This is a genomic window from Paraglaciecola sp. (assembly GCF_030730205.1).
Taxonomy (GTDB): domain Bacteria; phylum Pseudomonadota; class Gammaproteobacteria; order Enterobacterales; family Alteromonadaceae; genus Paraglaciecola.
In genome coordinates this window covers 70,666-128,336 of the sequence record NZ_JANQVQ010000029.1, presented here as the reverse complement: position 1 = coordinate 128,336, position 57,671 = coordinate 70,666, and the positions used below count along the sequence as shown (strand labels likewise).

56 protein-coding genes and 1 pseudogene (1 of these 57 running past the window's edge) are annotated in these 57,671 nt (G+C 42.4%); 29 read left to right on the top strand and 28 right to left on the bottom strand.

The genetic code is table 11. The features are described 5' to 3' along the window. The 10 genes and pseudogenes from NWQ57_RS03225 to NWQ57_RS03180 all read right to left on the bottom strand — a co-directional run. Window positions 1–56: pseudogene (locus tag NWQ57_RS03225) on the bottom strand (sulfite exporter TauE/SafE family protein); its annotated part reaches 188 nt to the left of the window's first position; the annotation flags it as partial. A 129-nt stretch (window positions 57–185) separates the two neighbouring features. Beyond that, the gene (pckA, locus tag NWQ57_RS03220) at window positions 186–1,826 is read right to left on the bottom strand and encodes a phosphoenolpyruvate carboxykinase (ATP) (RefSeq protein WP_306020596.1); all 1,641 of its coding nucleotides are present in this window, start codon (window positions 1,824–1,826) and stop codon (window positions 186–188) included. 107 nt (window positions 1,827–1,933) lie between these two features. Further along, entirely contained in the window at window positions 1,934–2,920 is a 987-nt protein-coding gene (locus tag NWQ57_RS03215) for an aldo/keto reductase (RefSeq protein WP_306020594.1), read from the bottom strand. Window positions 2,921–2,951: 31 nt separating this feature from the next. Beyond that, the gene (locus NWQ57_RS03210) at window positions 2,952–3,893 is read right to left on the bottom strand and encodes a Gfo/Idh/MocA family oxidoreductase (RefSeq protein WP_306020592.1); all 942 of its coding nucleotides are present in this window, start codon (window positions 3,891–3,893) and stop codon (window positions 2,952–2,954) included. A 6-nt stretch (window positions 3,894–3,899) separates the two neighbouring features. Continuing rightward, a complete protein-coding gene (locus NWQ57_RS03205; RefSeq protein WP_306020591.1) occupies window positions 3,900–4,739 on the bottom strand; it encodes a class III extradiol dioxygenase subunit beta in 840 nt (279 codons plus the stop codon). Continuing rightward, window positions 4,739–5,125, bottom strand: a complete 387-nt coding sequence (gene ligA / locus NWQ57_RS03200) for a protocatechuate 4,5-dioxygenase subunit alpha (RefSeq protein ID WP_306020589.1) — start codon at window positions 5,123–5,125, stop codon at window positions 4,739–4,741. Before ligA ends, NWQ57_RS03205 begins: the two co-directional genes overlap by 1 nt. Window positions 5,126–5,140: 15 nt before the next feature. Continuing rightward, window positions 5,141–6,031, bottom strand: coding sequence for an amidohydrolase family protein (locus NWQ57_RS03195; protein ID WP_306020588.1), 891 nt, complete (start codon window positions 6,029–6,031; stop codon window positions 5,141–5,143). Then, a complete protein-coding gene (locus NWQ57_RS03190; RefSeq protein WP_306020587.1) occupies window positions 6,028–7,047 on the bottom strand; it encodes an amidohydrolase family protein in 1,020 nt (339 codons plus the stop codon). The genes NWQ57_RS03195 and NWQ57_RS03190 overlap by 4 nt, the downstream gene beginning before the upstream one ends. 45 nt (window positions 7,048–7,092) lie before the next feature. Continuing rightward, window positions 7,093–8,175: a 4-oxalomesaconate tautomerase gene (locus NWQ57_RS03185; protein ID WP_306020585.1), complete on the bottom strand. Its 1,083-nt coding sequence runs from the start codon at window positions 8,173–8,175 to the stop codon at window positions 7,093–7,095. Further along, entirely contained in the window at window positions 8,176–8,865 is a 690-nt protein-coding gene (locus NWQ57_RS03180) for a 4-carboxy-4-hydroxy-2-oxoadipate aldolase/oxaloacetate decarboxylase (RefSeq protein WP_306020584.1), read from the bottom strand. 137 nt (window positions 8,866–9,002) lie between these two features. Between NWQ57_RS03180 and NWQ57_RS03175 the strand changes: the two genes are divergently transcribed. Next, window positions 9,003–10,196, top strand: coding sequence for a LysR family transcriptional regulator (locus NWQ57_RS03175; RefSeq protein WP_306020582.1), 1,194 nt, complete (start codon window positions 9,003–9,005; stop codon window positions 10,194–10,196). Between the two features lie 31 nt (window positions 10,197–10,227). On the opposite strand, the gene NWQ57_RS03170 is transcribed toward NWQ57_RS03175, so the two are convergent. Next, window positions 10,228–11,004: a DUF1206 domain-containing protein gene (locus NWQ57_RS03170; protein WP_306020581.1), complete on the bottom strand. Its 777-nt coding sequence runs from the start codon at window positions 11,002–11,004 to the stop codon at window positions 10,228–10,230. Between the two features lie 390 nt (window positions 11,005–11,394). Here NWQ57_RS03170 and NWQ57_RS03165 point away from each other — a divergent pair, with 390 nt between their 5' ends. Both NWQ57_RS03165 and NWQ57_RS03160 read left to right on the top strand, forming a co-directional pair. Then, on the top strand, window positions 11,395–11,850 hold the full coding sequence (locus NWQ57_RS03165; protein WP_306020580.1) for a DUF1294 domain-containing protein: 456 nt from the start codon (window positions 11,395–11,397) through the stop codon (window positions 11,848–11,850). Between the two features lie 187 nt (window positions 11,851–12,037). Continuing rightward, window positions 12,038–12,310: a hypothetical protein gene (locus NWQ57_RS03160; RefSeq protein ID WP_306020579.1), complete on the top strand. Its 273-nt coding sequence runs from the start codon at window positions 12,038–12,040 to the stop codon at window positions 12,308–12,310. Window positions 12,311–12,368: 58 nt separating this feature from the next. Here NWQ57_RS03160 and NWQ57_RS03155 read toward each other — a convergent pair whose 3' ends face one another. Further along, a complete protein-coding gene (locus NWQ57_RS03155; RefSeq protein ID WP_306020578.1) occupies window positions 12,369–13,253 on the bottom strand; it encodes a helix-turn-helix domain-containing protein in 885 nt (294 codons plus the stop codon). A 137-nt stretch (window positions 13,254–13,390) separates the two neighbouring features. On the opposite strand from NWQ57_RS03155, the gene pobA reads away from it, so the two are divergent. Beyond that, the gene (pobA, locus tag NWQ57_RS03150) at window positions 13,391–14,605 is read left to right on the top strand and encodes a 4-hydroxybenzoate 3-monooxygenase (protein ID WP_306020577.1); all 1,215 of its coding nucleotides are present in this window, start codon (window positions 13,391–13,393) and stop codon (window positions 14,603–14,605) included. Between the two features lie 137 nt (window positions 14,606–14,742). Here the strand turns inward: pobA and glgC are convergent, their stop codons facing one another. Beyond that, window positions 14,743–16,053, bottom strand: a complete 1,311-nt coding sequence (gene glgC / locus NWQ57_RS03145) for a glucose-1-phosphate adenylyltransferase (RefSeq protein ID WP_306020576.1) — start codon at window positions 16,051–16,053, stop codon at window positions 14,743–14,745. A gap of 117 nt (window positions 16,054–16,170) precedes the next feature. Then, on the bottom strand, window positions 16,171–16,593 hold the full coding sequence (locus NWQ57_RS03140) for a universal stress protein (RefSeq protein WP_306020575.1): 423 nt from the start codon (window positions 16,591–16,593) through the stop codon (window positions 16,171–16,173). Between the two features lie 271 nt (window positions 16,594–16,864). Here NWQ57_RS03140 and NWQ57_RS03135 point away from each other — a divergent pair, with 271 nt between their 5' ends. Then, complete coding sequence (locus NWQ57_RS03135; RefSeq protein ID WP_306020573.1) at window positions 16,865–17,620, top strand: alpha/beta fold hydrolase; 756 nt, start codon at window positions 16,865–16,867, stop codon at window positions 17,618–17,620. Window positions 17,621–17,656: 36 nt separating this feature from the next. Here the strand turns inward: NWQ57_RS03135 and NWQ57_RS03130 are convergent, their stop codons facing one another. Then, window positions 17,657–18,973, bottom strand: a complete 1,317-nt coding sequence (locus NWQ57_RS03130) for a putative glycoside hydrolase (protein WP_306020572.1) — start codon at window positions 18,971–18,973, stop codon at window positions 17,657–17,659. A 368-nt stretch (window positions 18,974–19,341) separates the two neighbouring features. Here NWQ57_RS03130 and NWQ57_RS03125 point away from each other — a divergent pair, with 368 nt between their 5' ends. Next, the gene (locus tag NWQ57_RS03125) at window positions 19,342–19,563 is read left to right on the top strand and encodes a hypothetical protein (RefSeq protein WP_306020571.1); all 222 of its coding nucleotides are present in this window, start codon (window positions 19,342–19,344) and stop codon (window positions 19,561–19,563) included. A 75-nt stretch (window positions 19,564–19,638) separates the two neighbouring features. On the opposite strand, the gene NWQ57_RS03120 is transcribed toward NWQ57_RS03125, so the two are convergent. Further along, the gene (locus NWQ57_RS03120) at window positions 19,639–21,753 is read right to left on the bottom strand and encodes a TonB-dependent receptor (protein WP_306020569.1); all 2,115 of its coding nucleotides are present in this window, start codon (window positions 21,751–21,753) and stop codon (window positions 19,639–19,641) included. Between the two features lie 619 nt (window positions 21,754–22,372). On the opposite strand from NWQ57_RS03120, the gene NWQ57_RS03115 reads away from it, so the two are divergent. The 3 genes from NWQ57_RS03115 (at window position 22,373) to bfr (NWQ57_RS03105) (ending at window position 25,021) form a co-directional block, all read left to right on the top strand. Then, complete coding sequence (locus tag NWQ57_RS03115) at window positions 22,373–23,944, top strand: cation:proton antiporter family protein (RefSeq protein WP_306020567.1); 1,572 nt, start codon at window positions 22,373–22,375, stop codon at window positions 23,942–23,944. Between the two features lie 130 nt (window positions 23,945–24,074). Continuing rightward, the gene (gene bfr, locus NWQ57_RS03110) at window positions 24,075–24,551 is read left to right on the top strand and encodes a bacterioferritin (protein ID WP_306020566.1); all 477 of its coding nucleotides are present in this window, start codon (window positions 24,075–24,077) and stop codon (window positions 24,549–24,551) included. Window positions 24,552–24,553: 2 nt separating this feature from the next. Beyond that, entirely contained in the window at window positions 24,554–25,021 is a 468-nt protein-coding gene (gene bfr / locus NWQ57_RS03105) for a bacterioferritin (protein ID WP_306020565.1), read from the top strand. A 35-nt stretch (window positions 25,022–25,056) separates the two neighbouring features. Here bfr (NWQ57_RS03105) and NWQ57_RS03100 read toward each other — a convergent pair whose 3' ends face one another. Beyond that, entirely contained in the window at window positions 25,057–25,530 is a 474-nt protein-coding gene (locus NWQ57_RS03100; protein ID WP_306020564.1) for a hypothetical protein, read from the bottom strand. Window positions 25,531–25,755: 225 nt separating this feature from the next. Between NWQ57_RS03100 and ccoN the strand changes: the two genes are divergently transcribed. The 9 genes from ccoN to uspE all read left to right on the top strand — a co-directional run bounded on the left by ccoN (window position 25,756) and on the right by uspE (window position 33,795). Continuing rightward, window positions 25,756–27,189 carry a cytochrome-c oxidase, cbb3-type subunit I gene (ccoN, locus tag NWQ57_RS03095; RefSeq protein WP_306020563.1) on the top strand — a complete coding sequence of 478 codons (1,434 nt, stop codon included), beginning with the start codon at window positions 25,756–25,758 and terminating at the stop codon, window positions 27,187–27,189. Window positions 27,190–27,201: 12 nt separating this feature from the next. Further along, window positions 27,202–27,807: a cytochrome-c oxidase, cbb3-type subunit II gene (gene ccoO / locus NWQ57_RS03090; protein ID WP_306020562.1), complete on the top strand. Its 606-nt coding sequence runs from the start codon at window positions 27,202–27,204 to the stop codon at window positions 27,805–27,807. A 1-nt stretch (window position 27,808) separates the two neighbouring features. Further along, on the top strand, window positions 27,809–27,982 hold the full coding sequence (locus NWQ57_RS03085; protein WP_306020561.1) for a CcoQ/FixQ family Cbb3-type cytochrome c oxidase assembly chaperone: 174 nt from the start codon (window positions 27,809–27,811) through the stop codon (window positions 27,980–27,982). Continuing rightward, the gene (gene ccoP / locus NWQ57_RS03080) at window positions 27,975–28,928 is read left to right on the top strand and encodes a cytochrome-c oxidase, cbb3-type subunit III (protein ID WP_306020559.1); all 954 of its coding nucleotides are present in this window, start codon (window positions 27,975–27,977) and stop codon (window positions 28,926–28,928) included. The genes NWQ57_RS03085 and ccoP overlap by 8 nt, the downstream gene beginning before the upstream one ends. 85 nt (window positions 28,929–29,013) lie before the next feature. Further along, window positions 29,014–29,511: a FixH family protein gene (locus NWQ57_RS03075; protein WP_306020557.1), complete on the top strand. Its 498-nt coding sequence runs from the start codon at window positions 29,014–29,016 to the stop codon at window positions 29,509–29,511. A gap of 3 nt (window positions 29,512–29,514) precedes the next feature. Continuing rightward, window positions 29,515–31,884 (top strand): heavy metal translocating P-type ATPase, encoded by a 2,370-nt coding sequence (locus tag NWQ57_RS03070; RefSeq protein WP_306020556.1) that lies wholly within the window; start codon window positions 29,515–29,517, stop codon window positions 31,882–31,884. Between the two features lie 13 nt (window positions 31,885–31,897). Next, window positions 31,898–32,104, top strand: coding sequence for a cbb3-type cytochrome oxidase assembly protein CcoS (ccoS, locus tag NWQ57_RS03065; RefSeq protein WP_306020555.1), 207 nt, complete (start codon window positions 31,898–31,900; stop codon window positions 32,102–32,104). Beyond that, on the top strand, window positions 32,097–32,771 hold the full coding sequence (locus NWQ57_RS03060; RefSeq protein ID WP_306020554.1) for a sulfite exporter TauE/SafE family protein: 675 nt from the start codon (window positions 32,097–32,099) through the stop codon (window positions 32,769–32,771). Before ccoS ends, NWQ57_RS03060 begins: the two co-directional genes overlap by 8 nt. A gap of 94 nt (window positions 32,772–32,865) precedes the next feature. Then, on the top strand, window positions 32,866–33,795 hold the full coding sequence (gene uspE, locus NWQ57_RS03055) for a universal stress protein UspE (RefSeq protein WP_306020553.1): 930 nt from the start codon (window positions 32,866–32,868) through the stop codon (window positions 33,793–33,795). A gap of 27 nt (window positions 33,796–33,822) precedes the next feature. On the opposite strand, the gene NWQ57_RS03050 is transcribed toward uspE, so the two are convergent. Together NWQ57_RS03050 and NWQ57_RS03045 are read right to left on the bottom strand one after the other, a co-directional pair. Continuing rightward, window positions 33,823–35,085: an FtsX-like permease family protein gene (locus NWQ57_RS03050; RefSeq protein WP_306020552.1), complete on the bottom strand. Its 1,263-nt coding sequence runs from the start codon at window positions 35,083–35,085 to the stop codon at window positions 33,823–33,825. Window positions 35,086–35,101: 16 nt separating this feature from the next. Next, window positions 35,102–35,761 (bottom strand): ABC transporter ATP-binding protein, encoded by a 660-nt coding sequence (locus tag NWQ57_RS03045; protein WP_306020551.1) that lies wholly within the window; start codon window positions 35,759–35,761, stop codon window positions 35,102–35,104. Window positions 35,762–35,918: 157 nt separating this feature from the next. Here NWQ57_RS03045 and ttcA point away from each other — a divergent pair, with 157 nt between their 5' ends. Beyond that, complete coding sequence (gene ttcA / locus NWQ57_RS03040) at window positions 35,919–36,830, top strand: tRNA 2-thiocytidine(32) synthetase TtcA (protein WP_306020549.1); 912 nt, start codon at window positions 35,919–35,921, stop codon at window positions 36,828–36,830. 24 nt (window positions 36,831–36,854) lie between these two features. Continuing rightward, complete coding sequence (locus NWQ57_RS03035) at window positions 36,855–37,877, top strand: patatin-like phospholipase family protein (protein ID WP_306020548.1); 1,023 nt, start codon at window positions 36,855–36,857, stop codon at window positions 37,875–37,877. A 91-nt stretch (window positions 37,878–37,968) separates the two neighbouring features. Here NWQ57_RS03035 and NWQ57_RS03030 read toward each other — a convergent pair whose 3' ends face one another. The 5 genes from NWQ57_RS03030 to cobB are packed head-to-tail and all read right to left on the bottom strand — an operon-like array spanning window position 37,969 to window position 41,592. Continuing rightward, window positions 37,969–38,601, bottom strand: a complete 633-nt coding sequence (locus NWQ57_RS03030) for a DUF2987 domain-containing protein (protein ID WP_306020547.1) — start codon at window positions 38,599–38,601, stop codon at window positions 37,969–37,971. Next, the gene (locus tag NWQ57_RS03025; protein ID WP_306020546.1) at window positions 38,598–39,455 is read right to left on the bottom strand and encodes a glucosaminidase domain-containing protein; all 858 of its coding nucleotides are present in this window, start codon (window positions 39,453–39,455) and stop codon (window positions 38,598–38,600) included. Before NWQ57_RS03025 ends, NWQ57_RS03030 begins: the two co-directional genes overlap by 4 nt. Continuing rightward, window positions 39,448–40,197 carry a hypothetical protein gene (locus NWQ57_RS03020; RefSeq protein ID WP_306020544.1) on the bottom strand — a complete coding sequence of 250 codons (750 nt, stop codon included), beginning with the start codon at window positions 40,195–40,197 and terminating at the stop codon, window positions 39,448–39,450. Before NWQ57_RS03020 ends, NWQ57_RS03025 begins: the two co-directional genes overlap by 8 nt. A 35-nt stretch (window positions 40,198–40,232) precedes the next feature. Next, a complete protein-coding gene (locus tag NWQ57_RS03015) occupies window positions 40,233–40,877 on the bottom strand; it encodes a LysE family translocator (RefSeq protein ID WP_306020543.1) in 645 nt (214 codons plus the stop codon). Window positions 40,878–40,887: 10 nt separating this feature from the next. Next, complete coding sequence (gene cobB, locus NWQ57_RS03010; protein ID WP_306020541.1) at window positions 40,888–41,592, bottom strand: Sir2 family NAD+-dependent deacetylase; 705 nt, start codon at window positions 41,590–41,592, stop codon at window positions 40,888–40,890. A 141-nt stretch (window positions 41,593–41,733) separates the two neighbouring features. Here cobB and NWQ57_RS03005 point away from each other — a divergent pair, with 141 nt between their 5' ends. The 7 genes from NWQ57_RS03005 (at window position 41,734) to NWQ57_RS02975 (ending at window position 50,132) form a co-directional block, all read left to right on the top strand. After that, a complete protein-coding gene (locus NWQ57_RS03005; RefSeq protein WP_306020540.1) occupies window positions 41,734–42,552 on the top strand; it encodes a MurR/RpiR family transcriptional regulator in 819 nt (272 codons plus the stop codon). A 237-nt stretch (window positions 42,553–42,789) separates the two neighbouring features. After that, the gene (locus NWQ57_RS03000; RefSeq protein ID WP_306020539.1) at window positions 42,790–43,980 is read left to right on the top strand and encodes an amidase; all 1,191 of its coding nucleotides are present in this window, start codon (window positions 42,790–42,792) and stop codon (window positions 43,978–43,980) included. Further along, window positions 43,977–45,548 (top strand): gamma-glutamyltransferase family protein, encoded by a 1,572-nt coding sequence (locus tag NWQ57_RS02995; RefSeq protein WP_306020538.1) that lies wholly within the window; start codon window positions 43,977–43,979, stop codon window positions 45,546–45,548. Before NWQ57_RS03000 ends, NWQ57_RS02995 begins: the two co-directional genes overlap by 4 nt. A gap of 12 nt (window positions 45,549–45,560) precedes the next feature. Beyond that, entirely contained in the window at window positions 45,561–46,382 is an 822-nt protein-coding gene (locus NWQ57_RS02990) for a sulfite exporter TauE/SafE family protein (RefSeq protein WP_306020537.1), read from the top strand. A gap of 10 nt (window positions 46,383–46,392) precedes the next feature. Further along, window positions 46,393–47,616 carry an alanine--glyoxylate aminotransferase family protein gene (locus NWQ57_RS02985; RefSeq protein ID WP_306020536.1) on the top strand — a complete coding sequence of 408 codons (1,224 nt, stop codon included), beginning with the start codon at window positions 46,393–46,395 and terminating at the stop codon, window positions 47,614–47,616. Then, window positions 47,613–48,881 carry an allantoate amidohydrolase gene (locus NWQ57_RS02980; RefSeq protein WP_306020535.1) on the top strand — a complete coding sequence of 423 codons (1,269 nt, stop codon included), beginning with the start codon at window positions 47,613–47,615 and terminating at the stop codon, window positions 48,879–48,881. The genes NWQ57_RS02985 and NWQ57_RS02980 overlap by 4 nt, the downstream gene beginning before the upstream one ends. Before the next feature lie 330 nt (window positions 48,882–49,211). Continuing rightward, window positions 49,212–50,132, top strand: coding sequence for a diguanylate cyclase (locus NWQ57_RS02975; RefSeq protein ID WP_306020534.1), 921 nt, complete (start codon window positions 49,212–49,214; stop codon window positions 50,130–50,132). Between the two features lie 53 nt (window positions 50,133–50,185). Here NWQ57_RS02975 and NWQ57_RS02970 read toward each other — a convergent pair whose 3' ends face one another. Then, window positions 50,186–51,166 (bottom strand): NAD(P)H-quinone oxidoreductase, encoded by a 981-nt coding sequence (locus NWQ57_RS02970; protein WP_306020533.1) that lies wholly within the window; start codon window positions 51,164–51,166, stop codon window positions 50,186–50,188. A gap of 74 nt (window positions 51,167–51,240) precedes the next feature. Here NWQ57_RS02970 and NWQ57_RS02965 point away from each other — a divergent pair, with 74 nt between their 5' ends. Continuing rightward, entirely contained in the window at window positions 51,241–52,428 is a 1,188-nt protein-coding gene (locus NWQ57_RS02965) for a class I SAM-dependent rRNA methyltransferase (protein WP_306020532.1), read from the top strand. 38 nt (window positions 52,429–52,466) lie between these two features. Here the strand turns inward: NWQ57_RS02965 and NWQ57_RS02960 are convergent, their stop codons facing one another. The 3 genes from NWQ57_RS02960 to NWQ57_RS02950 form a co-directional block, all read right to left on the bottom strand. Continuing rightward, on the bottom strand, window positions 52,467–52,769 hold the full coding sequence (locus NWQ57_RS02960) for a PilZ domain-containing protein (RefSeq protein WP_306020531.1): 303 nt from the start codon (window positions 52,767–52,769) through the stop codon (window positions 52,467–52,469). A gap of 74 nt (window positions 52,770–52,843) precedes the next feature. Further along, window positions 52,844–56,734 (bottom strand): ATP-dependent RNA helicase HrpA, encoded by a 3,891-nt coding sequence (gene hrpA / locus NWQ57_RS02955; RefSeq protein ID WP_372340879.1) that lies wholly within the window; start codon window positions 56,732–56,734, stop codon window positions 52,844–52,846. A gap of 81 nt (window positions 56,735–56,815) precedes the next feature. After that, window positions 56,816–57,235 carry a CBS domain-containing protein gene (locus tag NWQ57_RS02950; protein ID WP_306020528.1) on the bottom strand — a complete coding sequence of 140 codons (420 nt, stop codon included), beginning with the start codon at window positions 57,233–57,235 and terminating at the stop codon, window positions 56,816–56,818. A 145-nt stretch (window positions 57,236–57,380) separates the two neighbouring features. On the opposite strand from NWQ57_RS02950, the gene NWQ57_RS02945 reads away from it, so the two are divergent. After that, window positions 57,381–57,671 (top strand): hypothetical protein (locus tag NWQ57_RS02945; RefSeq protein WP_306020527.1); only part of this gene is annotated, 291 nt, incomplete at its 3' end.

The window sequence follows — 57,671 nt, the reverse complement described above, 5'->3', positions numbered from 1 at the left end:
ATGATCAAGCCCGCGGCCACCGCGGGCCCTAACATATCGTTGCTTAAAAACTCCATAGAATCAGCGCGCACCCTCTCAATAAAAAAGGTTAATGCCGTATTGTCTGCTTAAAAACAATTCAACATTAACCACGTTTAGCTTGTTGAAGCCTGCGCCCCACCTGCTTTGGCGGGCAATAAGACCGATCAGCTATTAAGCTGTGGTCCACAGGCCACCAACGCTTTGCCATTGTCCACATCAGTAAACTTAACAAAGTTACTGATAAACTGGCCGGCTAAGTCTTGCGCTTTATCTTGCCATTGCTGTGCACTGGCGTAGGTATTACGGGGGTCAAGTACTTGGGTATCGACACCTTTAATGGTTTGCGGGATGCGTAAATTAAAAATAGGTAAATTACTGCTTGGATGCTGCTCAATCGAATCATCTAATATGGCATCAATAATTGCCCGGGTATCTTTAATAGAAATCCGTTTACCCGACCCATTCCAGCCCGTATTAACCAAGTAGGCTTGTGCCCCTGAGTCTTGCATGCGCTTACGTAATACTTCGGCGTATTTGGTCGGGTGCAAACTTAAAAATGCGGCGCCAAAACAACTTGAAAAAGTCGGGCTTGGCTCGGTAATTCCGCGCTCTGTACCAGCAAGTTTAGCGGTAAAACCAGATAAAAAATAATACTCTGCTTGTTCTGGTGTTAGTTTTGATACCGGCGGCAAAACCCCAAAAGCATCGGCGGTTAAAAAGATAACTTTATTAGCATGACCGGCTCGTGATACGGGTTTTACAATGTTTTCAATATGATACAAGGGGTATGAAACTCGGGTATTTTCGGTTTTCGAATTATCATCAAAATCGATATTACCTCTATCATCCACTGCAACGTTTTCTAACAGCGCATCGCGACGGATCGCCTGATATATATCGGGTTCGTTCTCTTGACTGAGATTAATGGTTTTTGCATAACAGCCCCCTTCAAAATTAAAGATACCGTTATCATCCCAGCCGTGCTCGTCATCACCAATCAGTTGGCGTTTAGGATCCGTTGATAAGGTGGTTTTGCCGGTGCCCGATAAGCCAAAAAAGATCGCCACATCGCCTTTTTCGCCTACGTTGGCACTGCAGTGCATTGAAGCGATACCTTTTAGCGGTAAAAAGTAGTTCATCATCGAGAACATACCTTTCTTCATTTCGCCGCCATACCAAGTGCCACCAATGATCTGAATCTTTTCACTTAAGTTAAAGGCAATAAAATTCTCAGAATTTAAACCCTGCTCCTGCCATTTGTCATTGACAACTTTGGCCCCATTCATCACCACAAAATCGGGTTCAAAGGTAGCTAACTCGGCATCACTAGGGCGAATAAACATGTTTTTTACGAAGTGAGCTTGCCACGCTACTTCAGTAATAAACCGCACGCTTAAACGCGTATCTTGATTAGCGCCACAATACGCATCAACCACAAACAAGCGTTTACCTGACAATTGGGTAGTCACTAAGCCTTTTAAGTGTGACCACGTATCAGGAGACATCGCTTTATTATCGTTTTTACCTTGATCAGACCACCAAATGGTATCCCGGGTCGTGTCATCTAGTACGATGTATTTATCTTTAGGTGAACGGCCTGTAAATACCCCTGTATCTACAGAAATTGCCCCTAGTTCAGTGACATAGCCTTTTTCGAAACCTGTTAAATGGGGCGCGGTTTCTTCGATAAATAGCTGCTCATAACTGGGGTTATACAGAATTTCGCTAGTATTATTAATGCCTATAGAAGACAAATCGATGGGTTGTACGTCACTGTGGTCGACGGATTCTCGCAAAGCACTCATAGTGATAATTTCCTTTTTGTAGTTGGGTACAGAGGTTAATTTTTGGTTTTTATTATTTTTATATGGGTTTACTTTTTTATTATCGTCGAGTGCCAATTAGGCAATTTTTAGAATTCTTCAGTATCAATTTCTAATTGGGTAGCCGCTGGATAACGCGGTCCACTAATACATTCTGGAGCAAATAGCTGATTTAGTTTCTCTATGTGTACTTGCTTAAGCGTGACTTTAGAGGCGCCGATATTGTCACGTAAATGCCCCACGTTTGTGGTGCCCGGAATAGGATGAATATGCTCACCTTGGCCTAATAGCCACGCTAAGGCGAGTTGGGGCATCGAGCAATGTAATTCGTCACTAAGCATGTTAAGTTCAGTAAGCAGAGGCAGATTCTTTTGCATATGCTCGGCTTGAAAGCGCGGCATTCCCTTACGGATATCCCCATCAACTAAGTCATTTTTATCTTTTACTTGACCACTCAAAAAGCCACGAGCCAATGGTGAGAACGCCACAAATGCAGTGCCGAGCTGCTTACAGGTTTCGAGTACTGAAATTTCAGCATTGCGAGTCCATAAGGAGTATTCAGTTTGCAGCGCAGCAATCGGGTGCACCGCATGAGCCTTGCGTAAGGTCGCTGAAGAAACTTCGCATAAACCGATCGCTTTTATTTTACCTTCAGCCACCATATTGCTTAACTCTCCTACGCTGTCTTCAATGGGGACTTCCTTATCCCAGCGATGCAAGTAGTACAGGTCCAGCACGTCAGTTTGTAAGCTTGTTAGAGCTTGCTCAATGGTTAAACGTAAAGTGGCTGGTCGACCATCGATAACCCGCTTGCCGTCTACGCCTGTCATACCGCACTTGCTGGCTAAAAAGAGATTGTGGCGCTGCGCCTTAAGTAATTTACCTAACAGTAATTCGTTTTGGCCAAATCCATATAGGGCAGCCGTATCAAAGTGTGTTACACCAATATCGAGGGCTTCATTGACAACCTTAGCGGCTTCGCTTTCTGTTAAAGGATGACCGTAGGCATGGCTTAAATTCATACAGCCCAAACCTATTTCTGATACCCATTGTCCGGCAATAGCGCGTTGTTTCAAAATGAAGCCCTTCTTTGTTTTGTTCTAAAAATTAAGCCAATTGTTGTTCAAGATCATGTAGCACTTTATAACAAGCCAATACTTGACCCACACTTGAATTAGGCTCACGGCCTTCTTTAATAGCGGCAAAAAATTCCCGGTCTTGTAACTCAATGCCATTCATGGATACGTCCACATTCGACACATCAATCGCGCTTTCTTTGCCATCAACTAAATCGTCATACCGGGCTATGTAAGTGCCGTTATCACATATGTAGCGGAAGAACGTCCCTAAGGGGCCGTCGTTATTAAAAGACAGAGACAAGGTACAAATGGCGCCGTTTTCAGCTTGCAGTTGAATCGACATGTCTAGTGCTATACCTAACTCAGGATGAATCGGCCCTTGTATAGCATTGGCTTTGACAATCTTACTGCCAGCCTGATAAGCAAATAAATCAACCGTATGAGCAGCATGGTGCCACAACAAATGATCGGTCCAAGATCGCGCTTCGCCTTTGGCATTAATATTTTTGCGTCGGAAGAAATAGGTTTGTACATCCATTTGTTGAATGTTGAGTTCGCCCGCAGTAATACGCTTGTGTATCCATTGGTGTGAGGGATTAAAGCGACGAGTATGACCAACCATGCAGGTTAATCCGGTCTCTTGCTGCGTGTTAACCACCGCTTGTGAATCAGCCCAACTATCCGCAAGAGGGATCTCAACCTGAACGTGTTTACCCGCTTGCATACACTGAATGGATTGTTCTGCATGTTGCTGAGTTGGTGTACACAAGATGACCGCGTCAGCGTCAATTTTAAGTGCTTCAGCCAGGTCAGTAAAAACCTGTGGAATGCCATAGTCATCCGCGACTTTTTGGGTTTTCTCAGCAGAACGACCCACAAGGGCAACCACTTCTACGCCGTCAATATTTTTAATACCATCTAAATGTTTGATACCAAAGGCACCTGGGCCTACCACTATTACTTTCATCATCAACTCCTAATCATTTTCTAAAATAAGATGGCCAACCGCAGTATTAGACGCAGGAACATGATAGAAACGTTTTTTCAGCTTCACTTTGTCGTTTAAGGCGCCGCGCATAATCAGCCACATCACTAATTCAACCCCTTCAGAGCCCGCTTGATTGAGATAATCAAAATGGGGCATGTCGGCCAAACTTTCAGCGTCATCCACGATACGGTCTAAAAAGGCATTATCAAATTCTTTATTAATTAATCCGGCCCGAGGCCCCTGCAACTGGTGGCTCATACCACCTGTGCCCCAAATTTGCACATTCAGATCTTCGTCAAAACTGTCAACAGCTTTGCGGATTGCCTTTCCTAAGTTGTAACAGCGTTTTCCTGATGGGGCGGGATACAACACCACATTTACGGCCAGTGGGATCACTCTACAAGGCCACGCTTCTGGCTGACCAAACATCAATGACATAGGCACGGTTAATCCGTGATCCACATCCATTTGGTTAATAATCGTTAAGTCAAAATCTTGTTGAATAACCGACTGAGCAATATGCGAAGCCAATTCTGGATAACCCATAACACTGGGCACTGGACGCGGCCCCCACCCTTCATCGGCAGGCGCAAAAGTTGGCGCACAGCCCAATGCAAAGGTAGGAATAATGTTCATATCAAAGGCAGAAGCGTGATCGTTGTATACCAAAATCACCACATCGGGCTTTTGCTGCTTTATCCATTCTTTACCAAAATCGTAACCGGCAAACAAGGGCTGCCAATACGCATCTTGAGTCTTACCATTATCAATGGCCGCCCCAATGGCAGGCACATGAGAGGTAGCAACACCTGCAGTAATTTTTGCCATTAAATGTCTCCTTCATACATGTTGCCCTGAGGCGAACGACCGCCTTGCAGCATCATTTGTGCATAGTCTGGTTGGCTCATGCCTGTCATCGTGGCAGCAGCAAATTGAAAACTTAAACCGTCACTTGAAAATATTTTTGCTAAGAAATAGATGTTGCCACCAGTGGCCATCATCCGGTTGTAATCGCGCGCCATGACTGCTAATTTTTGTTCTTCGCTCATAGGCCATTCATCAAGGTAAACGCGCTCATTGGCTTTAAAACGGGCACGGTTTTCTGCTTTCATTAATGACATGCAAAATTGATTTAAGTGATAACCCAAACGCCCCATTTCAGCATCGAAAATAGTGGTGCCGGGAATATTCTTATAAGGTTTAGCTAATGACATGTTTACTCCTTTCTCTTAAGACCAGTAGAGGCGCATGGGATTATCCACTAACAACTTGTGTTGCAACTGGGCGGTTGGCGCAATCATTGGGATCATATCAACTAATTGTCCATCATCAGGCATATGAGTTTTCATATTCGGATGTGGCCAGTCGGTGCCCCATAAAACGCGATCTGGAAACTGTTCAACCACGGTACGCGCAAAAGGCACCACATCAACATAATGCTTTGTTGGGCCAAGCAGCGACAAGCGTTCTGGACAACTTACTTTTGACCAAAAGTTTTCGTTATCACCCATCAGCTTTAAAAACAGGGCAAATTCTGGACCATCAATCGGTTTACTCACATCAGGGCGACCCATGTGATCCACCACGACTGTAGTAGGTAAACTGGTAAAAAAGTCATAAAGCTCCGGCAGCTCTTGTCCTTCAAAATAAATCACGATGTGCCAATCTAGCTCTTTAATACGGGCGGCAATACGCTTCAACGAATCAAAGGGTAAGGCATCGACTAAGCGCTTTACAAAGTTAAACCGCACACCGCGCACACCCGCTTGATGTAAGGTTTCAAGTTCAGCATCAGTAATACTTTCTTTGACGGTAGCAACGCCTCGAGCCATGCCATGGGAGGCGTTTAGTGCGTCAACTAAGGCACGGTTATCGGCGCCATGACAGGTGGCTTGCACCACGACATTACGGCTAAAACCAAGATAATCGCGCAAGTTCCAAAGCTGGGCTTTGGAGGCATCACAAGGCGTGTATTTGCGCTCAGGGGCAAAAGGGAATTCAGCGCCTGGGCCAAACACATGGCAATGAGCGTCGACCGCGCCTGGTGGCACAATAAACCTTGGTTTAGAGGGAGATGGATGCCAGTCTAACCAGTCTGCATCTTTTGTAAAATGTGTCATAAACCCATTCCTGTTAATTTACGATCGAGGCCGGGGTACACACGGCGCGCATTGCCTGAATACACTTTAGTCCGGTCTGCATCAGACAGTTTCAGACTGTCAACGTAACGTTTAGTATCATCAAAATAGTGACCGGTTTCAGGGTCGATACCGCGCACAGCGCCAATCATTTCTGAACCAAACAAAATATTTTCGATATCAATCACCTTAAACAATAAATCGATACCCGGCTGATGATAAACACAGGTATCAAAGTACACGTTTTTCATCACATGTTCGCGCAGCGGAGGTTGTTTAAGCATATCCGCTAAACCACGATAGCGTCCCCAATGATAAGGAACAGCACCTCCGCCATGAGGAATAATAAAACGTAATTCTGGAAAGTCTTTAAACAAATTACCTTCTAAAAACTGCATAAAGGCCGTGGTATCAGCATTCATGTAGTGTGCCCCTGTGGCATGAAAATTAGGATTACACGAGCCAGATACGTGAATCATGGCAGGCACATCCAGCTCTACCATTTTCTCGTAAAAAGGATACCAACTGGGATCTGTTAAAGGCGCTGAGTTCCAGTGACCACCTGAAGGATCAGGGTTTAAGTTACAGCCAACAAATCCTTTTTCGACGACGCAACGTTCTAATTCTTCGATAGAATTTTTAATGGGAACGCCTACAGACTGTGGCAACTGACACACGCCAATAAAACGCTGCGGATATAAATCCACCACACGGGAAATCAAATCATTACATGCCGAGGTCCATTGTTTTGATACTGCTTCATCGCCGATATGATGGGCCATCGCAGAAGCTCGAGGTGAAAAAATTGTCATATCTAAACCACGTTCATCTAGCAGTTTAATTTGATTCTTGTCGATGCTCTCACGAATTTGGTCGTCTGTGATATGGGGCACTTCGGGTAAGGCTTTTCCTTCTTTAAAGGCTTTTATCTGCGCTTCTCTGAACAATTGTAAGGGCTCAGGCGCGGTCGTATAGTGACCATGGCAATCTATAATCATGGGGTTGTCCTCTTAATTCGGGTAGTGATTCTGTCGCTCATTGGCTTAGCTTATTGACGCCATGGCTTCACCGCGCATTAACATGCGAGCGGTTCGTAATAAAGCGGCGCGTTTAACGGTAAATTGCCGGATATCCGCACTGCCAGCTACATCCATCTCAACAATAAATTGACCGGTTGGATGCTCAACGGCTATTTCGATACTGCCATCAGCAAATTCTTGTTTAAGTAAATCACAGGCCACAGTGCCTTTGAGTACACAAGCGGTAGCCACACTGACAGAGCCAAGCACGCCAATAGCGTCATGTACACGGTGTGGAATAAACGTTCTAGTATTCACAACACCTCCGTGTAAAGCCGGTGAAATCAGACTCATCTTAGGAACGGTCTTTTTACTGACATCACCTAAGTTCATGCGTTTACCCGCTTCTAAACGAATCGCTTCAATTTGTTCTTTCAGTTCTAGGTTAGCCTCAAGCTCAGCGGGCGATTCAGCGCCACTCAAACCAAACGATGCGGCGTTTAGCAGCACCACAGGCATGCCATTATCGATACAGCTTACTGCGACGTTATTAATCATGTCTTGGGCATTACCGGTAGGAAAAAGCGCACCACAACTTGAGCCAGCCACATCCAAAAAATCAATTAAAATAGGGGCCGCACTGCCGGGTACACCATCAATTGCCGCCTTACCTGCGTAATTCACGCGACCATTAGGCGTTTGTACTCTTGCTATTGCATTTGAGCCAGTATTAAGCATATGGATACGCACGTCAGTCGTGTCGTCGTTTGCACCAACCAAACCTTGCTCAATAGCAAACGGCCCTACCCCAGCAAGAATATTGCCGCAGTTTTGCGCGTCACTGACTTCTGCTTTATCCACTACAACTTGTAAAAACAAATAATCGACGTCCGCATCTTCGCGTGTTGACGGACTGACAATAGCCACTTTACTGGTCAGGGGATGAGCGCCGCCTAAGCCATCAATTTGCCGTTCATCTGGTGAGCCCATCAAATTAAGTAATAATGCATCTCGCTTGGCGCTGTCAGACGGTAGATCTTCAGCCAAAAAATACAGACCTTTTGATGTGCCACCGCGCATAATAGAACAAGGAATGGGGCGTAACATTTACCCTTCCTCACCCTGTTTTACATAAACAAGGCCTTTTTCTGCTAGCCGCTCACGCATTTTGTATAGGTCTAAACCTAAGGTGCCGCTGGCTAAAATTTTGCGTTTGTGCTCTTCATTAGCCACCCGTTTTTGTACATTGTCATCTACCGCATCAGCTTCTTCGCGTTTCACCACCACCACGCCATCATCATCAGCCACGATTATATCGCCAGGACGAATATAGGCGCCGGCACAAACCACTGGCACATTTACATTCCCTACGGTTTCTTTTACCGCACCTTGGGCAAAAATGGCCTTAGACCACACCGGAAACTCCATTTCGGTGAGCGTGGCCACATCGCGCACACCACCATCAATAATTAAACCGAGCACACCTCGGGCTTTTAATGAAGTTGCGAGTAAGTCACCAAAAAAACCATCAACGCAGGGGCTGGTAGGCGCGACAACGAGAATATCACCCGGTTGGCATTGCTCAACCGCAACGTGGATCATCCAATTATCTCCCGGCGCAACTTCACAGGTCACTGCGGGACCCGCGATGCGCGCAGGACGATAGATAGGACGCATATATTCAGCTAATAATCCCTTACGGCCCTGTGATTCATGCACCGTAGCGACTTCAGCATTTTTAAACTTTGCCACCGTCTGGTCACTAGGACGTGCGATATCGGTAATACAAACAGGCATAATTTATCTCTATGTAGTTTTGATGCACTGAGTATGCGTTAACTAAAGGTAAAAAAAACTTTAGAAAGCTGTCATGCTCCATTAGATTTTTCTATAATTAGAAAATAAGTATTAAAGCTGATTAAGGTTTTTCAATCGTGAATTTCAATACCCGGCACCTAATGTGTGCGTTAAAAATCACCGAATTTGGCACATTAAGCCAAGCCGCACAGCAAATTTGTCTTAGCCAATCAGCCTTAACACAGGGTATTAATAAGTTGGAAACTGAACTGGGGCATGTGCTTTTTGACCGTTCTCACTCAGGCATGCAGACTACCGAGGTAGGCGAACGTTTTTTAACGCGGGTGAGTCGAGCCTTTGAGCAACTTCAAGAGTTTAGCAGCATCCTATTTGGCCAAGATAAAGCTAAACGCTCAACCTTTATCCGCTCTGTAAGTACTCGTCAGTTAAGGGCCTTAATTCATATCGTTGAATTACAAAGCTACACTGGTGCAGCAGTGCGATTGGGCTTATCACAACCCACCTTGCATCGCAGCATTAAAGATCTTGAGCATGTGTGCGAACAAAGACTCCTTCAACGCTCCCCTACAGGTGTGGAACCCAGTTGGCGAGCAAAGCAATTGCGCCGCTACGCCAGTTTGTTTTTTGTGGAATTACAACAAGGTGTTGAAGAAATCAATGAAACGATGGGCCAAATGGATGGTTCGTTACGGGTGGGTAGCCTACCCCTCGCTCGTACCGATATCGTGCCCTTGTCTGTTTTACAACTCAATAGTGAGTTTCCTGATGCAAGAATTTCTATTATCGATGGCCCTTACAGTGAGCAATTTAACAGTCTGTTGCACGGCCAATTAGACGTTATTATCGGTGCCCTTCGTCCGTTACAAGCCCAACAAGACATGCGGCAAATTCATCTGTTTGATGATCAGCTGAGTATTGTGGTGAAAGCGGATCATCCATTGGCGAATCGCCAAAGTATTTCAACTGCCGAATTACAACAACTTGATTGGGTCGCACCAGCTAAAAGCACACCTGCACGCCATGTATTTAGCCAAATATTTACCGGGCGAGGCTTAAGTCCACCCTCTCATGTTATCGAATGCAGTTCGTTAGTTGCTGTGCGTGGTATATTGCTTAACAGTGAACGTGCAGCCTTGCTTCCTGCCCGTCAGGTTGAAGTGGAAGTGCGTGCAGGTTTACTTGCAGTTTGTCCGATGATTTTACCTGGAACTCATCGTGAAATTGGCCTTACCCTAAGAAAAAGTTGGCACCCCACGCAAATGCAGAGTCGTTACCTTGATATTGTTAAGCAGTTATTGGCGCATGCTTAAACCTTAAGTGACAGAGTAAGTAAATTGAATATTAAATTCGACGATAAAGCGCCTCAAGCAAACTGTATAAGCCAAACGCCATTAGGCCAAGTGCCATGCCTCCCAGTAACCACGCGCCTGCGTAATTTTCAGACACACTCTGCAGGACATCTTGCATACCTTTAATATCATTCTCTTTTGTTACCATAGCTGATTGATACAACAACAGCGCCAAGATCAACCACGCAAGGCCCCTAGCAATCAAGCCTGACCGGCATAACGGCATGATCCAAACTCGCTGTTGAGATGGTATATCCATGTAGTCATCAAACTTCGCCTTCCACGCTTTGATTAGATGGGCAATCCCAACAATGACGACCACTATGGTCATAGCAAGGAGTGCGGTTTGTGCATAATCAGCACTCAGCCAACTTCCCAATGGCTTTTGATCCTCAGAGGAAGACACGATGCCTAAGGCGACTTTAATCGACCAGTAACTTAAAAAGGTATATGAGAGACCACTACCAATAAGGCCAAGTCGGATAAACAAGCCTTTAAAATTGGTTCCATGATTATCGGTATCTTTTATTGCTTGATAAAAACGCCAAGCCACGTAGCCGATTAGTCCCATTATCAGTGTAATAAGCAAAAACCAGCCAAAAGGTTGTTCTAGCAAGGTGGAGATAGCCCCCTTGGTATCGGTTTTTTTACCCCCAATCCCGAGCGCAACCATCAAGGCTAAACTGCCAATCATAAAATAAACAAGACCACGAGCGCAATATCCTGATTTTGCCAAATATCGCCAAGCTTTCGATTTAACTTCCTGCATAAAATACTTCCATTGTTTTACAAAAATCGCAGCTTTGCTGCAAAGCGTTGCTCCTACTTTTAGCTGACTAATAAAAGCTCAGCTTGTTAGGTAAACACCAGCTTCTAGCCGTCAAAAGCTATTAAATTTCGCGAGTGAGCGACTAATGTACAGGCAATTATAATGCGCTGAAACCTATTACAGCTCAAATTTGCTTATTTAAGCCCAATCGTCCTAGCGCTTGTACAAAAGGTAAGCAAAATTGATGAGCAGATCCTGTAATTAGGCTTAGCGAGCAAGAAAAAAAGCCTTGCTACGCGGCGTAAATTGAAGGTCGCGGGTCACATGGACATCCTATACAATAAACAAGTGGCCAAGAAATGGCTTAATAACAAAATGTGAGGACGATGCATGAGGTTATGGTTCACACCAATTTTACTTTTATCAATTGGTTTGATGTATTCCTTTTGGAACGGCTATACGCCGCTATTACTTTGTGTTGTATATTTGTTCGCTAGTGTGGTGTCGTATTTTCTTTATGCAAAAGATAAAAGAGCCGCGACTAAAGGGACATGGCGAGTACCAGAGAAAAATTTACATATTTCGTCACTGCTCGCGGGCTGGCCAGGTTCAATTATTGCGCAACACACCTTACGCCACAAAACCCAAAAAACATCATTTAAAGTTGTATTTGTCATCATGTTGTTTCTTAACTTATGTCTACTGATTTGGTTCCATTCTTCCAGTAGCGCACGTTTATTTCATTCGGCCCATAATCGTATTTTGCCTTGGGTTAAAGAGCACTGTGATATTTCGTTTTGCCAAGTGGTTATACCTGCCTTACTAGAACTTCATCGAAGTCATTAGTACAAACACCCCAAGTAAACTGAAAAACGACACTGAGTTTAGGGAGCAATATTAACCTGTACACCAGCTTACAAACTGTGCTAAAACACCGAAGTGTCATCATAGACAATGTAAATTTTGAAGTAGTCAATCGATGTAAGGCTTAGTTCTGTTACCTTGGGTACACCGTCGAAGTAAGGAGAAAGAAATGTCGGTTAAAATTAATCACTACGCGCAGCCAATAAAGACCAATATTAAAACTAACATCGAAGCAGGTTTTATTGAGTTTTTCATCGGCCTAATCTGCGCCGCTTTTGCCTACTACACCTATGGGTATATGGTCGTGCTATTTTTGTCTACTGCATTTATCGCGGTGATCTGCTTTGCGTTAACTATTTATAATGTGTATGCGATTATTCAAGACGTCATTGCTCAAAAGCACAGTAACAAAGTGCAAACCAGCGCCGACAATAAGCAGTAAACCGCAGGCTAACTCGTTGTTTAGCTTTGCTCAATTCGTGTAAATATCAACACGTCCCTTATTCGTTGATATTACCCTGTTGGCGAAAACACCCTGCAGTGGTGCCCACCAATTGTTTAAAAAAACGACTAAAATACGCAGGATCACTAAACCCCAACTCTTCTGCTATCTCTTCAACGCTTTGTTTGGTGTAGATCAAACGGCGCTTTGCTTCAATCACTAAGCGTTGGTGAATAATGGCTTTAGGAGAGTTATTCAGTAATGTTTGGCACAAACGATTGAGTTTTGAAACTGAAATGTGTAAATGCGCAGCGTAGTCTTTTACCGCTAGATGTTGATTGTAATGTTGCTCTATTAAGGCCCGAAAATTGAGTAACACAGTAGACTCGCGACTCACACTGCTGACCTTCATAGCCTCTAATCGTTGTTGACGCAGTATGGTGAGTAAGATTAATTGCACCAATTGGGAAACTGCCATATTTTGCGCCAATTCATCCGCGTTTAACTCATGTTGTAGCAAATTAATGTAAGTACAAAAACGCTTTATCTGCTGTTGATCTTTAAATTGAACTGCTTGTGCTTGCCAAACTAAATCTGCAAGAGGCTGCGTCTCGTCCCCTTGCTTACCACTTACTAATGCATCGTTGATTGAGAGCACAAAACCTTGAGTATTTGGCGCAAAATGAAAACTATGTACAACTCCTGCGGGGATCAACACCAACCAATTGCCACTGAGTTGATGGGAAGTATCGTCAAGCTCCACCGACCAATGATTGTCAAAGACCACGACCACTTGGGAAAGGCGATTGTGCCGATGAGGTGCAATTTCCCAGCCTAAACCGCGACTGCGATAGGCAATATCCTCTACATGCACTAAATTTGGCTCTTGGCGAATAAAGGCCTCGCCATACAGATCGTAAAAAGGAATAGGACTTTTATTCATTAACTTTACCCTTAACCTCATTTTCTACCCATGCTTAATATGACGCAAAAGTACAATAAGTTAACGCGTATGTGAATTAATAGTTGTCGATAAAAAAAGCATGATAAGCCTAGGTTATAAAACGAGTTGGATAAAAAATGCAATCAATCAAAACTAACGTTGCCATTATTGGGGCGGGCCCCTCAGGTTTGTTGTTAGGTCAGTTATTGGCTAAGCAAGGCATCGACAATATTATTATCGAACGGGTCGCTGCTGATTATATTCTTGGCCGTATTCGCGCTGGGATCTTAGAGCAAGGCTTAGTGGATCTGCTTCATGAGGCTGATGTGTATCAGCGTATGGATGAAGAAGGCCATGTGCATGATGGTTTTGCCATTAGTTATTACGGTAAAGCTTATCGCATCGACCTGCATGAACTAACAGAAGGTAAAACCGTCATGTGTTACGGTCAAACCGAAGTAACCCGTGACTTAATGGCCGCACGCAAAACCTCAGGATTAAGCACTTATTACAGCTCATCTAATGTTACCTTGCACGGCATCGAAACAGCACATCCTTGTGTGACATTTGAACAAGACGGTGTGAGCTATAAACTTGAGTGTGATTATATTGCGGGTTGTGACGGTTTTCATGGCGTATCACGTCAAAGTATACCTGCAGATAAACGCGAAGAATTTGAACGAGTCTATCCCTTTGGATGGCTTGGCGTATTGAGTGATACCCCACCCGTTGCAGATGAATTGATTTACTGCAAAACCGAGCGCGGATTTGCTTTAGCCAGTATGCGTTCATCAACTCGTTCACGCTATTACTTACAAGTACCACTGTCTGACAAAGTAGAACAATGGGATGATCAACGTTTTTGGGATGAATTGAAATTGCGTTTACCACCGGAATCTGCCGCCAGTTTGGTAACCGGTCCGAGTATAGAAAAAAGTATCGCTCCCCTGCGTAGTTTTGTCTGTGAGCCAATGCAACTGGGTAAGTTATTTTTAGTGGGTGACGCGGCGCACATCGTCCCGCCCACTGGGGCCAAAGGTTTAAACTTGGCCGCCTCGGACGTGGCGATATTGTATCGCCTACTCAACAAGGAATATAACGAAAATCAAGCAAACGCCAGTCAACGATATTCAGAATTAGCCCTAAGTCGCGTATGGCAAGCAGAGCGCTTTTCATGGTGGATGAGTAATATGCTGCATGACTTTAAAGATGATGCGGGAAAGGCAAACAATATGGATCAAAAGACCTTTGAACGTTTTATGAAATCTGAATTAGATTTTTATCTCAATAGCAAAGCGGGTCAAAAGGTCATTGCCGAGCAATATGTTGGTTTGCCTTATCCAGAAATTTAATTGATAGAAAGCGATTGTCTGGGGCGAGCAAACCACTTTATGTTTACTCGCCCCGCTATGCAAAGCATTAAATGCTTGAGAAGTAACTCAGGCGATTAGCTCAGGTGTTGATGTTTTTTGCCACAAAGTCCTCTGATTTAAACGCTGACAGGACTGTTTATTTTTACTTTGTGGCTTATCGAGTTATCTATTTCTAAGGCATCTAACATACCTTGTGTAACCAGAACGACTCCTTCTTGGCTGATGCGAAACCCTCGTTGAATGTCAGCATCTCGGTCAATACCTATTTCCATACCACTAGGAATATTGCAGCCAGAATCAATGATGGCGTGTTTAATTTTGACATGTCTGGCAATATTGACTTTAGGCATAATGACAGATTCTTCAATATGACTGTAAGAATGCACGTGTACATCAGAAAAAAGTAATGAACGTTCTATCATTGCGCCAGAAATAATACATCCACCTGATACGGTGGAATCTACCGCAAATCCTCGCCTAGTTGGCTGATTAAAAATAAACTTTGCTGGTGGTGATTGCCTTTGATGAGTCCAAATAGGCCAACCATCATCGTATATATTAAGTTGCGGTGTTACGGCAATTAAATCCATATTTGCGGCATAAAATGAATCAATAGTACCTACATCTCGCCAATAAGGCTGTTGATGGTTTTCAATATCATGAAACCGAAATGCTAAGACCTTGTTGTTGTCGATAGATGCCGGAATAATGTCTTTACCAAAGTCATGTTCTGAATCGGGATTGCTTGCATCTTTGAGTAGCTGTTCAATCAGAAACTCCGTGTTAAATACATAATTTCCCATAGACGCTAAGGTGTAGCCTGCTCGTTCATCTAACGTACAGGGATGCTCAGGTTTTTCTTGAAATTTTAGGATGCGGTTACCCTTATTAACGCACATCACACCAAAGGCCCCGGCGGCGGCTTCGATTGGAACCTCAATACATGAAACGGTCAAATCTGCGCCAGTTTGGACATGTTGAGCCAACATATCCGCATAATCCATTTTATATACGTGATCTCCAGAGAGCACCAAAACCTGTTTAGGATTATGCTCACGAATAAATTCAATATTTTGATATAAAGCGTTAGCTGTGCCTTCGTACCAATGCTCAGACTGTTGTTGTGAGGCGGGCAACAATTCAACAAATTCACCCAGATCACGATTCATATGCCCCCAACCACAGGCTAAATGACGAATCAGTGAATGCGCTTTGTATTGGGTCATCACGCCAATTTGTTTGATACCAGAATTGACACAATTAGACAGTGGAAAGTCAATTACTCGAAATTTACCACCAAAATGTAAGGCAGGTTTGGCTTGAGATTGCGTCAGTTCGAACAGACGACTGCCCTTGCCTCCAGCGAGAATCAAAGCCAGTGTGTTTCTGGTAAGTTGGCTAACATATCGTGTATTTGAAGAAACCATTTTGAGCCCTCGAAAGCGTTGCTAGGCACCTGACTTCTCAATAGGCGAGTTGTTAATAATAGGGCGTTTATCGCCATATTAGCTGTCAGCATTCAAGCCGATATGACCATTAAACACCTACACTTTTACGGCAAGTACATCGCATTTAACACCATGTAACACGCCGTTGGCAGTTGAGCCTAAAAGCAATTTTAAACCGCTGCGACCATGCGTACCCATCACAATAAGATCAGCATTAATGTCTTGTGCAATAGTATGTATTTCATCGGCTGGATTACCCACAGGACTATATATTTGCGCACTAGGAATAGCATAAGTCTGAGCAATTTCTTTTAATTTTTCTTTGCTCTGTAAACACAGATCATTAAAAAAATCACCTTCATACGCCATACCAAAAGGTTGATAGTTAACCATTGGCACGGTGACATAGATAATACTTAGGTTTTTAGGGGACTTTGCAATATTTAATGCTTTTTCAATGACCACATTACTTTGGGCAAAAATATCGACTGCAACAAGAATGTTTGAATAATAACTCATGTAATACCTCACCGTGATGGTTTGTTAAACAAGCATACCAATAGATAGATTAGCCTATTTATTGTACCGTTATCTTATTAGATACCTTATTGGCCAAAAGATTTTGATCCAAATCAAAAAGATCCAGCACAATAAGCTAGTTTTACTGAAAAATGACTTGATTAAACTGCTGCGAAAGGGATAATTTTCCATCCTTATCGTTTCTCTTGTATCTACTTATTAATAAGATCCATGGAAGAAAAAACTTGCTGTAAAAGGACGATTAAAGTCATTGAAAAATCATATCTCATATGAGGCCCCGACGTTGTTATTATTGCCTGGTATCGACGGCTCAGGGAAATTGTATGCCCCCTTACTTGATGTATTACCCAGTAATATTAAGGTACAACTCGCGCCTCTCCCTGAGGCGTTATTTACGGATCACAGTGAAATTGCGAAACACGTTTTAGCCACGCTTAGCGATAAACGTTATGTGATTTTAGCAGAGTCTTTTTCCGGCCGAACCGCCTATGAATTATGCCGCTTAGCACCCAAGAAATTTGTCTATGTTGTCTTTGGCGCAAGTTTTATTACCCAACCCTCACGTTTACTATCATTCGCTCGCTTTATGCCGCTGCGTTTATTGAACACAACATTTCTGGCTAAAGTTTTGGTTGGTGGTTTAGCAATGAAACTGTTGCTAAAAAATAAACTGACGAATCCCTTTATCCATAATTTAACGGCATTGCCTGGGGCATTTTTAAAAAATAGACTGAGGTTAATACATCAACTACCACAACCAAATTTAATCATGGATGTGCCCTGTTTGATCGTTACCGCTAAACAAGACAGACTAGTCAGTTGTCAGGCGTCAGCAGCTATCAAACGGGTTTTTAGCCAACATGCTGAGCAAAAAATCAGAGGCCCACATTGTTTAGTGCAAACTCGGCCAAAGCACTTTGCGAAAGTCTTTCTTACCTTGTACCGAGGATTAGCAGATAACCCGATACGTACGCCTGCTAAACAAGTGTTCTGTAGAACAATGTAAGCAGCACCGCCGCTGGCATGAAGTGGTGAGCAGACTTTACTCTTTTTTCCGGACATATTGATCAACAAAAGGCCTAAGTTGTTTGGCCCATATCTCGTATCCTAATGCTTTGGGATGAAGGAGATCCGGCATCATTTCTTTTGTTAAAGTGCCATTTACGCTTAAAAAATCGGCATTGAAGTTAGCAAACAGCAAGCCTCGTTTTTTAGCTAATTCTGCGATTAAATCACTCGCCACTTGATTGTTAAGTCGCATTGCTGAATCAGGCTCTGCATCTCGTGGAAATATTTCGAGTAACAGGATTTTAGCCTGTGGTAATTGTTGTTGTAGCTCATCAACAATTTTCGTCACACCGGCGGCAATGGCTTGAGGGGAATCCATTCTGTGACCGGTATTATTGGTACCAATCATCATTACGACGAGCGCAGGTTCAGTGTTACCTAACTCCCCGTGTTGTAGGCGCCAAATTACATTTTCGGTACGATCACCGCTATAGCCTAAATTTAACGTTTTAATATCAGCAAAGTGCTTATTCCAAACCTCTTTGCCTTCATTTTCCCAACCATGGGTTATTGAATCTCCAATCATTATAAGTTCAGCACTACCTTGTTTGGCTTGTGCCACTTTTTGGTTGTGACGTGGTAGCCACCATTCAACTGACCAATATTCATTTAAGGTACTGGGGGTGGTTGCCAACTCTATGGCACTTGGGCATGGCATATTACTGTGACCCTGTGCCTTGAACCTGACATTGGCAAATGCAATTTGTCCTTCTCCACCAGTACTTAGCTGAAACGGGCGATGAACATGGCTAAGATCATCGGCATCATCGATTAGACAGCTAAGGTCGATTGATAGATGCTGCCAACCCTGTTGCTGATGTGTTTGTGCCCACTCCCTCAGTCGGTAGGCTTTTGTGCAATGCATTTCACAATTGACGATTAAATCAAGTTTGCCTTTTTCGATTTGATCAATTTTAAGATCAAATTCCAGGGTACCTTCTTGTCTATAATCCCTTAAGTCTAGACTGCCATTAGTGAAATATGTGCCAGAAGACCAAGCCTCATTGAAGTGAAGTTGTAGTGCATCATTTTCTTTTAAATAAGCAGCTAAATCTAACATAACCTTGCCATTAGCGAATTGAGCAGGTAGTTCATCGACTAACAACTGTTGTTCGTTAGCTACGAGGGCTAATTTCCACGGAGCTCTATTTGACGAGTTAACGAGTTCAATTTGTTTGATTGAGATCTCTTGCTGGTTTGCTCTGGATAAAGTAACACCTTGATTTGAGCAAGCAAAAAGTAATGAGTAACAGACCAATACTATTAAACAAATTCGAGATTGCGTTCCCATACAATATTCCTTAATCTTTTTTTAACATTGAGCATCAAACGTTACTTTTTTAAAAGTTATCTTGCTAAAAAACAAAATTTTTTAGGGTCAAAACTACTTTTACATAATACAAACAAGTGGTTTAGCAATTAATTTTTTTTGTTTTGAACAAGCTGGGGTTTAACAATCTTTTAGCAAATAGCACATTTTTTTGTAGACTCTCGCCTTCAAAAATTTCTACTACGATTTTTTTATGCCAATCCAATAAAAATAAGAATTAGGCAGCTTCAGCAGATGTGAAGTGGAAAGTCTAATACGGAACAAGTTGATGTAATCAAGCAACTTATCCGTCAAAACAACTAGTAAAATGCAGTTCTCACCTTTGAGCAATGCACGCAAATGGGATTGAGTGCGAATATTTAATCCTTAGGACGGTTTGCAGAAAACTGGAGTTATTAGATAGCGCGGAACGCAATAAACAAGCCAAACATGCCCCCCATAGCGCTGCTCGTCATTCTTTGAGTTATGCGCAGGTAAAACGGCGTGAGACGGAAATTACCTTTGAGTTAGGTGAGCTAAAAATTCGTGAAAACAAACTGTTAGACGAGTGAAACGCTTTATCTACATTGCTTGATGTAAAACACCTTAATGAAAGGCGGATAACTTTCGCTACCCGCCTTCTATCATTAGAACCTAGCTCTTACACCAATTGAAAAAGCACGTCCAGGTAAGGGCGCCTCGTCTTTTAGATATGAAGAATGCACTCGACCTTCTTGGTCGGTTAGGTTGTCACCTTTTAAATAGATAGTCATGTCTACAGCGTCTAAATCAAGATAATAATTAGCGGAAGCTGACAGCATGGTGAAGCCATCGGTATCTGTTTCGTACGCCGCGACTTTATCCTGCTTACTATTGCGAATCACTTCAAGCTCGGCATGCCAATTGTCATATTCGTAATGCAATGAACTGCCTATTCTCATCGGCGGAATGCGAGGAACATTACCTCCAGAATCCAATTTGGCTCGAGTGTAATCTGTAAAAACTTCTAGGCGTAATTCTTCGTTTAAATGCCAATCGAGCTGCGCTTCAAAACCATAAAGCCTAGCATCTTGTTGACTGAAAATAATAACCGGCAATCCTGCCGCCTCATCTTCTGGTTCACCGTTTTCAAGGATAGTTTGGGCAAATGCGGCTTCGGTAACTAGTACTTCGCCATCGAAGACCAAATCGGTGCGTTGTTCAAATATATAGTCACTTACCTGATTATTAAATAGACTAAAACTGGCATTCCATACTTGTGCATTATAGCGGTAAGTTACGTCGATATTATTTGATACTTCTTTGTTCATGTCAGCAGCGCTCTGAACCACGGTGTATTCATCGTTTAGCTGGGCTAATTCAAAGCCTCCACCTATTTCAAAGGTTTTTGAGCCGATATGAGGACCATAGGAAAAGATTTCTGAAGCAGATGGCGCGCGTTCCGAATATGCATAATTAAACGCTAAAGAATTTTGCCCATCAATACTCCATACTACCCCTGCAGAGCCAGACACCGCGGTATAATCTTTTTTATCAAAAGAAACGATATCTTGGGTAGGTTTTTCTGCAAAGAAGTCATTATCTACGTCATGACTCGATTGCTCAAGCCTCGTGCCTAATTGCCATAACAAGGGACCTGCTTTGCGTTCCTCCATTAAAAACACAGCAACACTGTCGGTTACTGTTGGAGGCGTAAAGGCTTCTTCACCAATGGCTGAAAAATCAAGGTGGTTGTAGTGAACACCTGCCACACCTTTCCAACCATTAATTAAAGCGTGTTCGGCCCACAATCTCGATTCAAATGATTCATTCTTAAAAGTGGTACCAATCTCATCCCCTTCAAATTCAGAATGCTGGTAATCGGTAAAACCATTCTGCCAATGAACCGAATTGAAAAAACCAGACAAATTATTCCAATCAACGACACCTTGGTAGCGGTCTTGCTTGAGTTTAATGAAGACGCCTTCTTCGCCTACAATGCCATATTCAGAATTCATACGACCATATGACAAGGCAGCGCGAGTATTATCATTAATCCATGCGCCACCAAGGGTAAACCCATCTGCATCAAGGGCAGAATTCTTTAGCGTTGAACGCCCGCCAGTCTCATTAATGTCGGCAGGAACAGGAATGGTAAAATCACTAGTGCTACGATCATAGGCATCAAAATGCCATGCAAGATTGTCACTGCCACCATTAATATCGGTAGAAAACGTTGTTGCGTCAGCGACATCATTGTACTGAGCAAACACTTCTCCACTGAAGCCTTCAGATCGAACTAGGGGTAAGCGGTTATCTACCACATTCACCACACCACCAATAGCACCACTCCCGTAAAGTAGGGTTGCAGGGCCCCGCAGGACTTCTATCTGACTCGCTGTTGACGTTTCACTTGCAACTTGGTGATCCGGCCCAACTCTGGAAGCGTCAGATGCATCTAGTCCATTTTGTACCACTTTAATCCGAGGGCCATCTAGTCCCCTAATGATAGGGCTACTGGCAACTGGACCAAAATATGAGCCATGGACGCCAGGTACATTTCTTAGGGTTTCACCTAAGGTAGCCGCTTGATTCTGATCGAGTTCTTCACCACTGATGATTGTAACCGGGGTACTTGATTCTAATACGGTGCGTTTTAAGGGAGAGGCACTGATTATTAAGGTTTCGACGTCATGCTCGTCTTTTTGAATGTCTTTTTCTTGCGCTTTTGCGCCAAACGCAGCAATTACTGCCACTAGAATGGCGGAATATTTCATGTTCATTTCGTGATCTCTTTTACATATAAACGATTCGATATGCGCTAACGCAACCGAAAAATAGTGAGTAAACCGTAAATTAAAAAAATCAGTTGAACTGTGGTGGGTCTCTATTGCCGAAAGTTAAAGGCAGCGATGCTATAACGTGCTGTTGTGCCTTAAATTGTTGGATAAACGTTTGCGCAAGTACGTTTGATTTGAAAGCATTAAATAACACTGCGTGATCTAAGTTATGCGAGGTTAAGCACAACACGCAATGCTGATCGGCTTTTACGATATGGGAGGAATCATGCCTTGCAGTGATATTGCCCATTAAAATCAACAATACAGCCGACAATACCAGTGCATATTTCAGCACCGTGCTTGATTTTCTGTATTGATGTAAAGTATGAGCTTGCATAGATGTTATAATATAACATCATATAAATTCCGCTGTCGACTCCCTTTAAAAATTTTTTTATTTAATTGATCGTAAACAACCTTTTCATTCAGAAAATACATATACTGCAAACCGATGTAGCTAAAAATCCACATCAGTTCGGCTATTTTAAATAGCAAAATATCAACTCGTTAATGCAGGTTAAGGTTCAACGTTGACTGACCTATCCATTAAAAGGAGCACAAATTGGAATTTGTTTTTATATTAGTCGCTTTTATCTGTGGCTTAGCCATAAAGATGGCCGGCTTCCCTCCCCTAATCGGATTTTTGATGGCTGGTTTTGCTTTAAATTTCTTAGGATATGAAGCAAGTCCCTCCCTAGAGGTGTTAGCTGAACTCGGTATCACTTTGATGCTCTTCACCATCGGTTTAAAATTAAACGTCAGAGACTTGTACAAAAAAGAAGTGTGGCTTGGCAGCATTAGTCATTCCATCATTTGGATTACACTGCTTAATATTGCAGTAACTGGTTTGGCGTGGCTTGGCTTAAATGCTTTTACTGAACTGACATTATTCGATATCACTTTATTAGCATTTGCCCTTAGTTTTAGTAGTACAGTGTGTATTGTAAAAATATTAGAAGATAGCGGTGAAATTAAAACCCGTCATGGCAAAGTTGCCATCGGCGTACTTGTTATGCAAGACATTATCGCGGTGCTTTTTATGGTAATAGCGACCGGAAAAATACCTTCAGTATGGGCTCCACTGCTTCTTTTATTGTATTTTGCCAAACCTTTCTTCAAGAAATCCTTAGAAATAGTTGGTCACGGAGAATTACTCCCCTTAAGTGGTTTTTTGTTAGCCTTGGGTGGATACGAATTATTCGAACTTGTCGGGATTAAAGGTGACTTAGGCGCTTTGATTATTGGTATGTTCTGGGCGCCACACAGTAAAGCAGCTGAATTATCTAAATCACTCATGAGTTTCAAAGATTTATTTCTCATCGGCTTCTTTTTAAATATAGGCTTTACCGCGCTACCAACTTTTGAGTTGGTTGGCATGGCACTTTTACTATGTTTGTTTATTCCTATTAAGTTTATTTTGTTTTTTAGGTTGTTCACTTGGCTTAAACTCCGTGCGCGTACCTCTTATTTAGCTAGTTTAGTGCTATCAAACTACAGTGAATTTGGATTAATCGTGGTCGCCCTTTTGGTGAGCACCGGCGTATTAGAGGCCAAATGGCTGGTAATATTAGCCTTAGCATTGTCCTTCTCATTTTTACTCACCGGCCTGCTATACCGTAATTCACACAACCAATACAACAAACTCAAGGCATATTTAAAAACCTTTGAAAGTCCGACCAGATTAGCCGAGGACACCTATGTGCAACCAAAAAATGCTGAAGTACTGGTTTTAGGTATGGGCCGTGTAGGTAAAGGAGCCTATTCATCATTGAACAATATGTTAGGCGAAAAGGTGTGGGGAATGGACGCTGATCCTGTCCGCATTGCAAAATTGCAAAAAGCGGGGCTACAAGTTTTGGTAGGTGATGGTGAAGACATCGATTTATGGGACAACATGGATCTAGGCAAAATTCAATTGATCTTACTTGCCCTGCCGTCGATTGAAGATATCTGCAACATTACGGAACAGCTTCAGCATGCCAATTACCAAGGCAAAATAGCCTCTATTGCTCGCTACGAGGATGAGATTCAACCACTCATAGATGCCGGCTCAGACAAAGTTTTCAACTTTTTTACCGAAGCAGGAACAGGTTTCGCCGAAGAAAGTGTGCAACTTTTAACATCCGAGGCGTAACACCCTTTTAGTGATTGGCAATGGTAACCATTATCATTCTTTATCACTTTGTTTTATAAGGAATTTATTGGTTTTATCATTATAATAACGCTAGAATGCATGCATTAACTACCGAGATAGGAATCGTATTATGTTAGGTGATAAAACAGTCATCGCGAGCCTCAATGAGGTATTGACCTTTGAGTTAACCTCAATCAATCAGTTTTTTTTGCATGCTCGTATGTACAAAAACTGGGGATTCAGTCAATTAAATGAAAAATGCTACAAAAAATCTATTTGCGACATGAAACAAGCCGACGAGTTAATTGAGCGTATTTTGTTTCTTGAGGGGCTACCCAATTTGCAAATGTTAGGCAAATTAATGATCGGTGAAGAGCCACTAGAAATGCTGCAATGCGATCTGACCTTTGAGCTTAGTCAAATTCCTTTATTAAAGAAGGCGATAGCACTGTGTGAAGAGAAGCAGGATTTTGTATCACGGGATTTACTCAGTAAGATCTTACACGGCGAAGAAGACCATATTGATTGGCTAGAAACCCAACAGTCGCAAGTTAGTAGCCTAGGTGCGCAAAATTATCTGCAAACACAAGTTCACGATGAGGATTAAACATGAAAGGTAATAAAAACATTATCGACCAGTTAAACGCCCTATTAGCTTATGAATTAGCCGCGATGGATCAGTATTTTATTCATTCTGAAATGTATGCTGATTGGGGCTTTACAAAACTATATGAGCGTATTTCTCATGAATTTGAAGATGAGAAAGGTCATGCTAAGAAACTAATCGAACGAATTTTATTTTTAGAAGGCACTCCTGACATGGTTACGCGTGATGGTTTACACATCGGTAACGACGTACCTTCAATGTTAGAAAGTGACTTACGAGTAGAATATGCCGTTGCCAGTAAACTCAAAGAAACTATGGCACTGTGCGAAGTTGAAAAAGACTATGTGACGCGAGATATGTTACTTGAATTGCTAGACGACACAGAAATGGATCACGCGCACTGGTTAGAACAGCAAATACGTATGATTAAATTCATTGGTTTGGCTAATTATTTACAATCGCAAAGTTAAGGAAAATACTATTTTTGCGGCTAGCAAAACCAAAACTACGGAAACTCAGTACTAAAATTAACAAAGTAACGTTCAGGTTTTTTAGTGAGCTTATTATCCAATTCGATAATCAGTTGCCACCGCATCAGTGGCTCACTACAAGACCCGATAAAAAAGCTTAAGTTATGTTTGTCTGGGTTTTCTTGGGCTCTTTGATCAGTATTTATCACGGCTATTTTACCCATGTACATGTTCACACCTTGAATCCAAGCATGCGCTAACTCTAGGTTTTCAGACATTATAAGCTGAAATTGATTTTGCTCTTCAACTTGCACTTTACCAAGAAACTTGACTATAACTTGAGCGGCATCTGTATCCACAGAGTTAAATTGGCACATAAGAGTGGTGTCGAGAGAACATTGTTTACCAGTGGTTTCCGTCGTTTTTTCTAAACCTGTTAGAAAAACAGCAAGCGATATGAGCACAACAAAGGCACCCAAAAATAATATGGATTTAATAGACTGATTCAAGGCAATTTTATCTTTATGTTTATTTTGCTTTGGGTAAGTTTGCGGTAAATAAAGATTAGGAACAAGCTTGTTTTTTCTTTCTTTTTTAGGCCTATACCATTATTATTTATAGGGTTTTTAGCCTTAGTAATATTTAAAATTCAAAATCAGGTTAATTGTTAAAATTAATACGTTACGATGTAAATATTCAGTGGCACTTCATTAACAAATTGGAAGATTCATTAAATGAGTGATGCAATTCAAGTACATCCCGAATATAACTACAAAGTTATTCGGCAGTTTGCAGTGATGACCGTTATTTGGGGGATCATTGGTATGAGTCTAGGCGTTTTAATCGCCGCTCAACTTTATTGGCCCGCTTTAAATTTCGATACTCCCTGGTTGACCTTTTCTCGCCTTCGTCCTCTGCATACCAACGCGGTTATTTTTGCATTCGGTGGTTGTGCCTTGTTTGCTACTTCCTATTATGTAGTGCAACGTACATCGCAGGTTCGCCTGTTCAGTGACAAGTTAGCCTCTTTTACGTTTTGGGGCTGGCAAGCTGTTATCGTACTTGCTGTTATTACACTTCCTTTGGGTCTTACCAGTAGTAAAGAGTATGCAGAACTCGAATGGCCGATTGATATTTTAATCGCCTTGGTATGGTCTGCTTATGTAGTGAACTTTTTTGGCACAATGGTGATCCGCAAAGTTTCACACATTTACGTCGCAAACTGGTTCTTTGGTGCTTTCATGTTGACTGTATTAGTTCTGCATGTCGGTAACAGTATGGCAATCCCCGTCTCTATGACTAAGTCATATTCTATCTATGCAGGCGCTGTTGATGCCATGATGCAGTGGTGGTACGGTCACAACGCTGTTGGCTTTTTCTTAACAGCAGGCTTTTTAGGGATGATGTATTATTTTGTTCCTAAACAAGCAGGACGCCCTGTTTATTCTTACCGTTTATCCGTTGTTCACTTTTGGGCCCTAATATCACTTTATATTTGGGCGGGTCCTCACCACTTGCATTACACCGCACTGCCCGATTGGACTCAGTCACTTGGTATGGCTATGTCGATCATTTTATTTGTTCCATCTTGGGGCGGTATGATCAACGGTATTATGACTTTATCAGGTGCGTGGCATAAACTACGTACTGATCCGATTTTACGTTTCTTAGTGGTTTCATTGTCTTTCTACGGTATGTCTACGTTTGAAGGCCCGATGATGGCCATCAAAACAGTTAATGCGCTATCTCATTACACTGACTGGACAATTGGTCACGTGCACTCTGGTGCATTGGGCTGGGTTGCAATGGTATCGATTGGTTCTATCTACCACTTGATCCCTGTACTGTTTAATCGCGAGCGTATGTACAGCATTTATCTAATTAATGTGCATTTCTGGTTAGCCACAATCGGTGTTGTTTTATACATCGTTGCCATGTGGATGTCTGGTGTACTGCAAGGTCTAATGTGGCGTGCAATTAACGCTGACGGCACCTTAACTTACAGTTTTGTTGAATCTCTTCAGGCTTCTAAACCCTTCTATTTAGTAAGATTTATAGGTGGTTGTTTTGTAGTTGTTGGTATGTTGATTATGGCTTACAACTGTTACCGCACAATCAAGGGTGATACACAAGAAACCGTTGATAATAAAGCGCTACAGGCAGCCTAAGGAACAAAATTAATGAAAAATGCACATGAGTTAGTTGAAAAAAATGTGGGCCTGTTAACTATCCTAGTATTGATTGCTATTAGTTTAGGTGGTGCCGCACAAATTACTCCTTTGATGTTTCAGCAACAAACAATGACACCTGTCGATGGTTTGAAGCCTTATACCGCTCTAGAAATGGAAGGTAGAGACATCTTTATTCGTGAAGGTTGTGTGGGTTGTCACAGCCAAATGATCCGTCCATTTCGCTCTGAAACTGAGCGTTATGGCCATTATTCTGTGGCCGGTGAATCAGTTTGGGAACACCCCTTCCTGTGGGGTTCGAAACGTACTGGGCCAGATTTGGCGCGAGTTGGTGGCAGATACAGTGATGAGTGGCATAGAGTGCACTTAATCAATCCTCGTAATGTTGTTCCTGAGTCTAATATGCCAGGCTTTCCTTGGTTAGCTGAAAACAAATTAGACGGTAAGTTAACCGCCAAAAAACTGTCTGTATTCCGAGATTTTGGTGTGCCATATACTGATGAAGATATTGCAGGGGCGCAAGCTGCGGTTCAAGGAAAAACTGAAATGGAGGCTATCATTGCCTACCTTCAGTCTCGCGGCACAGCGTTGAAATAATATGGATTACGCAGTCAGCGGTAGTATTTTTACAGTATTAGTATTTGTTTGTTTTATTGGCATAGTGTTGTGGGCATTTAGTAAAAAATCAAAGAAGCGCTTTAAAGAAGCAGAGAATTTGATTTTTGATGACGAGCCACGGACTAACAAGCAGGAGTCAAAGCTAGATGAGTAGTTTTTGGAGCATTTGGATCTCAGTAATTACACTGGGAAGTATTTTGGGTTGTTTTTTACTGTTACGTTGGTGTTTATCAAATAAGACTGGCGTTAAAGAAGGCGATGATATGCATCATGAATTTGACGGCATACTCGAAATCAATAACCAATTACCCCGTTGGTGGACGATACTTTTTTATATTTGTATCGTTTGGGCACTACTATATTTACTGCTTTACCCGGGATTAGGTAACTTCAAGGGTCTATGGAATTGGCAAAGTTCAAATCAAGGTATTTTATCGTTAGCTGAATCCAGAGCAGCTGTAGAGAAAAATAAAGCTGACGGCGTTATCAGTCAGTACGACCGTGAAGTTGATCAAGCCAATGAGTTATTCCAACCTATTTTTGACGGCTACTATGCGAGGCCCATTACGGAACTTGCAAAAGACGCAGAAGCTTTGAAGGTTGGGCAGCGATTATTTAGTCAAAATTGCTCACAGTGCCATGGCTCTGATGCTCGTGGTCAAAGAGGTTTCCCTAACCTTACGGACAACGACTGGTTGTATGGCGGTACACCAGAAAAGATTACTGAGACGTTAATCAACGGTCGTAATGCCATAATGCCTGCTTGGTTTGATAGCATGGGCGCTGACGGTATTGAAGAAGTGGTTAACTACGTTCTAGGATTAAGTGGTCGTAAGGTGGACGAGTCATTAGCGGCAAAAGGCAAAGACAGATTTGTTGCCTGTGCTGCCTGTCATGGTCCCGATGGTAAAGGCAATCAAGCCTTTGGTGCTCCTAATCTAACAGATGACATTTGGTTATATGGCAACAGTCACGAAAAAGTCACTGAAACGCTAACCTACGGGCGTAACGGTGTCATGCCTGCTTTCAAAAACACCTTGGGTGAAAAGAAGATCCATTTAGTCGCAGCATACGTTTACAGTCTTTCACAAGACAAGTAATAATTGATAACTAAAATAAGCCTCGGTTTATCCGGGGCTTTTTTATGTTTTATTCTACAAATTCATTTTTATGATGGAAACTTACATGCAACAACATGCTGAAAAGCAGGCTTGGTATAAACAGTTTTGGCCATGGTTTTTAATCGTCATTCCCCTGTCTTCGATGGTTTTAAGTTTTACCATGATGAACTTTGCTTTTAACAGCGAAGATAGCTTAGTAAAAGATGATTATTACAAAGAAGGACGGTCTATAAATCTTGATATTCATAAAATACAAGAAGCGAAAGTCCGCCAAATCGAGGCTCATGTTGTGTTTAGTGACACCAATGTTGTGCTTGAACTCGTTTCAGGCAACGTTGATGATGGTGCGGCATTAACCATGGATTTTTTCCATTCAACACAACAATTTAAAGATTTTAAAACGGTGTTACTCAAAGATGCTTCAGGACAATACAAAGGTGAGATAGAACACCCTTTACAGGGCAAGTGGCGGATCAGTTTGCACCCGTATGACGAGCTGTGGAAAATTCAACAAGTCGTTCATCTACCACAGAGCACTCCTGTAGTTCTTAAACCCGAGTAGAACATGCAGCAAAGTTGTTATCATTGTGGTACCAAAAATCCGAGTGCAGCCTATTCTTCTGTGGTACTCAATGAGATGCGTTTTTTCTGTTGTCCAGGCTGTCAAGCTGTTGCAGAAGCGATCGTCAGCAATGGGCTAGAGAATTATTACAGTTTTCGCAGTGAACTGGCTGATAAAGTGTCAGATAAAAATAATGACATACTTGAATCCCTACAACTGTTTGATGAAGATAATATTACCGAAGAGTTTGTATATCAGTCAGGTGAAAATCGAGAGATTCAATTAAGTATTGCCGGAATTAATTGTGCAGCTTGTGGTTGGTTGTTAGAAAAACAGCTAAGTAAACTGGGCGGGATACGCAGTGTTGGTGCCAATGTCACCACTAAGCGCCTGATCGTGATTTGGGACGACAAAGCGCTCAAACTCAGTCAAATACTGCAAAAGATTCAACAAATAGGTTACCTAGCGAAACCCTTTCAAGAAGAACAACACGAAGCTTTGCATCAACAGGAAAACAAGCTACTGCTTAAACGCCTGGGCCTAGCAGGTCTCATGACCATGCAAGTTATGATGTTAAATCTGGGTGTTTTTTTCGATCTATTTGGTCAGATTGACGCCCAGACTAAACAATATTTCAATTGGGTTAGCCTCGTGCTAAGCACCCCTGTGGCACTTTATTCTGCGATAGGGTTCTATCTAAGCGCTTGGCGCGCGTTAAAAGCTCGCTCAGTGAATATGGATGTCCCAATCAGTTTTGCCCTAATCTCGATCTATGTTTCTGGTTTATACGCCACCACCACAGCACAGGGTCAAACCTATTTCGAGTCGTTGTGCATGTTTGTGTTTTTATTATTGATTAGTCGTTTTCTTGAACAAAATGCTCGTTTTAAAGCCGCACAAATTTCATCCAATCTTTTTAGCCATATGCCGACAACTGCAACCTTAATTAATGAAGATAATAGCCATCAGAGTGTGTTAGCCAAGCACTTGAAAATTGGCCAACTCGTTCTAGTTAAGGTTGGTGAGATTATTCCGGTTGATGGCATAGTACGACAGGGCAATGGTCAAGTTAATGAATCCATGTTAACAGGCGAGTTTCAGCTGATAACTAAACAGCAAGACGATAAGGTGTATGCTGGAACCATCAACGAAGTAGGTACGCTGGTTATCGAAGTGCTTAACGCTTTGCATCACTCTGTGGCAAATCAAATCAATCAACTACAAAATCGTGCTCTACTCTCTAAGCCACGGCTCGCTAACTTTGCCGACAGAACCGCTCATCAGTTTGTAATGTTTGTGCTTATTATTGCTGGCCTGACCTATGCAACTTGGCTTTTTATCGCCCCTGATCTTGCGTTTTGGGTCATGATTTCAGTGTTAATTGCCACCTGCCCTTGTGCACTAGGTTTAGCCACGCCAGTGAGTTTAACGTGTACCGTAGGTTATCTGAACAAACGCGGTGTATTACTCAAACGAGCAGATGTATTAGAGCAATTAACCCAGGTAGATTGGGTAGGCTTAGACAAGACGGGCACCTTGACCGAAGGGAAGTTTATCATCAAGCAGCTTACTAATTTCAGTGACTTAAACGAGCAAGAAATACTGAAATTAGCGTCAAGTTTAGAGCAATATTCTTCTCACCCTATTGCAGCGGTTTTTAAAGAGTTCAGTGCTAGCGATATTGTAAAGGATGCCCAAGAAACCATCGCCAATGGGGTCAGTGGCGAGATCAATGGCAAAACCTATCGCATAGGTTCTGCGCGGTTTTGCCAAGTCACCAGCAAGGATGAATTGGCTTCATTCAACGTGTTTTTAACCTGTGGCGATACACTATTAGCGGCATTTTTGTTAGCCGACGCGATCCGCCCAGAAAGTGCTCGTTTAATTAACAGTTTAGCGCCGAAGTACGTTAGCTTACTCAGCGGAGACAATGAGCCAGCGGTAGAAAAATTAGCCCAAGAACTGAATATCAAACATTATCATGCCCATCTAGAGCCCGCGCAAAAACTTTCAATCATTCAACAAGCACAACATCAAGGTCATACTGTTCTGATGATTGGGGATGGTATCAATGATGCACCGGTTTTAGCACAGGCTGACGTATCTATTACCTTAGGTCTAAGTACTGATCTAGCGAAATCGTCAGCGGACATTATCTTGCTAGATAACGCCCTTGATAAAATCCCAGTGATTATTCAGCAAGCAATACGAACCCAACGTAATATAAAACAAAACATCGCTTGGGCTACTGCTTATAATTTGTTAATTTTACCTCTTGCTGTTACTGGCTCACTCAGTCCGCTAATTGCGGTTATCGGCATGTCGGTAAGTTCACTCATTGTGGTAGCTAATGCCACACGTTTATTAAGGTAATAAGTCAAATATTATGAGTGTTATCTACGTATTGATCCCCTTAGCAATCGTATTAGTGTGTCTTGCTATTGCTATCTTTTTTTGGGCGGTAAAATCTAATCAGTTTGATGATTTAGAGCGCCATGGCCACAGTATTTTATTTGACGATGACGTTAAGAAAGTAGAACCCAAACTTCAACAAAACGAGCAGACCAAGACTGATCCTAAACAACATGACTGATCTGAGTTTTTTATCCGCTTTTTTGATTGGGATAGCCGGTAGTGTGCACTGCGTGGGAATGTGCGGAGGAATTGTCGGCGCACTAAGTTTCGCGATCCCCAATAACCACGCTAATTATCCCTACATCTTAGCTTATAATATGGGTCGCATCCTTAGTTATAGTATTGCTGGAGCCCTAGTGGGCTTACTTGGCCAATTCGTGAGTCATCATAGCCTAGCGGGTGTGTCAGTACTGCAGTTTATTAGCGGTGTTTTTTTAATGGTACTTGCGTGTTATATCGGTGGTTGGTGGCATGGTTTACTATTTGTAGAAAAAGGCGGAAAGCACTTATGGAAATACATCAGCCCTCTGTCTAAGCGTTTTATCCCATTTCGTTCACCCATCAGCGCCCTACCCTATGGTATGCTTTGGGGTTGGTTGCCATGCGGCTTAGTGTACTCAACATTAACTTGGGCGCTTGCCAGTGGGGAGGCTATTGCCGGGGCTAAAATTATGTTTGCCTTTGGTTTAGGTACCTTGCCGGTCATGGTACTCATGGCCCTTGGCTTTAAAACACTTCAGCACATTGTTACCCACCCTTTGTTTAAACAAGTAATAGCGGTAAGCTTGTTGTTATATGGTTTATTTACTGTTTTAAAGGCTGTGCAGCTACTTGCTAATCATTAAATCTTTCACTTAGTTATTGGCGAAAAGTGCGATAGCTTCATACACTTAGCTCATGATTAAACACTTTATTGGTTAATTATTTGAGGTAATGGGTATGAACTTTAAAAAGATTCTAGCGGTTATTGATAGCAATACAGAACAGCAGAAATCCTTATCTAGAGCCCTTGAAATATCGGAAAAAACGGGCGCCAGTGTTACTGCATTTCTTAGCATTTACGATTTTTCCTATGAAATGACCACCATGTTATCCATGGATGAAAGAGAGAACATGCGTCAGGCCGTGGTTGACGATAGAACAGAATGGTTGACGAATGTCATTAAAGAAGCGTTTAGCGAGACTGATCATAAAATTGATATAAAAGTCGTATGGCACAATCGGCCATACGAAAGCATTATCTACGAAGTGATTGAAAAAGGGTATGACCTGATCGTAAAAGGCACTCAACAACATAGCTTACTAGAGTCAGTCATCTTTACGCCAACAGATTGGCATATTATGCGCAAAGCGCCTGTACCCGTGCTTTTGGTTAAAGAGCATGATTGGCCTATGGGCGGCAAAATTATTGCAGCGTTAAATTTAGGATCAGATATTGAAGAGCACCAATCCCTCAACCAACAAATCACCAAACACGCCTTACACTTCACTAAATTATTAGGTTCTGAACTGCATCTGGTCAACGCCTATCCGGGTACACCTACCAACATCGTCATTGAAATACCTGAATTTGATCCTACCCAATATAATCAGACCATCCGTCAACATCATATTGACGCCATGCAAAATCATGCGCAGCAACATCATATTTCGCCAGCACAGTGCCATATTGATGAGGGCCTACCTGAATACGTTATTCCTCATTGCGCAGAACAACTTGACGCAGAGCTTGTGGTGCTTGGCACGGTAGGTAGGCAAGGTATATCTGCAGCATTGATAGGCAACACCGCAGAACATGTTATTGATAAATTAAACTGTGACGTATTGGCGATTAAACCTGAAGGGTTTGTTTCCCCTATTCGGATTTGATTCAAACAAAGAAAACACCCTGTACCATTATGGAAACCGCAGGCCGCCTGACAAACTCTTTTTATAGCTGAGCAATGCAGGTATTAAGGCCAACATACCTGCTAAACCCAGGGCAAGGCCGGTAAAGCCAAGAAAGGTTAGAGGTTCAGGAAAACGAGCAATGTTAAAAGCATAGTGATGAAGCAAGACAGGCTGCAGACACGTTAAACCTAAACTCAGAAAGACATAACCTAAAATGCACCCTAATAAGGTAATCAATAATGCTTCGACTTCTACCAACCATATTAACACCCAAGGCCTCGCGCCAAGCGCTCTAAGAACCGACAATTCACGCTGGCGCTCACGCATTGAGGCCAACAACATGGTTGTCATTCCGATTAAAGAAGCAAACAAAACCAAAACTGCGATTACCTTTAAACTCAATTCAACCACAGACATCATTTGCCAAAGTTCATGTAAAGCCACATTTGGTAAAATCGCGGTTAGAGGCTCTGTTTTGTTCTGGCTGACAATCCTTTGTAGACTAAGCAAAGCGATTTTACTGTTTACACCTACTAATGCAGCACTAATTGCCTGTGGATGCTCAGCATGGTTATGATGTTCTTGAACGCCATCATATTCGTGCCCATGTGCGTGAGAATCTTGCTTACTGCTGCCACTACTATGCAAACTATCCACTGCTTCAATTGGCATGTAAATAGCGCGATCCATAGGTGTGCCTGTGGCATTTAATATCCCGACGATAGTAAAGGGATGATTTTTATGCTGGCTAAAACTGACTTTGCCCGCGCCATGTGACAGCACTATCTCATCTTGAAGTTGATAGCCTAAATCTCGAGCCACAGTCGCACCTAATACCAGCTGCTTATTGTGCATAAACAGCTTACCCTCTTGTAAGCTTAATTTATCTTGTTGAGCAAATTTGACGTGCTCGAAATAATCTAGGGTGGTACCAACCACAGCATAGCCTTGGTGCGAATCACCCAGCACAATAGGCACTGCCCACGAAACTTGTTTATTAGAGGCTAACTCAGCAAAACTTTGCCATGCCATATTATTGCTGGGATTCCCCAAGCGAAAGATTGAAAATAACAATAAGTTTAATTGACTGGTTCGGCTGCCAACAATTAAGTCTACACCGGATACTGACCGCTCGAAGTTTTGTCGCACCTGCGTTTCGATATGCGCAACACTGGCTAACACTAACATGCTGATTGCAATAGAAAAACAAGTCAAAAAAACCATAGGCTTACGTGAAAATAAACTCGCTATACTAAGGTTAAACAACATAAATATGGTCGCCCTATTAAGCTAGAAGGTCAGCAAAATTCACTTGCTGAGAAAAATGATTGGCGAGGCTCTTATCATGACTGACAAAAATGACCGTACTTTGTTGCGCACATTCAAGCAATAGTTGAATAAAGTGATCACGTAATTCGCTGTCTAATGCTGAGGTTGGCTCGTCTGCAATAATAAGTTGAGGTTGATTGATCAAGGCCCTAACAACCGCCACTCGTTGCTGCTGTCCTACACTCATTTCACTGGCCGCTTGCGCGAGCAATGATCCACTTAACTGAAGTTTATCGGTCAATTGTTCAAGTAATTGTTGTTTACTGTCTGAGTTGCTTGAAGAAAAATACTGTCCTAACTGAATATTTTGCAAGCCGCTTAAATAGGGTAATAAATTAAACTGCTGAAATATCATACCCACGTTATTCGCTCTAAATTGGTCTCTTTTAGCTGCCGATATGCTGTTTAGGTCTTGCCCTAAGATTTCAATCGAACCAGAATATCCGCTCACCACACCACTTAAAAGATTCAATAAGGTAGACTTGCCACTACCTGATTTACCATACAAAAATAAGTGCTGTGCTTTTTCTACCTGCCAACGACTAATATGTAACTTAAACATACTCTGTTTTTGCCAACTAAAATTTAAGTCTTTGATGTTTATCGCTAATTCCATAGAGTCCAATTGCAACTTTTTTAATGCCTTAAATCGAATAATTTTAGCCCCTCGATTGTCAAGGCACAAAATCACTGATTTTTATTGCTGTATTTTCCGTTATAATTGCCCATCGAGTTTAGCGTTTCAAGCAATAACAGCATTTAAAGACGAACCAATGAGCCAGATTTCAGCATTAGATTCCAAAAAGAAATACAGTTTTAACAAACTTCAAAAAAGAATACGCCGATTTACCGGCCAAGCCATTGCCGATTTCAATATGATTGAAGATGGTGACAAGGTTATGGTGTGTTTGTCAGGGGGCAAAGACAGCTATACCATGCTTGATGTATTGCTATACATGCAACGCGTCGCGCCTATTAAATTTACTATCGTCGCGGTTAATTTAGATCAAAAACAACCGGGGTTTCCAGAGCACGTCTTACCCCGTTACTTATCTGAACTGGGCGTCGACTATAAAATAGTCGAAGAAGACACCTACTCTATCGTACTAGACAAAATACCTGAGGGAAAAACCACCTGTTCTTTATGCTCTCGTTTACGGCGAGGGATCTTGTATCGTACTGCGACAGAATTAGGTGCCACTAAAATTGCATTGGGTCATCACCGTGACGATATATTAGAAACGTTATTCTTAAATATGTTTCATGGTGGACAGTTAAAAGCCATGCCGCCCAAACTTGTCAGTGATGATGGTAAACAAATGGTCATCCGCCCTTTAGCCTATTGCGCCGAAAAAGACATTGCGCGCTATTCGAGTATTCTGGAGTTTCCTATCATTCCATGTAATTTGTGTGGTTCACAAGACAACTTGCAACGAGTGGCAATCAAAGGCATGTTAAATGATTGGGATAAACGCTTTCCAGGTCGCATAGAATCCATGTTTAAAGCTTTGCAGAATGTAACGCCCTCCCATTTAGCCGATACTAAGCTGTTTAACTTTGCTGAACTGACGACACAAGCCACGCCCTATGAAAACGGCGATCTTGCTTTTGACCCTCCTACTTTTAACCCGAGGCTATTGGTAGACGAGCAGGAAGAATCGAGCGTAAAAATTATAAATTTGTAAGTGTGGGAATCAAGGAGAAAAGGCATGAAAATTGGGTTAGCGCTAGGTAGCGGTGCCTCTCGTGGTTGGGCTCACATTGGTGTTATTCAAGCTTTAGAAGAGCTAGGTATTGAAATAGATATCGTAACGGGCTGCTCAATTGGCTCTTACGTAGGTGCAGCTTACGCCTCAGGAAAATTAGCGCCCTTAGCCGAATGGGTAAAAAGTTTGACTGAGTGGCAAGTATTCGCGTTGATGGGGGTGGGGTTTTATCGAGGTGGACTGGTAAGTGGCTTAAAGGTTTTTAAAGCCTTAGAAGATAATTTTGCCTTTGACACCTTTGATAAACTACACAAACCCTTTGCGGCTGTAGCGACTGATTTGTATAGCGGTCGCGAAGTCGACTTCACTCAAGGGTCTGTTATTCAAGCGGTAAGAGCATCATGCGCCATTCCTGGTTTGTTTCCACCGGTTTGCATCGACAATCGCTGGCTGGTAGATGGTGGTGTGGTGAATCCCGTACCCGTCAATTTATGTCGTTTACTGGGCGCAGACATCGTGTTTGCCATCAATCTAAGCGCAGATTTTCGGCCACAATCCTTATTGCAAAACCAGCATGAACATGAAAAAAATCAACAAAAAACCTCTGATTTTTTTAAACGCAGTCAGGCACAAATTCAAAATTGGTTTAAAAAAGGCAGTAAACCAGATGCAGAAGGAAGTGAATATTTAGGTGAAGAACAACAACAAGATCTCAAGGTCGAAGGTGAAATTGACATTCTTGAACAAGCCAACGCTGAGGTGCCCAGTGATCAAAGCAATCCGACTTCAAGTGCATTGCCCACCCCGTCGATTTTGAATGCGATGTCAGGCTCCTTAGACATACTGCAAGGCAGAGTCACCCGTTCTCGACTTGCCGGCGATCCTCCAGACATTCTGATTGAACCGCAATTGCGAGACTTTGGTATGATGGAATTTTACCGAGCAGAAGAACTAATCGAAGAAGGTCGAAACAGCGTAAAACGCATTGCTGACCAAATTAAATATCAACTTAGATTAAGTAATTAGTCAACGCTCTTGTGGCGTAAAATGCAGGCAAATAAACCAACTATTTGCCTGTTACACATTTTAAAACATCAGAAACTGGCGGTAAAACCAACTACTTTGACATTAATGCATTGATTCTGATGGGTTTAATATTTAGTTTTAAACCATCCGTAGCATGTTCAATTGTGTCATTGTGCAGGTCAATTTCTTTATTTTTAAGCGCTAAGCCCTTTACATTGTTTTCTATGCCGGGCGTATCTTCAAAGCTAAATCGTAATCCTTCAGTACCGGGCATCATAAACGATAAAAAACTGCCCATATCACTAAAAAAAGTCGCATACTGATCAGATAACATTTTTAACTCTGCCTGCGAATATTCTACTTTTAAATATTCTGTTTTAGTCTCTAATTGCACTGACATGTCGCATTGGTTTGCCGGTTGTTTTATATCAACTGATATATAGGCATCAGCCAATTTTAAGGCCTTTTCAGTGGGTAAGGTGAATCTTTTATCTTTACTGATAACTAAAGGAATAGTTTGTTTCTGCGTAACGATAATGGCGTTATCGATATCACATAACCACTCTTCTTGAACTTTTTTAAAGCCAAAAGAGAACTGCAAAGCGTTCAATTCTTCTTTGTCTATTTTTTTTAAATGGCTATAAAAGCGAGAATATTCCACCTCTATATGTTCAGCAAAACACGCTTGGCTTAATAGAGCGAAGGTTAAAACTAATTTTTTCATACTGACAACTTCATGTATTTACGGTTAACTCGGATCATACTCAAAATCTCGTCAATATAATCTTGACCTCGAATTGAATAACTGTGCAGGCCTTTCGCTAGGGCCTCTGCGGTAATGGGACGATTTTTAACTCTTAAATTTGCTCTAATATCACGCAATTCAGCATAGGCATAATGTCGATTCAAATTACGAATGTAAGTCATAACCGCATGAGACAAACTGCGAAACTTTGCCACTTCGTGGGCTTCATCATCGTCTCTGAGAGTAGGCACAAAACCACAACCTTTTCTAAAACACCACAAGCCAAAAAAATTATAACCATTTTGGGCAAACCGTGAAGTGCCCCATGCAGATTCATTGGCCGCCTGCACTAAAATTAAAGCGGGAGGAATAATATCGACCCGTTTCACTAATTCTCGCAATAAAGCAGGCGTTGACTCCTCATCCTCTAATTGATATTTGGCCGCTAGTTTATCTAATACAAGCCGATGACGAGGACTTAAAGTAGGCGATTGAGCAAACTGGTTAGACAGTGACATCACAATTTCTCGTTCACGCAGTACGATAGTGTTTTGCCGTCTTATTTCCGGTAACAGGTAAGCAAAAAATTGCTTCTTTTTTTCGACAATATCTTCAATTTCAGAAAAATTGGGTACCGGTTTATAGCTATTTTCTAAGGGGGGGACTTCCATGTGTTCCATGCTAACGATGTCATTCGACACATCAGTTGGTTCAACTTGTGTTTTAAACAAAATGGCAGTAATACCTAGCACTATAAAAATAATTAATAAAAAAAACCGCATACCCAGCTTATTATGCGGCTTGTTTTTCTTATGTTTTTTGATGTTAGGCATGAAAAATAGAATCCACCGATTTCTCTTTAGTTAAGCTAGCATCTTGTATTTTAACTTTGATACCGAATAACTCACGGTAGAGGACCCCCTTCATATTGAAATAAAATGGAATAATCCAGATATAAGCAATACCAAAGGTGAATAAACCGACGATAAACAGCACAAAAGCGCCCACGTAAAACAAACTTAACTGAGTCCAATAGCGATTAAAAATACGAATAGACTGCAAAATAGCTTGGCCAGGTGAAAGCTGCTTCTCTACATATAACATCATGGAAAAGCCCGTAGCAAAGCCAAGATAAATCCCGGGCAAAATAAATAATGCTGAGCCTAAGTAAACAATAACCAAGACTAGCATGGCTAAAAAAATCACTAAGGCTGAATTAATAATACGTTTGAGAACCACCGAAAAAGCCGGTCTTTCACCAACACTATGAGATATACCTGTCATAAACATGGCCGCGACTAAAGGTGCGGTAATGATAGTAACGACAATTTGTAAAGCAAGTTGCGCATTAGGTGGGGCAACAGCCCAATCTTGCACCTCGAAAAGGTGTTCTAACACCGCAATGCACAGTAAAACCAAACCAAAAATAAGGAGAGAGCCTTGCAGTAAACTGCCTTTTCGCGTTTGACTCAAATTCCATGCTTCTTTGGCTAGCACTGGCATATTGAGCTTGGTTAGACCTTGCAGGCTATTTTCAATATTGCCGCCTACATTGTCGTATTCATGTTGATTCACATCATTACCTTTTTAAACTGAAGCTTTGTTATGTATTAGGCTGTAAAAGCCAGTTTAGCTGCCAGTAAAATAAGTACGGCACCCATAATTCGATCAAACCAATAACCTTTAGCGCTCAAAAACCCCCTGACTTTGCTTGAGCTAAGTAAATACGATAAGCCACAAAACCATACGCCAGTGGCCACTGATAAATAAAGGCCATAGACCAACTTTATGTGATTAGGGGTTTGGGCAGACACAGCAACCGCAAAAACAGATAAGAAAAACAAGGTTGCCTTAGGATTTAAACCATTAGTTAAAAAGCCTACCCAAAAGGCTTTCTTATCTGACATGGTTTGAGTACTTTGTTGAGTATTTAGCTCATTGGTATTTTGTGGCGCCTTACTCCTTATCGCGCCCCAGCCGATGTATAAAAGATACGCAGCAGCTGCATAACTAAGCAACGAAAATACCCCCGGGGTATTTTGTATTAACAAACCAATGCCCAACAGTGAATATGCCACGTGTAACATGATAGCTAAACCAATACCTATACTGGTGTAAATCGCCACTCTTCGCCCATAACTAATGCTATGTTTTAGGACAATCGCAAAATCGGGACCAGGACTAGCAACTGCCAATATATGCACACTCGCAATAGTCAAAAACTCTAACCAGTATTGTGAAAAAGCATCAAACATCTTGGCTACTCTATTTCATACTTGCATTAAAAAATTGCGGCACTATAACACTTGCCAGTCCATAGTGGTGCTCTGCAAAGTTATTTTTACCCGCACTCGGTTCTAAATTAAGCTCCACAGTATGTGCACCGTGATTCTTAGCAAGCTCTACAAAGCCTGCAGCGGGATAAACATTACCTGAGGTGCCAATAGAAACAAATATATCACATTGGCATAAGGCTGCTTCTATTTGACTCATGTACTGTGGAGTCTCTCCAAACCACACGATATCAGGGCGCAGAGCCTGTGAGGGGTGACAACACGTACAGTGATGGTGTCCATCAATATCACCTGTAGTAGCGATCGTTTTACCACTTCGTACACATCGGGCTCGTTGTAATTCACCATGCATATGCAAAACATCAGTACTACCTGCCCGTTCATGCAAATTATCAACGTTTTGCGTAATTAAAACAAAACGCTCAGCAAATCTCGACGCTACGTTTGCAAGGGCTATATGAGCCTTATTGGGTGTAACGTCAGGACTTAACAACTGTTTTCGCCTAGCGTTATAAAAGTCGTAAACAAGTTGAGGATTTCGCGCAAAACCTTCAGGAGTAGCCACATCTTCGATCGCATGGTTTTCCCATAAGCCATTGCTATCTCTAAACGTTTTTATACCCGATTCAGCAGAGATCCCGGCTCCGGTTAATACAACAACACGCTCAAATTTCATGGCTAATAACAACTATACATTTTTGGCAAATATTACCATCGCCAGTGATGAAAGAATAGTTGGCCTGCTTAATCATAGGCATTGTAGTCATAGCAAAAGCATTTTATCCTTCTTTTAACTTTACTTAGGGTCATGACTATTTTGCCTCCATCTCCAATGCCATTTACTCAAAGAATAGAAAGACTGTATAGCGAGCTGTCGCCCAATGGTCGAAAACTTGCCGATCATTTGATGCATCATTCACAGGACGTAATTAACTGCACCGTTGCAGAACTAGCAACCATCACGCAAACATCCAAAGCAACGGTGAGCCGTTTTTTTAGGCAGTTAGGGTATGAGTCGCATTTTGATGTGAAACAGGAAATGAATGAATTACGGGCTGCGGGTTATCCAATCAATACGCATTCTTCTGATGTAACGGGTTACAAAGCCGAACTCACTCGCTTAAAACAAACTTTTGAAAATATTGATAATCAGCAATTAAGCCATTTTATCGATGATATAATTCAAGCCAAACGTATCACCTTGATCGGTTTTCGAAATAGCTATCCGGTAGCCTTGCATTTTCGTCAGCAATTACAACAGATTAAAACTCAAATTAGGGTTTTGCCCTACCCTGGTCAAACCCTAAGCGAAGATTTACAGGATCTCGAGCCCGACGAACTCATTATTGTATTTGGGTTCAGACGCCGACCTAAAATTTTTGCTGAGATGCTCCAGCACGTAAGCCAGCATAAAGTGGCGCTATTTGCTGACCCCTCAGGACAAATTTATAAAGCCAATACTGATTACTTATTTATTTGTCAGCTTGGTCAAGAACAAGCCTTAGATAGTTATGCCGCGCCCATGAGTCTTATTGCGATTATAAGCAATAAAGTGCTAACAAAATTAGCCAGTCAAGGGCAAAAACGGGTAGCAAGTATTTCTGAGCGTTTTAGGCTTCTGGATGAATTAGAATGATTAACGGTCACTATTTATGTTTTCGTAGTTGATAGTTAATCACTTCAACAAAAATGACTCTTTTAATTAATCGCCACTCCAACTTTGTTAACAGGATAAACAGAGAGCTGAATCTTGTTGGCGCTAATCTACTCAGCCCCTCCAAATATATTTTTGTTGAAACCATTCGTTTCACTTGACTCGATAATGAAACAGTTGTTTCATAAGCATATCTTCTTACCCTTAAAACGATAGACCATGCAACACCACAGCACTGACTCCCCCTATATTATCGAGTTCTCACCCGCTTTAGCTGGTAATGGTTCTTCCTTAAAGCAATTTCGCGTGGCGGTAAAAGACTTATTTGATATTGCAAGTTACCCCACCACAGCAGGTAATCCTGATTGGGCTAACACCCACCCTATTCCACACTTTACGTCACCGGTAGTGAGTGCTTTGCAAAATGCAGGTGCTAGCATTGTAGGGAAAACCATCACCGATGAACTGGCCTACAGTTTAAATGGTCAAAATATACATTTTGGCACGCCACTTAATCCCCGGAACGCCGAGCGCTTACCTGGTGGTTCAAGTAGTGGTTCGGCTATTGCTGTCGCTCAAGGCAGTGCAGATATTGGTTTAGGTACGGATACAGGCGGCTCAATCCGTGTCCCCGCTAGTTATAATGGTTTGTATGGATTGCGTCCCAGTCATGGCGTTGTGTCAACGGAGCATCTAGTGGGATTAGCGCCTAGCTTCGATACAGTGGGTTGGATGACACGGGATATTCATACCCTAAACGCAGTAGCTAAGGTGCTACTAGCAGACTTACCGGCAGTTTCCATTAACAAACCCATTAAAGTGGCTTATTCCGCGAGCATTAACGCACAGAGTAGTCAACATGCAGAACTTGCGCAGTTACTTGTAACCTTACAGAAGCTCGAAAAAATAGACGTGCTTGACCTTTCATCCATATTAACTCCTGCTGATTTACAGCAAGGCGCTGAAGCGTTTAGGATCTTACAGGGTGCTGAAATTTGGTCAACTCACGGGGAATGGATAACAACGTGCCAACCCACATTCGCCCCTGATATAGCCAGTCGATTTGCATGGTGCAGTACCATAACTCCAGCACAGCAGTTGGAGGCTTTAAAAATCCAGCAACAATTTAATCTCAAGATAAAGCCTTTATTTGAACAAGCAGACTGCTTATTAATACCGACTACACCGGGCAGCGCCCCCTTGCTAACCATGAATGACGATGAACTTGCGCATTACCGCAATACGTTATTGTCGATGACCTGTATAGCAGGGCTTGGAGGCTTACCACAATTACAACTTCCCCTAAGTGGAAAAAATGACGCGCCCGTGGGCGTGTCGCTTATCGGCGCAAAATACCACGACCAATTTTTAATCGATTTTGCACACACAGTATTGGAATCAATAATATGAATAATAAATCCGTTGCCTTTACTGCCCCGCACTATGCAGCAAGCCAAGTTGGGCAGAAAATTTTGGAACAAGGAGGCACCGCTGTTGAAGCCATGGTCGCTGCCGCCGCTTCGATTGCCGTGGTTTACCCTCACATGAATAGTATGGGGGGTGATGGATTTTGGCTAATCAGTGAGCCAGGTAAAGACCCTATTGGCATTGATGCCAGCGGTACAGCTGCCAAAGGGGCTACCTTTGATTTTTATAAAGGCCATACGGCCATACCGGCCCGTGGCGGACTAGCAGCCTTAAGCATGGCAGGAGCAGTCGCTGGCTGGCATAAAGCCTTAGAATTAAGTCAAGATTGGCAAACCGCAATTCCCTTAGCCGAATTACTTGCACCCGCTATTGGCCAGGCGCAATGGGGCGTAGAAGTCACTCAGAGTTTACAAGATGCCAGTGAAAAAACCTTTGAGGCCCTATCGGAATTTGAGCACTTTAATCAATTTTTAATTAAAGGGAAATCTCTTAAAAAAGGCAAAATAGTTAAGTTACCGTTAATTGCCAACACCCTCAGCCGTTTGGCAGAAAACGGACTCATGGATTTTTACCATGGTGAAATCGCTAAGGATCTCGCACAAGACTTAGCCGATGCAGGTTCGCCAATTGAACTCAGTGATTTTAAAGATTATGCGGTAAAGCAAGTCGAACCATTAACGGTTAGTACCTCGGTGGCCAAGCTCTTTAATTTACCTGCACCGACACAAGGTATTGCATCACTGCTGATATTAGCCTTATTTGACAAGGTCAAAGATCAGGCAAAAAGTGACAGCGACTTTGTCCACTTATTAATTGAGTGCACTAAACAGGCCTTTATCATCAGAAATCAGTATTTGACCGATGCTTCGCGCCTCGCTCGTCCGCTCGAAGCTTTCTTAACGGAAGATGAACTCAACAAAGCCATCACTAACATCAGCTTAGACAAGGCGTTAAATTGGCCACATGAAGCCAAACAGGGTGACACGATTTGGATGGGTGCATGTGATGAGCAAGGACGCATGGTCAGTTATATTCAAAGCATTTACTGGGAGTTTGGTAGCGGCATTGTTTCACCCAAAACGGGGATTGTATGGAATAACCGCGGAACCTCTTTTAGTCTAGATCCCCAACATCTCAATGCCTTAGCACCAGGTTTAAAGCCCTTTCATACCTTAAACCCTGCTTTTGCAGAGTGTCTTGATGGTCGCCGAATGGTCTACGGCACCATGGGCGGAGAAGGACAACCGCAAACTCAAGCCGCTTTATTTGCTCGCTACATGTATCAAAATAAACCACTGAGTCATGCTATTTCAGAAGCCCGCTGGTTATTGGGCCGCACATGGGGCGATAACAGCCACAACCTGAAAGTCGAAGAAGACTTACCAGCTAAGATTATTGAGCAACTTATCGACAGAGGCCATGATGTCGCTATTGTTGCCCCTTGCAATGAACTTATGGGGCACGCGGGTGCCATTGTACTAGGGCCCAATTTACTCACCGCAGCCACCGATCCTCGTAGTGACGGCAAAGCCTTCGCCCCTCTGATATAAATAGGAATAAAGATGAATTTTTTGTTAGAAAATCTCCCAACCGTACTTGCTTTAGCGACCACAGGTGTCTTTGCTGGCCTTTTAGCAGGTTTGTTGGGTGTGGGCGGCGGTATCGTTATCGTGCCCGTGTTGTATTTTTTGTTTCAGCGCTTTGGTGTATCGCCACAAAGTGCCATGCTTATCGCTACCGCCACGTCTTTAGCCACCATCATTCCCACCTCAATCAGTTCGATTAAAGCCCATATGGCCAAAGGCAATGTAGACTTTGACTTATTAAAAGCTTGGGGCCTATTTATTCTGTTAGGGGTGCTCGTTGGCAGTAGCGTGGTCACCTTTATCGGTGGGCAGTGGTTAAGTTCATTGTTTGGCATTGTAGCCAGTTTATCAGCCTTGAATATGTTGTTTCGTACCGGTAAGTCAGCCATTGTTGAGCAATTACCTGGCAAGGCTGGCCAGAGTATTATGGCCTCTTGTATCGGTTTTTTTAGCTCCATGGTAGGTATTGGTGGCGGCACTTTGTCTGTACCCATTTTAACGGCCTGTAATTACCCAGCTCACAAAGCAGTGGGCACTGCAGCAGCCATTGGCTTAATTATCTCCCTTCCTGCAGCGCTTACCATGTTGATACTGGGTCAAACTCCTGTTGATGCGCCTGTCGGTACTTATGGCTTAGTCAATCTTGTTGGCTTTATTTGCATCGTACCGCTTACCGTTCTCTTTGCGCCATTAGGCGCCAAGTTAGCGTCGATTATGGATGCAAACCTGCTTAAAAAAATATTTGCCGTGGTGTTACTTATCACTGGCGCCCGTATGTTAATCCAGTCTTTTATTTAGGAGCCTCGTCATGAATCGACTTAATCCCCCTCCCCGTTTGTTAATGGGCCCTGGCCCGATCAATTGTTATCCCCGTGTATTAAGTGCCATGTCGACCCAGTTAATCGGTCAATACGATCCAGTGATGACGGGTTATATGAATGAAGTGATGGGTCTTTATCGTCAGGTATTTAAAACAGAAAATCAGGCGACCTTACTGATAGACGGCACATCGCGAGCAGGCATTGAAGCGGTATTGGTGTCATGTATTGAGCCAGGCGACAAAGTTTTAGTGCCAATTTTCGGCCGTTTTGGGCATCTGTTAAAAGAAATCGCCGAGCGAGCTGGTGCAGAAGTACACTGCATTGAAATTGAGTGGGGCCAAGTATTTTTACCCGAGCAAATTGAAGATGCCATCAAAAAAGTGAAACCAAAGTTATTGGCTATTGTGCAAGGTGACACCTCTACCACGATGCTACAGCCGCTAGAACATCTGGGGGAAATCTGTCAACGATATGGTGTTTTGTTTTATTCTGACGCCACTGCATCTATCGGCGGTAACCCTTTTGAAACAGACAAGTGGCAGTTAGATGCAGTGTCGGTAGGTTTGCAAAAATGCTTAGGTGGTCCAAGTGGCAGTGCTCCTATCACGTTGAGCGAACGGTTTGTAGACCTTGTGCGTCAGCGTAAGCACATTGAAGCAGGAATCAGAGCCGATCATCATGAAGCAGGCTCAGGTAGCCGTATTCGCTCAAACTACTTTGATTTATCTATGATCCTTGATTATTGGGGCCCGGAACGCCTTAATCACCATACTGAAGCCACAACCATGCTTTACTGTGCCCGTGAGTGTGCATTTAACTTACTTGAAGAAGGCATTGAGAACTCAATCAATAGGCATAAGGTTCACGGCGACGCTATGTTAGCGGGTGTCAAAGGCTTAAACCTTCAACCTTTTGGAGATTTAAAACATAAAATGCACAACGTAGTGGGTGTCTATATTCCACCCGGTATCCACGGCGACGAGCTAAGAATGCAGCTACTTAATGATTTTAATATTGAAATCGGCACCAGTTTTGGTCCTCTGCACGGTAAAATTTGGCGTATTGGCACCATGGGCTATAACGCACGAAAAGACACGGTATTGCACACTCTACAGTCAATGGAAACATTACTTAGACGGGCGGGTCATACCATGACGGCTGGTCAATGTGTAGACAATGCGTTGGCCGTTTATGCAGCGAGCAATCTATGAATGATTTAAGCGCTTACGCCGCTTTAACTTATCAACGGTGTGATGAGTTGGCCGAACTTAGTCAAGATCCAACGTGCATGGACAGGCGTTACCTAAGCAAAGAACATCAATTAGCCAATCATCAGGTCGCGAAGTGGATGGAACAAGCTGGAATGAGAGTTTGGCAAGATGCGGCAGGTAATCAGTGGGGCGAATTAAAATCTGCCTCACCACATGCCCCAACCTTAGTGATTGGCAGTCATTTAGACACGGTGCCTAACGGCGGCAAATACGATGGAATACTCGGTGTATTATTACCTTTAAGTGTATTGCAGTATTTATACGATACTCAGCAAAGCCTACCCTTTACTCTGCAAATTGTAGGCTTTGGTGATGAAGAAGGGACGCGGTTTGGCGCGACACTGTTAGGCAGCCACGCTATTGCTGGAACATGGCAAGAAGACTGGGCTGATTTAACCGACAGTGACGGTATATCGCTCAGTCAGGCGATGCAAGACTTTGGTCTTGATATCAGTCGTGTAAATGAAAGCATACGTCACGATATCAATGCCTTTTTAGAAGTGCATATTGAGCAAGGTCCTGTATTAGAAGCACAGGATCTTGCGGTCGGTATCGTCAATGCCATTGCCGGAGCTCGTCGCTTCAAATGTGTGGTGACGGGTATGGCAGGTCATGCCGGCACCGTGCCAATGACTATGCGTCAAGATGCCCTAGCCGGTGCAGCTGAGATGATCCTGGCCATCGAGCGTAGTGCAAAAGATTTCGATGTGGTCGCCACCGTCGGCAAATTAAGCTGCTTATCGGGAGCGACTAATGTGATTTCAGGGAAAACTGAATTTTCAATTGATATACGCAGCGAAAACGATCAACAACGTGATGATGCCTTTAGTGACATTGCAAGCCAGTTGAGTGATATTGCAACACGTCGTCAGTTGCAACTCACTGTAGTACAAACTCACTCTGCCAGTGCCGTCCAGTGCGACGCACAATTACAATCTACCTTAGCAAAAGCGATTTCAGACACGCACATAGTGCCTTATACACTGACCTCTGGAGCGGGGCATGACACTATGGCCATGGCTAAAATATGTCCCGTAGGCATGTTATTTATGCGCTGTGATAAAGGTATTAGTCATCACCCCGCAGAAGCGATTGAAATTTCTGATATCGAAAAAACCATGCAGGTTTTATTGCACTTTTTTACTGAATATGAACATTCTTTTCATCAAAAAACGGTGAAATGTCATGATTTGAACACAAATTGAGCAATAAGGGAGCTGCTTTACGTTTTCGCTCAAAACTATTTAATGAAAGGTTTCTACCTAGCATGCTAATCTAGGGTAAATTACTGGGCGTGTTTACCCTGATTTTTATTTTCACGTTATAAATTAATGATATAGGAGATAAAATTTAGTTGGCCATAAATGGCGAAATCATCAAATTGCAATAAAATGATAGCTATAGTCCGTTATTTGTTGTGATGCTCTTTAGTCGTAAAGCGAGCAAGTAAAACCAAATAAAATGTTTGACTAACAATTTCCTCAGATTTTGAGGGCTTAAATTAACACAGCAACGATCTAAATGAGGATGCTATTTTGTTAGAATTGTTAAGCGCGGAACGAACCAAACCCCATATTTTGTTGGTAGATGACCAAAGTTCGTCGATGGTTCAACTCAATGAGATATTCAAGCATGACTACGAAGTCTTTATGACTACTGATGAAGGCTGCGCCCTTGAGTTATGTAAAAAAGTGTTGCCCGATGTCATTTTGTTAGATGTGATGATGCCTAGCATTAATGGTTACGAACTATGTGAGCAAATTAAAGCAACACCGGGATTACATCATATTCCAATCATTTTTATCACGGCCTCAGAAGATGCCCTAGGCGAAGTGCAAGGTTTTACCTCCGGTGGTGTCGACTATGTGCATAAACCAATCGATAGTAAAATTGCGTTAGCACGGGTCAAAAACCAAATAGAACTCAAACGTCAATCAGACAAGTTACGCTCGTTGGCTATGGTAGATGGTTTAACTGGTATTGGTAACCGTCTTCTACTAGAAGAGCGTTTTGTGGAAAATTGGCTCTCAAGTATTCGCATTCAAAAGCCTATTTCTTTATTAATGGTGGATATTGATAACTTCAAAAAGTTTAACGATCACTATGGCCATGTTAATGGTGATGAGTGTATTAAACGGGTGGCCAATGCCATTAAAACAAGCTTAGAGCGTCCTCTTGATTTAGTGGCTCGTTATGGTGGTGAAGAGTTTTTATGTATTTTGCCTAATACTGAATTAGAAGGAGCCATCAACGTCGCGCGTTGTATATTGCAAAATGTACAACAATTAAACATCCCCCATCACCTGTCTAATGCAGCCCCCGTCGTGACAGTCAGTATTGGCGCCGCTAGCTGTTTGCCACAAATTCACGACGATCATCAACATTTATTAGAAAAAGCTGATCAGCATCTTTATAAAGCCAAGTCATCCGGTAAAAACACGGTCTGTGCTACATAAGAACACGCAGTTTTACTGATAAAGGTAAAATTGCGTGTAATACATATCATCTTTTACCAGTGGACCACTAATTTACCGGTGTTGAGATTATTCTCCATGCGGGCATGAGCGGTATTGATTTCATCCACTGAATAACAGAACTCTATATTAGGCTTAATGAGTTGCTTACTCAATGTATCGCCAAACTGCTTGGCAAACTCAGCCACTAAATGGGCTTTATAGTCACCTGTCCGACTCCTTAACGTTGAGCCTTTTAAGGTAACTCGTTTACCAAGCAATTGGGCCATATCAATTTTTTCTGCATAGCGCCCGCCCAACATGGCTAACTGGATAATGCAAGCATCCTGATTGGCAACAGACAAATTACGGTTAACATAGTCAGCGCCAATAAAATCGATAATTAAATCTCGTTTATCATGGGCCTTTAGTGCTTCAACAAAGTCTTGTTGTTTGTAGTTGATCAGTAAAGCCGCCCCGTTGCTTTGACACACGTGTAATTTTTCGCTGCTAGAGGCGGTTACTGCAATATGGCAGTCCCATTGTTTAGCCAACTGAGTGGCCGCCAAGCCGACGCCACTGGCCCCTGCGTGGATCAACACCCTGCTCTTTTTTGCTAAATTGTATTCAACAAACATGCTTTGGTAGGCAGTTAAAAAACATTCTGCGACCCCTGCAGCTTCATCATCTGTTAACGAGCTTGGCGTTGCTAATAAATGCTGCACATCCACCGCCACATACTCTGCATAAGCACCGCCCGCCACTAAACCATACACTCTGTCGCCGATTTTAAACGATGAAGAAGTCATGAGTTCAGCCGGCATTTCGACAATCTCACCAGCCATCTCTAAACCCAGGATGGGGCTTTCACCTACAGGTGGTGGGTATTGGCCCTTTTTTTGCAAAATATCCGCACGATTAATACCAAACGCCGCGACTTTTACTAGTACTTGACCTGTTTCCAACTCAGGCACTGAGGTTTCATTAATAAATAACGTATTCGTCTCGTCTGCACTGTTAAAATCAATAAAACGCATTTAATTACCTTATTGTGTGTAGCTTGCTGTAAACCTTAGGTACAATTTACGAAAATTTAAGAGTGCTCTACTTTATGTCTTCTAGTGTTATTTTGCAGCCCGAAAGGGAAAAATCTTTATTGCGTCGCCATCCTTGGATATTTACCCGGGCCATCGACAAACAAGTCGGTCGTTTAAATTCCGGTGATACGGTTGATGTGTTTAGTTCAGAGGGTGCTTGGTTGGGCCGCGGTGCGTGGTCACCAGAATCACAAATTCAAATTCGTATTTGGACCTTCGAACAAAAAGAAGTGATTGATAATGGTTTTTTCCAACGTCGTATTGCCCGAGCTCAGGCGGGACGTGAGGATATTATCGCCCGTCATGGTCTGACTGGCTATCGCCTTATTGCAGCCGAATCTGACGGTCTACCCGGTGTCACTATCGATCGCTACAACCATGTCTTTGTATGCCAGCTTTTATCTGCGGGAGCAGAAAAGCACCGCGACAAAATCGTCTGGGCCCTATTAAAAGAGTTTCCTGATGCGGTTATTTACGAACGCAGTGATGTATCTGTGCGTAAAAAAGAAGGGTTGCCAGAGTTAATGCAGGTATTGCACGGCGAGGTTCCTGACGAAGTAATCATCGAAGAAAACGGTATCAAAATTATCGTCAACGTAAAACAAGGGCACAAAACTGGATTTTATCTCGACCAACGAGATAACCGTGCGATTGCCGCTAAATACGCACGCAACAAAAAGGTCCTTAACTGTTTTTGTTACACTGGCACTTTTGGCAGTTATGCTCTCGCCTCAGGCGCAGAGCATGTGACCAATTTAGACGTCTCTGACCTAGCCCTAGAAACAGCTAAGCGCAACGTTGAAGTAAACGGTCTTGACACGGCAAAGTGTGATTTTATTAACGCCGATGTATTTCAAGCCCTTCGTGACTACAAACAAGAGGGCCGAAAGTTTGAACAAATCATCCTCGACCCACCCAAGTTTATAGAGTCTAAAAATTCTTTAGTCAGAGGCTGTCGAGGGTATAAAGATATTAATATGTTAGCCATGCAAATTATGGAGCCCGGTGGCATATTATGTACTTTTAGCTGTTCTGGCTTATTGTCATTTGAACTATTTCAAAAAGTAGTCGCAGATGCGGCCTTAGACGCAGGAAGAGAAGTGCAATTTATTGAGCGCTTAGGACAAGCTGCTGACCACCCCGTAGGTTCTGCCTATCCAGAAGGATTTTATTTAAAAGGATTGGTATGCCGAGTCATTTGAGGCCTTAATACTTAAGACCTCAACCTTAGGTGTTGAGCTTATTTCATCTCGATAATTTCAACACCTATAACACAAGAATTTTCACCGTTGGCTTCACACCGTACCACTCTGGCACTGGCAGACAAAGAAGGGATCTGACTGCTGGTAGAGGCTATATGTACATTAACAAAAGTTCCTATTTCTAAAGAACTTTCGTCCAATTCAAACGACATCCCTGTAGCACTAATATCTTTACACACTGTTTGTAGGGACCGCGTTGACTCATCATCACTTACCACTATTTCACATGGCGAGTTAATCATCATCCGAAAAAAATTGCGCTTATCGTCATAACCTAACATCAGATACCTCTTCCTGTTTTATTATTGCACCCCCTGTTTATAGGGTGAGTGTAAAATAAAGTCAACGACTTAAATTAGATACTTGCCAGCTGATTTGCGATACGTTTTGTTGAAATAGGCACATTCGTTCCTAATTGCTGCGCAAAAAACGAAATTCGCAACTCTTCAATTAGCCATCTCACTTCTGCTAACTCTGCGGGTATCTCTTTTCCTAAAGGGATTTGTTGACATTTTTTTACGTACTCAGCCTGTACTTTCTCGATATTAAGTTGATGAAGTTTATCTTTTATCGGATCGATAGGCAGTTTTTCAAACCGGCGCTTTATGCCCTCGATATAACGCTGCCAATCCACTAGCTTATCTACGCCAATGACACTGACAAATTGAGGAAAAACCAAAGAGTCCAAATGTTGCTTAATATCGCTGTGAGCATGGATCATAGTTAAAGGTACATTGCCCTTCATTTTTTTATTGATACCGTGAGCGGTAGTCAAACCTACCTCAACCTTGTTGGCGATAGCTAAAACCAATTCATTAATGTCTTGGCGGACATAGTCACAACACGCTAAAAATTCATTTTTACTGCGTATGTCAGTTGCGTTCTTTTGGCTAAAATCGCCGATAAGTTTATCAACACCGGCATTAATACAGTCGTCAATTAAGGTTTGAATTTGTCCAAATGGATTAAAATACAAACCCAACTTAGCTTTATTGGGTAGCTTTTCTTGCAAGTACTTAATGGGTGATGGAATAGCGAGTACCACCAGTTGACGTAATCCTGTTTTATGGGACGATTTAGCGAGATGAGCTTGTTCAAACAGTTTAATTCCAACAGTTTTACCTTCGTTAACTAAAGCGGGATAAGCTTTAATTTCATAACCGGCACTCTTGCTGATATATTCTTTGGGTAAAACATCAAAAGCCCACTCACTGAGTCCTTTTTGCTCTAAATCAGGGGTTGCGACTTTTTGTAAGCTCTGCTTAACCTGACCTTGTAAGCTGTGTTGCAATTCGTGCAAATCCCGTCCTTGGCGCAGCAACTTACCTTGCTCATCTAGTACCTTAAAATTAAAGCGCAAATGTTTGGGTAAACTCGCCACTTGCCACTCTTCATCACTAACTTCAATACCTGTCATTCTCTTTAATTTTAAAGATAATGCCTCTAAAAACGGAACAAACTGCCCCTTTTTATCAATAGGGCTTAAATCAGCCAAACAAGCATCAGCGTAATTTGGAGCTGGCACAAAATTTCGTCTTAATCGCTTAGGTAAGCCCTTAATCAGCGCCACAATTAACTCATGGCGTAATCCAGGAATTAACCAATCAAAGCCTTTATTTTCTAGTTGATTCAATAGCGCCAGCGGCACTATTAAACTAACGCCATCATCAATGTCTGTTGGCTCAAAATGATATTGCAGGACTAATCGTAAGTTGTCTTGGCGATAAGTTTCTGGAAAAGAGTGGGCATCAATATGCGAGGCATCTTTTTTAATTAAGGCTTCAGGATCAAAATTTAAAAACGCAGGCGCCACTAGACTCTGTTTTTGCCACCATTTTTTAAAACTCGCATCACTGCATACATGTTCGGGAAGTCTTTCAGCATAAAAATCAATTAAAGTGTCTTCGTCAACTAATAAATCACGGCGGCGGCTTTTTTCTTCTAAGGCTTCAATGTCAGTAACGATTTTTTGATTGTGTTGTAAAAAAGCAAAGGTTAACTTGGTATCTAGATTTACTAAGGCTTCACGAATGAAAATCTCTCTGCTGATCACCGGATCAATGGTGCTATAGGTGCGTCGTCTTTGCGCTACAAGAACTAAACCAAATAAGGTGACTTTTTCAAATGCCTGCACTACGCCTTGTTTTTTTGACCAATGAGGCTCTGAATATTCTGTTTTACTTAAATGTGAGGCTAAAGGCTCAATCCATTCAGGTTCAATTTTAGCGGCCACTCGGCCAAATAAACTCGAGGTTTCAACGAGCTCCGCCACCATCGTCCACTTAGGTTGCGTTTTTGACAGACCAGAGCCCGGAAAAATCATAAAGCGAGTGTTTCTAGCGCCCAAATATTCGCGCTCTTTGTCTTTAAAGCCAAGATGAGACAATAAACCGGATGCCAACGCTTGGTGAATAGCCTGATAATCTGCCTCAGTATGGCTAATACCAAAACCCAATTCAGCGACGGACTTTTTCAGTTGGCTAACGATGTCTTGCCATTCACGCATACGCAAATAGTTAATGAAGTGTTTTTTACACCATGTACGCAGCTGATTCGCACTCAAGTCTTTTTGCTGTTGCTTAAAATCCTGCCATAACAACAAAAACCCGACAAAATCAGACTCTTTACTGCGATAATCGCTGTGCATCTCGTCAGCCGCTTGACGTTTATCTTGTGGGCGCTCTCGGGGGTCTTGAATACTTAAGCCCGCAGCAATAATCAGTACCTCTGATACACAATTTAACCGCGCCGCTTCTACCACCATACGCGCATACCGAGGATCCACGGGTAAACGTGCGAGTTGTTTACCAATAGCAGTGAGTTCTAAGCGACTGTGTTTAGAGGCTACTGCACCTAATTCTTCAAGTAATTGAAAGCCATCATTAATGTTGCGGGACTCTGGGGCCTCGACAAAAGGAAAATCATCAATTTTACCTAAACCCAGCGACATCATTTGTAAAATTACCGAGGCTAGATTAGTGCGCAGTATCTCCGGATCAGTAAAGTCTGCCCGAGCAGTGTAGTCATCTTCACTGTATAAGCGAATACAAATACCATCAGACACACGACCACATCGCCCTGCCCTTTGATTAGCCGATGCTTGTGAAATAGCTTCGATAGGTAAGCGCTGCACTTTACTGCGCGCGCTGTAACGGGATATACGGGCAAAACCCGGATCTATGACATACTTAATACCCGGAACAGTCAATGATGTTTCAGCCACGTTAGTGGCCAGTACAATGCGACGGCCAGAATGGGATTGAAATACTTTATTCTGTTCGCTCACACTTAAACGTGCATACAGCGGAACCACTTCTGTATGGCGAAATTGCTCTTTATTTAAGGCATCAGCAGTGTCGCGAATTTCACGCTCACCGCTTAAAAAAACCAATATATCGCCGGGCTTTTCAGTCGAAAGCTCGTTAACCGCATCAATAATTCCTTGGGTTTGATCATTATCTTGACTGTCTAATGGACGATAACGCATTTCTACCGGAAAGGTACGGCCACTCACTTGAATAACGGGGGCATCGTCAAAGTGTTTCGAAAAACGCAGAGGATCAATAGTAGCAGAAGTAATAATAAGCTTTAAATCAGGTCGCTTAGGTAGCAGTTGTTTGAAGTAGCCCAAAATAAAATCGATGTTTAGGCTACGCTCGTGTGCCTCGTCGATAATGATGGTGTCATATTGATTTAAAAACCTGTCTTGTTGAATTTCAGCCAACAAAATACCGTCAGTCATCAGTTTGATATAGCTGGTTTCACTGACGTTGTCTGAAAAACGGATTTTAAAACCGACGTGCTGGCCTAATTCACTCTGTAACTCTTGGGCAATACGCTGTGCCACCGTGCGGGCGGCAAGTCGTCTTGGTTGGGTATGGCCGATTAAACCATGTATACCACGACCCAATTCCATGCATATTTTCGGAATTTGCGTGGTTTTACCCGACCCTGTTTCACCCGCCACAATGACCACTTGATGAGCAGAAATCGCTTCAGCAATTTCTTGCTTTTTTTCGCTGACGGGTAAATCGGGATAATCAATATTGGGTCGATTCAGCTGTTTACGCTGCACTACCGATAGTGATTGATCAATATCAAGCAACACGCTTTGCAGTTTTTCACTGGTTTTTTCGTAGTCAGCCTTGTCTAGGCGTTTTACTCGTTGCCGAAATTTAAAACGGTCTTTCGATAAACACTGATTAATCTGTGCATATATAAGCTTTGAAGTAATAGCAGGTGATATGTTTGCGCGGTCAGACAATGGAGCTTCTCTTAGTTAACGACAATGTCGATCGTAAAAGAAGCGCCTATAAATTACCAGCGATTAAACCGCGTTTTTGTAACCATCACGTAAATGTAAATCAATGGCATTAAGCAGGGCTGAACGGTTGATTGTACCCAATAAAAAGCCATCATCGTCCACTATGGGATACACTTTCGGTTTTTCAGTTAACATACGTTGGGCTAATTCAATAACTGACAAATAGGGCTTAACCGCAATCACTTCAACTCGCATCACATCCTTTACATGGGCCACCTGTTCTCGATAATAACTTGACTCAAGCATCTGAACTAAACAGTCTTGCTCAGATAAAAAACCGATTACTTTATTTTGCCCATCAATAACAGGGCCGCCTGTCTGACGACTCTGCAGCAGTTTTTCAACCGCTTCTGCTACGGTCATTTCGCTATTAAAAGTGACAGGACGAAGATTCATGTGATCACTGACATTTAAAGATTCCATTGATACCACCTATTTTTATGGGTAAATTTAACACTCTGGTGTTAAGGTAAGTCTGGTCGCAAAATTTTATACTTCACTCCAAGATTTTGTAAACATGGCTTTTGTTACAAATCGGGGATAAGTCAACTATAGCTCAGGAATGAAAATGTCTAGATTGTTATGCTCCATCACTCTGTCTGTAGTCTGTTACTTTTTAAGTGCAGAGCTCAAAAGTGAAGCTCAAGAAAACCAAAGTTTCAAGGACATTACATATACAGAGAGCTTGGTGGATGAACGTCTGTTTGAGTTTTTATCGAGTGGTTTAAGTCAGGTAGACGTAAAGCAAGTAAGAATCGATTTACTGGATTTACAAGCGAACATTGCTAACTATGAAAAACAAGAACAAGCGTTTTATTGGTATAATCTGGCTATTAGTGCAAGACATGCCAGTTTATCT

Bases quoted from the DNA above. Each gene is read 5' to 3' on its own strand.
- ccoO (WP_306020562.1), top strand. From the start codon at position 27,202: ATGAAAAATGCACATGAGTTAGTTGAAAAAAATGTGGGCCTGTTAACT.
- pckA (WP_306020596.1), bottom strand. From the start codon at position 1,826: ATGAGTGCTTTGCGAGAATCCGTCGACCACAGTGACGTACAACCCATC.
- NWQ57_RS03165 (WP_306020580.1), top strand. From the start codon at position 11,395: ATGAGGTTATGGTTCACACCAATTTTACTTTTATCAATTGGTTTGATG.
- NWQ57_RS02980 (WP_306020535.1), top strand. From the start codon at position 47,613: ATGAATGATTTAAGCGCTTACGCCGCTTTAACTTATCAACGGTGTGAT.
- NWQ57_RS03160 (WP_306020579.1), top strand. From the start codon at position 12,038: ATGTCGGTTAAAATTAATCACTACGCGCAGCCAATAAAGACCAATATT.
- NWQ57_RS02995 (WP_306020538.1), top strand. From the start codon at position 43,977: ATGAATAATAAATCCGTTGCCTTTACTGCCCCGCACTATGCAGCAAGC.
- ttcA (WP_306020549.1), top strand. From the start codon at position 35,919: ATGAGCCAGATTTCAGCATTAGATTCCAAAAAGAAATACAGTTTTAAC.
- NWQ57_RS02950 (WP_306020528.1), bottom strand. From the start codon at position 57,235: ATGGAATCTTTAAATGTCAGTGATCACATGAATCTTCGTCCTGTCACT.
- uspE (WP_306020553.1), top strand. From the start codon at position 32,866: ATGAACTTTAAAAAGATTCTAGCGGTTATTGATAGCAATACAGAACAG.
- NWQ57_RS02965 (WP_306020532.1), top strand. From the start codon at position 51,241: ATGTCTTCTAGTGTTATTTTGCAGCCCGAAAGGGAAAAATCTTTATTG.
- NWQ57_RS03085 (WP_306020561.1), top strand. From the start codon at position 27,809: ATGGATTACGCAGTCAGCGGTAGTATTTTTACAGTATTAGTATTTGTT.
- NWQ57_RS03195 (WP_306020588.1), bottom strand. From the start codon at position 6,031: ATGACACATTTTACAAAAGATGCAGACTGGTTAGACTGGCATCCATCT.
- NWQ57_RS03035 (WP_306020548.1), top strand. From the start codon at position 36,855: ATGAAAATTGGGTTAGCGCTAGGTAGCGGTGCCTCTCGTGGTTGGGCT.
- NWQ57_RS03210 (WP_306020592.1), bottom strand. From the start codon at position 3,893: ATGATGAAAGTAATAGTGGTAGGCCCAGGTGCCTTTGGTATCAAACAT.
- NWQ57_RS03060 (WP_306020554.1), top strand. From the start codon at position 32,097: ATGACTGATCTGAGTTTTTTATCCGCTTTTTTGATTGGGATAGCCGGT.
- NWQ57_RS03155 (WP_306020578.1), bottom strand. From the start codon at position 13,253: ATGAATAAAAGTCCTATTCCTTTTTACGATCTGTATGGCGAGGCCTTT.
- cobB (WP_306020541.1), bottom strand. From the start codon at position 41,592: ATGAAATTTGAGCGTGTTGTTGTATTAACCGGAGCCGGGATCTCTGCT.
- NWQ57_RS03015 (WP_306020543.1), bottom strand. From the start codon at position 40,877: ATGTTTGATGCTTTTTCACAATACTGGTTAGAGTTTTTGACTATTGCG.
- NWQ57_RS02970 (WP_306020533.1), bottom strand. From the start codon at position 51,166: ATGCGTTTTATTGATTTTAACAGTGCAGACGAGACGAATACGTTATTT.
- NWQ57_RS03125 (WP_306020571.1), top strand. From the start codon at position 19,342: ATGCACGCAAATGGGATTGAGTGCGAATATTTAATCCTTAGGACGGTT.
- ccoS (WP_306020555.1), top strand. From the start codon at position 31,898: ATGAGTGTTATCTACGTATTGATCCCCTTAGCAATCGTATTAGTGTGT.
- NWQ57_RS03130 (WP_306020572.1), bottom strand. From the start codon at position 18,973: ATGGGAACGCAATCTCGAATTTGTTTAATAGTATTGGTCTGTTACTCA.
- glgC (WP_306020576.1), bottom strand. From the start codon at position 16,053: ATGGTTTCTTCAAATACACGATATGTTAGCCAACTTACCAGAAACACA.
- NWQ57_RS03050 (WP_306020552.1), bottom strand. From the start codon at position 35,085: ATGTTGTTTAACCTTAGTATAGCGAGTTTATTTTCACGTAAGCCTATG.
- NWQ57_RS03000 (WP_306020539.1), top strand. From the start codon at position 42,790: ATGCAACACCACAGCACTGACTCCCCCTATATTATCGAGTTCTCACCC.
- ccoP (WP_306020559.1), top strand. From the start codon at position 27,975: ATGAGTAGTTTTTGGAGCATTTGGATCTCAGTAATTACACTGGGAAGT.
- NWQ57_RS03180 (WP_306020584.1), bottom strand. From the start codon at position 8,865: ATGCCTGTTTGTATTACCGATATCGCACGTCCTAGTGACCAGACGGTG.
- NWQ57_RS02985 (WP_306020536.1), top strand. From the start codon at position 46,393: ATGAATCGACTTAATCCCCCTCCCCGTTTGTTAATGGGCCCTGGCCCG.
- NWQ57_RS03185 (WP_306020585.1), bottom strand. From the start codon at position 8,175: ATGTTACGCCCCATTCCTTGTTCTATTATGCGCGGTGGCACATCAAAA.
- NWQ57_RS03030 (WP_306020547.1), bottom strand. From the start codon at position 38,601: ATGAAAAAATTAGTTTTAACCTTCGCTCTATTAAGCCAAGCGTGTTTT.
- NWQ57_RS03045 (WP_306020551.1), bottom strand. From the start codon at position 35,761: ATGGAATTAGCGATAAACATCAAAGACTTAAATTTTAGTTGGCAAAAA.
- NWQ57_RS03140 (WP_306020575.1), bottom strand. From the start codon at position 16,593: ATGAGTTATTATTCAAACATTCTTGTTGCAGTCGATATTTTTGCCCAA.
- NWQ57_RS03170 (WP_306020581.1), bottom strand. From the start codon at position 11,004: ATGCAGGAAGTTAAATCGAAAGCTTGGCGATATTTGGCAAAATCAGGA.
- bfr (WP_306020566.1), top strand. From the start codon at position 24,075: ATGTTAGGTGATAAAACAGTCATCGCGAGCCTCAATGAGGTATTGACC.
- ligA (WP_306020589.1), bottom strand. From the start codon at position 5,125: ATGTCATTAGCTAAACCTTATAAGAATATTCCCGGCACCACTATTTTC.
- NWQ57_RS03075 (WP_306020557.1), top strand. From the start codon at position 29,014: ATGCAACAACATGCTGAAAAGCAGGCTTGGTATAAACAGTTTTGGCCA.
- NWQ57_RS02960 (WP_306020531.1), bottom strand. From the start codon at position 52,769: ATGTTAGGTTATGACGATAAGCGCAATTTTTTTCGGATGATGATTAAC.
- bfr (WP_306020565.1), top strand. From the start codon at position 24,554: ATGAAAGGTAATAAAAACATTATCGACCAGTTAAACGCCCTATTAGCT.
- NWQ57_RS03120 (WP_306020569.1), bottom strand. From the start codon at position 21,753: ATGAACATGAAATATTCCGCCATTCTAGTGGCAGTAATTGCTGCGTTT.
- NWQ57_RS03190 (WP_306020587.1), bottom strand. From the start codon at position 7,047: ATGATTATAGATTGCCATGGTCACTATACGACCGCGCCTGAGCCCTTA.
- NWQ57_RS03025 (WP_306020546.1), bottom strand. From the start codon at position 39,455: ATGCCTAACATCAAAAAACATAAGAAAAACAAGCCGCATAATAAGCTG.
- NWQ57_RS03205 (WP_306020591.1), bottom strand. From the start codon at position 4,739: ATGGCAAAAATTACTGCAGGTGTTGCTACCTCTCATGTGCCTGCCATT.
- NWQ57_RS03070 (WP_306020556.1), top strand. From the start codon at position 29,515: ATGCAGCAAAGTTGTTATCATTGTGGTACCAAAAATCCGAGTGCAGCC.
- pobA (WP_306020577.1), top strand. From the start codon at position 13,391: ATGCAATCAATCAAAACTAACGTTGCCATTATTGGGGCGGGCCCCTCA.
- ccoN (WP_306020563.1), top strand. From the start codon at position 25,756: ATGAGTGATGCAATTCAAGTACATCCCGAATATAACTACAAAGTTATT.
- NWQ57_RS02990 (WP_306020537.1), top strand. From the start codon at position 45,561: ATGAATTTTTTGTTAGAAAATCTCCCAACCGTACTTGCTTTAGCGACC.